At 71.7% G+C, this 42,054-nt stretch carries 29 protein-coding genes and 2 pseudogenes; 20 read left to right on the forward strand and 11 right to left on the reverse strand.

The features are described from left to right. A partial coding sequence (locus tag ACTG9Q_RS31935) for an RICIN domain-containing protein (RefSeq protein WP_455576680.1) occupies positions 1-356 on the reverse strand: 356 nt, incomplete at its 3' end. A gap of 602 nt (positions 357-958) precedes the next feature. Between ACTG9Q_RS31935 and ACTG9Q_RS31940 the strand changes: the two genes are divergently transcribed. Then, entirely contained in the window at positions 959-3,790 is a 2,832-nt protein-coding gene (locus tag ACTG9Q_RS31940) for a glycosyl hydrolase family 95 catalytic domain-containing protein (RefSeq protein WP_455576681.1), read from the forward strand. Between the two features lie 195 nt (positions 3,791-3,985). On the opposite strand, the gene ACTG9Q_RS31945 is transcribed toward ACTG9Q_RS31940, so the two are convergent. The 3 genes from ACTG9Q_RS31945 to ACTG9Q_RS31955 all read right to left on the reverse strand — a co-directional run bounded on the left by ACTG9Q_RS31945 (position 3,986) and on the right by ACTG9Q_RS31955 (position 10,905). Next, positions 3,986-7,804 carry a ThuA domain-containing protein gene (locus tag ACTG9Q_RS31945; protein ID WP_455576682.1) on the reverse strand — a complete coding sequence of 1,273 codons (3,819 nt, stop codon included), beginning with the start codon at positions 7,802-7,804 and terminating at the stop codon, positions 3,986-3,988. A 156-nt stretch (positions 7,805-7,960) separates the two neighbouring features. Beyond that, positions 7,961-9,028, reverse strand: coding sequence for a LacI family DNA-binding transcriptional regulator (locus tag ACTG9Q_RS31950; RefSeq protein ID WP_455576683.1), 1,068 nt, complete (start codon positions 9,026-9,028; stop codon positions 7,961-7,963). A gap of 230 nt (positions 9,029-9,258) precedes the next feature. Further along, complete coding sequence (locus ACTG9Q_RS31955; protein ID WP_455576684.1) at positions 9,259-10,905, reverse strand: glycoside hydrolase family 27 protein; 1,647 nt, start codon at positions 10,903-10,905, stop codon at positions 9,259-9,261. 611 nt (positions 10,906-11,516) lie between these two features. Here ACTG9Q_RS31955 and ACTG9Q_RS31960 point away from each other — a divergent pair. Continuing rightward, a complete protein-coding gene (locus ACTG9Q_RS31960; protein WP_455576685.1) occupies positions 11,517-14,867 on the forward strand; it encodes a type I polyketide synthase in 3,351 nt (1,116 codons plus the stop codon). A 655-nt stretch (positions 14,868-15,522) separates the two neighbouring features. Continuing rightward, a pseudogene (locus ACTG9Q_RS31965) lies at positions 15,523-15,987 on the forward strand (class I SAM-dependent methyltransferase); the annotation flags it as partial. 83 nt (positions 15,988-16,070) lie between these two features. Here ACTG9Q_RS31965 and ACTG9Q_RS31970 read toward each other — a convergent pair. Continuing rightward, positions 16,071-16,340, reverse strand: coding sequence for a hypothetical protein (locus tag ACTG9Q_RS31970; protein WP_455576686.1), 270 nt, complete (start codon positions 16,338-16,340; stop codon positions 16,071-16,073). 490 nt (positions 16,341-16,830) lie between these two features. Between ACTG9Q_RS31970 and ACTG9Q_RS31975 the strand changes: the two are divergent. The 9 genes and pseudogenes from ACTG9Q_RS31975 to ACTG9Q_RS32015 form a co-directional block, all read left to right on the forward strand. After that, a pseudogene (locus ACTG9Q_RS31975) lies at positions 16,831-17,250 on the forward strand (alcohol dehydrogenase catalytic domain-containing protein); the annotation flags it as partial. 94 nt (positions 17,251-17,344) lie between these two features. Further along, positions 17,345-18,814, forward strand: coding sequence for an SDR family NAD(P)-dependent oxidoreductase (locus ACTG9Q_RS31980; protein ID WP_455576687.1), 1,470 nt, complete (start codon positions 17,345-17,347; stop codon positions 18,812-18,814). Next, positions 18,811-19,938, forward strand: coding sequence for a thioester reductase domain-containing protein (locus ACTG9Q_RS31985; RefSeq protein ID WP_455576708.1), 1,128 nt, complete (start codon positions 18,811-18,813; stop codon positions 19,936-19,938). Before ACTG9Q_RS31980 ends, ACTG9Q_RS31985 begins: the two co-directional genes overlap by 4 nt. Beyond that, positions 19,935-20,495 carry an EF-hand domain-containing protein gene (locus ACTG9Q_RS31990; RefSeq protein WP_455576688.1) on the forward strand — a complete coding sequence of 187 codons (561 nt, stop codon included), beginning with the start codon at positions 19,935-19,937 and terminating at the stop codon, positions 20,493-20,495. Before ACTG9Q_RS31985 ends, ACTG9Q_RS31990 begins: the two co-directional genes overlap by 4 nt. Positions 20,496-20,684: 189 nt before the next feature. Further along, positions 20,685-21,359 carry an arsenate reductase/protein-tyrosine-phosphatase family protein gene (locus ACTG9Q_RS31995; RefSeq protein ID WP_455576689.1) on the forward strand — a complete coding sequence of 225 codons (675 nt, stop codon included), beginning with the start codon at positions 20,685-20,687 and terminating at the stop codon, positions 21,357-21,359. 40 nt (positions 21,360-21,399) lie between these two features. Further along, a complete protein-coding gene (locus tag ACTG9Q_RS32000; protein ID WP_455576690.1) occupies positions 21,400-22,128 on the forward strand; it encodes an aquaporin in 729 nt (242 codons plus the stop codon). Between the two features lie 94 nt (positions 22,129-22,222). Further along, entirely contained in the window at positions 22,223-22,720 is a 498-nt protein-coding gene (locus ACTG9Q_RS32005; protein WP_455576709.1) for an arsenate reductase ArsC, read from the forward strand. A 5-nt stretch (positions 22,721-22,725) separates the two neighbouring features. Next, on the forward strand, positions 22,726-23,712 hold the full coding sequence (gene trxB / locus ACTG9Q_RS32010) for a thioredoxin-disulfide reductase (RefSeq protein ID WP_455576691.1): 987 nt from the start codon (positions 22,726-22,728) through the stop codon (positions 23,710-23,712). A 13-nt stretch (positions 23,713-23,725) separates the two neighbouring features. Next, positions 23,726-24,682, forward strand: coding sequence for an FAD-dependent oxidoreductase (locus ACTG9Q_RS32015; RefSeq protein ID WP_455576692.1), 957 nt, complete (start codon positions 23,726-23,728; stop codon positions 24,680-24,682). Between the two features lie 141 nt (positions 24,683-24,823). On the opposite strand, the gene ACTG9Q_RS32020 is transcribed toward ACTG9Q_RS32015, so the two are convergent. Beyond that, positions 24,824-26,419, reverse strand: coding sequence for a poly(ethylene terephthalate) hydrolase family protein (locus tag ACTG9Q_RS32020; RefSeq protein WP_455576693.1), 1,596 nt, complete (start codon positions 26,417-26,419; stop codon positions 24,824-24,826). A gap of 198 nt (positions 26,420-26,617) precedes the next feature. Beyond that, on the reverse strand, positions 26,618-27,544 hold the full coding sequence (locus ACTG9Q_RS32025) for a 3-hydroxyacyl-CoA dehydrogenase family protein (RefSeq protein ID WP_455576694.1): 927 nt from the start codon (positions 27,542-27,544) through the stop codon (positions 26,618-26,620). Between the two features lie 295 nt (positions 27,545-27,839). Between ACTG9Q_RS32025 and ACTG9Q_RS32030 the strand changes: the two genes are divergently transcribed. The 3 genes from ACTG9Q_RS32030 to ACTG9Q_RS32040 all read left to right on the forward strand — a co-directional run bounded on the left by ACTG9Q_RS32030 (position 27,840) and on the right by ACTG9Q_RS32040 (position 31,203). Then, complete coding sequence (locus tag ACTG9Q_RS32030; RefSeq protein ID WP_455576695.1) at positions 27,840-29,156, forward strand: MFS transporter; 1,317 nt, start codon at positions 27,840-27,842, stop codon at positions 29,154-29,156. 68 nt (positions 29,157-29,224) lie between these two features. After that, positions 29,225-29,563, forward strand: a complete 339-nt coding sequence (locus ACTG9Q_RS32035; RefSeq protein ID WP_455576696.1) for a hypothetical protein — start codon at positions 29,225-29,227, stop codon at positions 29,561-29,563. Continuing rightward, positions 29,560-31,203, forward strand: coding sequence for a tannase/feruloyl esterase family alpha/beta hydrolase (locus ACTG9Q_RS32040; protein ID WP_455576698.1), 1,644 nt, complete (start codon positions 29,560-29,562; stop codon positions 31,201-31,203). Before ACTG9Q_RS32035 ends, ACTG9Q_RS32040 begins: the two co-directional genes overlap by 4 nt. A gap of 76 nt (positions 31,204-31,279) precedes the next feature. Here the strand turns inward: ACTG9Q_RS32040 and ACTG9Q_RS32045 are convergent, their stop codons facing one another. Both ACTG9Q_RS32045 and ACTG9Q_RS32050 read right to left on the reverse strand, forming a co-directional pair. Then, positions 31,280-33,163 carry a helix-turn-helix domain-containing protein gene (locus ACTG9Q_RS32045; protein WP_455576699.1) on the reverse strand — a complete coding sequence of 628 codons (1,884 nt, stop codon included), beginning with the start codon at positions 33,161-33,163 and terminating at the stop codon, positions 31,280-31,282. 365 nt (positions 33,164-33,528) lie between these two features. Beyond that, a complete protein-coding gene (locus ACTG9Q_RS32050; RefSeq protein ID WP_455576700.1) occupies positions 33,529-34,845 on the reverse strand; it encodes an APC family permease in 1,317 nt (438 codons plus the stop codon). A 466-nt stretch (positions 34,846-35,311) separates the two neighbouring features. On the opposite strand from ACTG9Q_RS32050, the gene ACTG9Q_RS32055 reads away from it, so the two are divergent. Both ACTG9Q_RS32055 and ACTG9Q_RS32060 read left to right on the forward strand, forming a co-directional pair. Then, positions 35,312-35,776: an alpha/beta fold hydrolase gene (locus ACTG9Q_RS32055; RefSeq protein WP_455576701.1), complete on the forward strand. Its 465-nt coding sequence runs from the start codon at positions 35,312-35,314 to the stop codon at positions 35,774-35,776. A 445-nt stretch (positions 35,777-36,221) separates the two neighbouring features. Then, positions 36,222-37,205, forward strand: coding sequence for a magnesium and cobalt transport protein CorA (locus tag ACTG9Q_RS32060; RefSeq protein WP_455576702.1), 984 nt, complete (start codon positions 36,222-36,224; stop codon positions 37,203-37,205). Positions 37,206-37,364: 159 nt separating this feature from the next. Here ACTG9Q_RS32060 and ACTG9Q_RS32065 read toward each other — a convergent pair whose 3' ends face one another. After that, positions 37,365-39,347, reverse strand: coding sequence for an APC family permease (locus ACTG9Q_RS32065; protein ID WP_455576703.1), 1,983 nt, complete (start codon positions 39,345-39,347; stop codon positions 37,365-37,367). Between the two features lie 3 nt (positions 39,348-39,350). Further along, a complete protein-coding gene (locus ACTG9Q_RS32070; protein ID WP_455576704.1) occupies positions 39,351-39,983 on the reverse strand; it encodes an NAD-binding protein in 633 nt (210 codons plus the stop codon). Positions 39,984-40,302: 319 nt separating this feature from the next. Here ACTG9Q_RS32070 and ACTG9Q_RS32075 point away from each other — a divergent pair, with 319 nt between their 5' ends. The 3 genes from ACTG9Q_RS32075 to ACTG9Q_RS32085 all read left to right on the forward strand — a co-directional run bounded on the left by ACTG9Q_RS32075 (position 40,303) and on the right by ACTG9Q_RS32085 (position 41,937). Further along, on the forward strand, positions 40,303-40,785 hold the full coding sequence (locus ACTG9Q_RS32075) for a hypothetical protein (protein ID WP_455576705.1): 483 nt from the start codon (positions 40,303-40,305) through the stop codon (positions 40,783-40,785). A 271-nt stretch (positions 40,786-41,056) separates the two neighbouring features. After that, the gene (locus ACTG9Q_RS32080) at positions 41,057-41,548 is read left to right on the forward strand and encodes a cysteine dioxygenase (protein WP_455576706.1); all 492 of its coding nucleotides are present in this window, start codon (positions 41,057-41,059) and stop codon (positions 41,546-41,548) included. Continuing rightward, positions 41,545-41,937 carry a rhodanese-like domain-containing protein gene (locus ACTG9Q_RS32085; protein ID WP_455576707.1) on the forward strand — a complete coding sequence of 131 codons (393 nt, stop codon included), beginning with the start codon at positions 41,545-41,547 and terminating at the stop codon, positions 41,935-41,937. The genes ACTG9Q_RS32080 and ACTG9Q_RS32085 overlap by 4 nt, the downstream gene beginning before the upstream one ends. The last annotated feature ends 117 nt before the right edge of the window (positions 41,938-42,054 follow it).

The raw sequence follows: 42,054 nt of genomic DNA on the forward strand, positions 1-42,054 counted from the left end.
CGGAATTGTTGGTTGGTGCCGTTGTGGTCGGTCCACTGCTGGATGGCGGTGCCGTCGGTGGTCGAGGAGTTGGGGATGTCGAGGACTTTGCCGGAGTGGCGGGATTTGAGGCGGTAGTGGCCGCCGCCGGAGTCCAGGAACTGCCACTGCTGGTTGGCGCCGTCGTTGCGGGTCCACTGGGTGATGCGGCCGCCGTCGTTGGTGGCCGAGCCGTACACGTCCAGGGCTTTGCCGCTGTTGCGGTTGACCAGCACGTACCACGCACTCGGATCGACCGTGGCCGCCGACGCGGGCAACGCGTTCACCGCGGTCATCGCGCCCGCCGCGAGGAGCACCACCGCCACGGCTGCCGTCATCGGTCGTCGACGTCGTATCTGTGGGGAGGCGGGTGCCTCCGCGCTGTTTTTCATCGAACACTCCTCCAGTTCAAGGCAGAGTCCACTGTTGGTTGGCGCCATCCGCGGAACCACCGCCGTTGGAATTCAGGCACTTGCCCGACCGCGGGTTCACCAATGAGGAATTCAGACGACTTTCCGCGGTCAACTCGTCGATCGGCTGGCGCAGGCGCCGGATGCCGCGACGGACCGGCTCGAACCCAGGGGGAGGCTAAGTGCTAACAGTCGGCTAAAGCAAGACTTCGTCGCTCGCTCGCACCAACACGCGGAACCGAACGGCGCAGGGCGCGCTTTCCCATTGTCCGGCGTCATCGGCCGAATGCGGATTCGCTTGACCAGCTGGCGAAACAGGCCGTGTTATCGCTAACATCGAATCGTGCGCCCGACACTGACGGCGACGTTCGCCGGTGGCTGCGTTGCCCGAGGGCTTTCGGTCGAGCGGTGGGCGTTGCGATTCGATTCGGCGGTCCATCAGCCATTGAGGACAGTCACGTCCCCCGACCCCGGCCCACCACGGTCCGTTTGGAGAATTCAGTATGTCGGATTTGCCACGTAGGCGACTGATGAAGCTCGGTGCGGCGAGCGCCGGGACGCTGCTGATGCCGGGCGGGTGGACGGCGGTGGCCCGGGCCGGGTCGACCGCGCCGCCGGAAGTGCGGGCGATCAACGACTTGGCGCTGTGGTACGACGAGCAGGCGGGCTCGGAATGGCTGCGCGCGCTGCCCGTCGGCAACGGCCGCCTCGGGGCGATGGTCTTCGGCAACGTCGACACGGAGCGGCTGCAACTCAACGAGGACACGGTCTGGGCGGGTGGACCGCACGACTACACCAACCCGCAGGGGGCGGGCGCCCTGGCGGAGATCAGGCGGCTGGTGTTCGAGAACCGGTGGGCGGAGGCGCAGACGCTCATCGACCGGGCGATGCTCGGAAGCCCGGCCGCCCAGCTCGCCTACCAGACCGTGGGCGACCTCAGGCTCACGTTCCCCACCGCGAACGGGATGTCCGGCTACCAGCGGTGGCTCGACCTGACCACCGCCACGACGGTCGTGACCTACGTGGCGAACACCGTGCGGTACCGGCGGGAGGTGATCGCCAGCGCGCCCGACCAGGTGATCGCCGTGCGCCTGACGGCCGAGACTCCCGGTTCGATCTCGTTCACCGCGTCGTTCAACACGCCGCAGCGGGCGACGGCGACGAGCCCGGACGGCACGACGATCGGGCTGGACGGCCGCTCCGGCGATCACCGGGGCATCGCGGGCGCCGTCCGGTTCCTCGCGCTGGCCAAGGCGATCGCCGAGGGCGGGAGCACCAGCAGCTCCGGGGGCGTGCTGCGGGTGTCCAACGCCACCAGCGTGACGCTGCTGATCTCGATCGGCACCAGCTACGTCGACTACCGGAACGTGAGCGGCGACTACCAGAGCATCGCCCGCGGGCGCCTGAACGGCGCGCAGGGCACGGCGTACGACGTGCTGCGCGGCAGGCACGTCGCCGACTACCAGGCGCTGTTCGGGCGGGTCACGATCGACCTGGGCCGCACCGCGGCGGCGGACCAGCCGACGGACGTCCGGATCGCACAGCACGGCACCGCCGCCGACCCGCAGTTCGCCGCCCTGCTCTTCCAGTACGGCCGGTACCTGCTGATCTCGTCGTCGCGGCCGGGCACCCAACCCGCCAACCTCCAGGGCATCTGGAACGACCAGTTGGCGCCGTCGTGGGACTCGAAGTACACCCTCAACGCCAACCTGCCGATGAACTACTGGCCCGCGGGCCCGACCAACCTCCCGGAGTGCCACGAGCCGGTGTTCCGCATGATCAGCGACCTCACCGCCACCGGCGCCCGCACCGCGAGGGCCCAGTACGGCGCGGGCGGCTGGGTCACCCACCACAACACCGACGGGTGGCGGGGCTCCTCGGTCGTCGACGGCGCGTTCTGGGGCATGTGGCAGACCGGCGGCGCCTGGCTCGCCACCATGGTCTGGGACCACTACCTGTTCACCGGCGACGTGGAGTTCCTCCGGTCCCACTACCCCGCGATGAAGGGCGCGGCCCAGTTCTTCCTCGACACCCTGGTGCCGGAGCCGAACCTGGGGTGGCTGGTGACCAACCCGTCGAACTCCCCCGAGCTGGCCCACCACGCGAACGCCAGCGTGTGCGCGGGCCCCACGATGGACACGCAGATCCTGCGCGACCTGTTCGACGGCTGCGCCCGCGCCTCGGAGGTGCTCGGCGTGGACGACGACTTCCGCGCACGGGTCCGCGCGACGAGCCAGCGGCTCGCACCGACGCGGGTCGGCTCCCGGGGGAACGTCATGGAGTGGCTGTACGACTGGGTCGAGACCGAGCCGAACCACCGGCACGTCTCCCACCTGTACGGCCTGCACCCGAGCAACCAGATCACCAAGCGCGGCACGCCCCAGCTGTTCGAGGCCGCCCGCCGGACCCTGCAGCTGCGCGGCGACGCGGGCACCGGGTGGTCGCTGGCCTGGAAGATCAACTACTGGGCGCGGATGGAGGAGGGCGGCCGGGCGCACGAGCTGCTCCGCTCCCTGGTGACGCCGGAGCGGCTCGCGCCGAACATGTTCGACCTGCACCCGCCGTTCCAGATCGACGGCAACTTCGGCGCGACGTCCGGCATCGCCGAGATGCTGCTGCACAGCCACAACGGCGAGCTGCACCTGCTGCCCGCGCTACCGCCCGCCTGGCCCGCGGGCAAGGTCGGCGGCCTGCGCGGCCGAGGCGGTCACACGGTGGGGGCCGCGTGGAGCGGCGGTTCGGCCAGGGAGCTCACCATCACCCCCGACCGCGACGGCGCCGTCAAGGTCCGCGGCCGGGTGTTCACCGGCGCCTACGAACTGCGCGACCTGACCAGCGGCGCCGCGGTCCAGCCGGAGCGGCTGGAACCCGACCTGATCCGGTTCACCGGGCAGGCGCGCCACACCTACCGCGTGTCCGCCCAGGGGCAGCCCGCGCTGGTCCAGCCCGGGGTGAACTACCACCTCGTGGCGCAGCACAGCGGGAAGCGGGCCGACATCAACGGCGCCTCGACCGCCGTGGGCGCCACGCTGGTCCAGTGGCCTGCCACCAGCGGCCTCAACCAGCAGTTCGACTTCCTGCCCTCCGGCGACCACTACCGCGTCCGGACCCGGCACAGCGGGCTGGTGCTCCAGGTCGCAGGCACCGCCAGCGGCACCGACATCACCCAGCAGCGTGATGCGGGCACCCCGAACCAGCTGTGGCGGCTGGTCGACCACGGCGGCGGTGTGGTCAGCGTGGTCAACCAGCAGAGCGGCCTCGCGATGGACGTGTGGTCCGCCTCGACGGCCGATGGCGCCCGCGTTTCGCAGTGGGCCCTCACCGGCAACGCCAACCAGCGCTTCCAGCTCCAGCGCGCCTGAGCGTCGCTGTCCCCCGTGCCACGGCCGCCATCGTTCCCCGGTGGCGGCCGTGCCACATTCCCAGATCCGCGCAGTGGCAACGGCCCGCGTCGAACGGATTCGATCATCCGCGCGGCTGGTCCGCGTCACGCCTGCCTGCCGGATCGCGGGGCCGCGGGTGCGGCCGAGTGTCGACCGCACCCGCGGGAACAGCGGCTACCGGAAGGACCAGCGCTGGTTTCCGCCACCGTTGCAGGTCCACAGGACCACGTCGGTGCCGTTGGCGGTCCCGCCGCCGAACACGTCCAGGCACAGCCCGGACTGCGTGCTCGTGACGGTGCCGTTGGAGTTGACCTGCCACTTCTGGTTGGCTCCGCCGTGGCAGTTCCAGATGTGGACACCCGTGCCAGGGGCGGTCCCGCTGCCTACCGCGTCGAGGCACCGCTGGGAGCCACCGCTGTAGACGGTCAGCTCACCGGACGCCGTGTGCGTCCAGACCTGGTTGGCACCGCGGTAGCAGTCCCAGATGTGCACGCCCGCGCCGGGCTCGGTCGAGTTGCCCGCCACGTCCAGGCACCGCCCGGACGACCCCGAGACCAGTTCACCGGACCGGCCGCCGCTCGGCGCGGTCGCGGTGATCTCGAAGGTCTCGGTGGCGAACGCGCCGCGGGCGTCGGTCACCGTCACCCTGGCGGTGTAGGTGCCCGGCTGCGCGTAGGTGTGCGACGCGTTGGCCGTGGTCGCGGTCGCGCCGTTCCCGAAGTCCCACCGGTAGGAGAGCGGGGTGTCACCGTCCGGGTCGGACGCCGACGCGGTGAAGGCGACCGGCAGCGGGGCGCTGCCGGATCGCGGGCTCGCGCCCGCGGTGAGCACGGGGCTCGCGTTGTCCGAGATGCCCGTGCCGACGAACTCCACCCAGTTGACGTTCATCAGGTAGCTGGTGCTGGTGTTGCCGGACGGCCGCCGCACGACGAAGTACAGCGACGACCCGCCGCCCGCGGGCACTCCGCTGAGCTGGGCGGTGACGGTCGTCCAGTTCTGCCAGCCCCCGGTGGGCTGGACGGCGGCGCTGCCGAGCAGCGGACCCGACGGGCTGTTGGCGCGCACCTCGACCGTGCCGCCGACGGACTCCGACGATGCCCGGACCCGCACGGCTGTGATGCCGGTGAGGTTCATCGGCTGGTAGCCGAACCAGTCGCCGTCGGTGATCCAGCCGATGTTCTGGCCGCCACCCTGGTCGGTGGTGGCCTCGGACTGCACGCCCGCGGTGTCACTCCCGGCGCCGCCCGAGACCCGGCCGGTGTCGTGGAAGTACTCGGCCTCGGTGTGCCTGGTCTGCAGGATCGCGACTTTCTGGCTGGTCAGCGGCTTGGCGCCGCCGGGTCCGCCCTTGTCGGTGTAGGTCACGGTGACGACACCGAAGATGTGTTCACCGCTGTGCCCGGCGTCGCCGGGGATCGGGAAGCTGCCCGAGCAGCCGTGGTACTGCCCGTACGGGTGGGCGTGCTCGTCGTGGCCGATGGCGGGCTGGGTCACGACCCTGGCGCAGTCGACCGTCCCGTCCTCCGGGTCGGTGACGGTGACCTCGTACCGGATCGAGTCGCCCCAGTCGAAGACGCCGCCGTTGACCGGCGCGCGCACCGTGATCGTGGGCGCGGTGTTGCCCGCGACGATCTCGACGTCGGAGAGCGCCGAGCGGCCGTCCTGCGCGGTCACCGTCAGCGCGGCGGTGAAGGTGCCCGCCTGGGTGTAGGTGTGGTTCGCCGTCTGCCCGGTGGCGTCGGTCGTGCCGTTGCCGTCGAAGTCCCAGGCGTAGCTCAGCGGCTGCCCCTCCGGGTCGCTCGACCCCGCGCCGGAGAACCCCACGGTCAGTGGCAGCGGTCCGGATGTCTTGTCGGTGGACACGGTGGCGACCGGATCGCGGGGCAGGCTCCCCCGCAGGTAGTCGATGCGGTAAATGCCGGAGTCGGTGTTGTTCCCGCCGAACCCGCTGCCCCAGTCGATCACGTAGAGCGCGCCGTCCGGACCCCACTTCAGGTGGTGCACCCGGGTGAACCGCATGGCCGGGAAGATCCGGGAGACGTCGGAGACGCCGCTGACCGCCGCGTCCGGCTGGACCGCGAAGAGCCTGCCGTCGTTCCAGTCGCCCATGACCGCCTTGCCCGCCCAGTATTCGGGCCAGGCGCGGTCCGACGCCGTGCGGTGGCGGTAGACCCCGCTCGTCGTCAGCGCGCCGCTCCCGCCGACCTCGGCCGTGCCCGTGGACGACTTGCCCATCCACAGCTCGGCCGCGATGGCGCGCGGGAGCTGGGTGATCCCGGTGTTGTTGGGCGAGTTGTTCACCGGGCCGCCCGCGCAGTTGAAGGCACTCCCGGACTGCGCGGTGGCGAAGTTGTAGTCGATGTACGGGGTGTTGCCACCGACGCAGTACGGCCAGCCGTAGAACCCCGGCTCGTTGACCGTGTTCCACTCCACGCGGCCGTCCGGTCCGCGGCCGGGGTTGCTCGAGCTCGCGTCGGGGCCGTAGTCGGCCACGACCAGGGTGCCGGTCTCCGGGTCCACACCCATGGTGAACGGGTTGCGGAAGCCCATCGCGTAGATCTCCGGCCGCGTCCTCGACGTGCCGGGCGCGAACATGTTGCCCTGCGGGATCGTGTAGGTGCCGTTGCTCTCGGGGTGGATGCGCAGGACCTTCCCGCTGAGGGAGTTGGAGTTGGCCGCGGTGCCCTGCGAGTCCCAGTGTGCCCGCCCCTGGCGCTCGTCGATCGGGGTGTATCCGTCGGAGGCGAACGGGTTGGTGTTGTCCCCGGTGGCCACGTAGAGGTTGCGCTGGCCGTCGAAGGCGAGCGCACCGCCCGCGTGGCAGCACTCACTGCGCTGCACGCCGATTTCCAGAACGACGACCTCGCTGCCCAGGTTGAGCGTGTCACCGCTCATGGTGAACCGGGAGACGCGGTCCACCGGTCTCGTCCCGGCGGGCGAGTAGTACAGGTAAACCCAGCTGTTGGCCGCGAAGTCCGGGTCGAGGGCGATGCCCAGCAGCCCGAATTCCTGTCCGGTGTGGACGCTGAGCGTCCCGGCCGTCGCCTTCGAGCCGTTCGGCCGGATGACGCGCACGGCGCCGTTCCGGTCGATGTAGAACACCCGGCCGTCGGCGGCGATGTCCAGCTTCATCGGGTTGGACGTCGTGTCGTCCAGCGTCACCTTCGCGAAGCTGCCGGGCTGCGACGCCCCGCAGTCCGCGGCGACGGCACCGGCCGCCGTCTGGAGGCCGCCGAGCAGGTGCCTGCGGAAGCCCTGGTCGTTGAACGCCTCCGCGGTGTGCCCCATCCCGGTGTACCACGACCGGCCGCCGTCGTACTCGTGGCACCACGCGACCGGGTGCTCGGCGCCCATGGCCCCGGCACCGGGGCTGTACGACGACTCGTCGAGGGAGGCGAGCACGTGCACACTGCCGCGGGGGTTGGTCCGGTAGTTGTACCACTCGTCATACCGCTGCCATCGCGGTCCCAGGTGGGCGGTCGACGGGTGCGCCGGGTCCTCGACCTTGACGCTCGCGTTCTGGTTGGCCGGGTGGCTGGCGAAGTACGCGCCGACCAGGCCGCCGTACCACGACCACCCGTACTCCGTGTCCGAGGCCGAGTGGACGCCCGCATAGCCGCCGCCTGCGCGGATGTAGCGCTCGAAAGCGGCCTGCTGCTGGTCGTTGAGCACGTCACCGGTCGTGGACAGCCAGACGACCACGTCATACCGGGCGAGGTTCGTGTCGGTGAACGCGTTCGCGTCCTCGGTCGCGGTCACCTGGAAGCCGTGCTGGCTGCCCAGCGCCTGGATCGCGGTGATCCCGGCGGGGATCGAATCGTGCCGGAACCCCGTCGTCTTGCTGAACACCAGCGCCGTGAACGGGTCAGCCCGCAGTTCGGCGCCCGTCGCGGCGGGCGCCGCGGCCACGGCCAGGGACGCCGTCAGCACACCGGCGACCACCCCCGCGGCGGCGCGTTTCCACCGCGCACGCGTCCACATCGATAAACTCACCACAGCCTCCTTTGGCTGACGCGGGCAGCACGCGGATTCGCACAGCCCAGCGAAAAGATCGAACCCACTGCCTGCCCACTCCTGGTTCGGCGTGGCAGCTCCGGATGGCGAGTTGGCGGAACTCCCCCGTCGGCATCCAGGCACCTCCCTGACCGGTCAGGGCCCTGGCTGTCCAGCGGGCGGCGCGACGGACTCGCGGAGGCGGACGGGCATGCGCACCCGGTGGATGCCGCCTGCCTGGTTCCTGTCCTTGCGGCGCTCCGCTTCGGCGTACAGGACGTCGACCGCTTTCGCGCCGAGCTCGTAGTGCGGCAGGGCGATGGTGGTCAGCCGCGGCCGAACCCACGAGGCGAAGGGCTCGTCGTCGAAGGAGACGACCGAGACGTCGGCGGGCACCGACAGGCCCGCGTCCCGCAGCGCGTGGTAGGCGCCGAGAGCGAGCCGGTCGCTGAAGCACACCAAGGCTTTGGGACGGTGGGTGCGCAGCAGGTCGCGCGTCGCGGCGAACCCGGAATCGGGCAGCCTCGGCGAGCAGCGGTGTGCGCCCTCCACCGCGACGCCCGCCGCGGCGAAGACCTCGTGGATGCCTGTGAGGCGCTCGGCCACCGCGACTCCGCCGTCCGGCGCGTCGCCCGGACCCGGACCGGCGCCGATGAGGTGGATGCCGTCGCGGTGCCCCGCGTCGAGCAGGACCCGGGCGGCGGCGCGGCCCGCGCCCACCTCGTCGGGCAGGACGGCAGGCAGGGACGTGCGCCGTTCCGGGAGCGCGTTGAGCAGCACCGCGGGCGTGGCGCCGAGTCCGTGCGGCACCTTCACGACCCTGGTGCACGCCGAGGCCAGGATGACCCCGTCGACCTGGCGGTCGCGCATCGACTGGACCAGGGCGCTCTCCAGCTCGACGTCGCCGTCGGTCTCACCGAGGAACAGCATGAAGCCCCGCTCGCGCGCCGCGTCCAGCACTCCTTTGAGCACGTCGCCTGCCAGCCGCGATGCCCCGACCGCGTCCGTCACGAGCCCGATGGTCCGGGTCTTGCCGGGCCGCGGTCCGAGGGAGGCGGCGGCGCGGCGGTACCCCATCCGCTCGGCGGTGGCGCGGACGCGTTGCTCGGCGGCGCCGGAGATCCGCAGCTCACGACCTCGCCCGGACAGGACGAGCGAGACGGTCGTGGTCGAGACACCGGCCACCTTGGCCACATCGGCCAGCGTGACGCGTCTTGCCTTCACCCTGGTGAGCCTCCCATGGTTGGCGTGCCCGCGGTCCTCGCGGAGCCGTGGCACAGCACAGGTTGGAGCAGATCATCTGACGCCAACACGATCCACGATCGGTGCGAGCCTTCGGCGACAGAGTTCCGCGACGCGGAAGCGGTGATGGTCGGCGCCCTGCGAGCAGGGTCGTTGTTGGCGCGTAGGCGGATTCGCCGACCATCTCTTGTGGAGCCCCGCCTCACGTGCGACTACGCGCGTGCCCACCGCTGGTTGGCCTGGCCGTTGCACGTCCACAGGATCAGCGGCGATCCGTTCGCCGTGGCGGCCCGGTCGACGTCCAGGCACAGTCCGGAGTGGACGCTGCGGATCGACCCGTCGGAGACCAGGGTCCACTTCTGGTTGTTCTGGCCGTTGCACGACCACGTGATCACCCGCGTGCCGTTGACGGTGCCCTGGTTGTCGCCATCAAGGCACTTGTCGCCGAAGACGCGGATCTCACCGCCCGCCCACGACGTCCACAGCTGGCTCGCGGCGGTGTGGCAGTCCCAGATCACCGCGGCCGCGCCTGCCGCCGTGGACGCGTTGGCCACGTCGAGGCAGCGGCCCGATCCGGCTCCGCGCAGCCGGCCGGTGGTGGCGGCCTGTGATGTGCCGCCCGACACGCGGAAGACGGCCGCCCCGTGCGCCGGGACGCTCGCCGCCACCTGGCCGGAACTGCTCGACGTGGCGCCGGTCCACAGGTCGGTGAGGGTGAACTGGCTGCCGGACAGGCCGACCTGGGCCGCGGTGGTGGAGATCGTCGCCGTGGCGCCGCCGCGGTTGAGGAGGCCGACCGCCACCGAGCCGTCGGACAGGGGCTTGGCGAACACCTCGGCATCGCCGTTGTCCTGAACCCGGCGACCGCCCGCGCCCAGCGGGTCCTGGTTGACCGCGATCAGGCGCGGGTTGCGGAGCACGGCGCTGATGTCGGCCGACATGGTGCGGATGTCGTTGCCCGCCATCAGTGGCGCGGCCATGAGCGACCACAGGGCGAAGTGGGCGCGCGACTCGGTGAGGCTGAGGCCGGGCCGCCCGACGACGAGCATGTCGGGGTCGTTCCAGTGGCCCGGTCCGGATTGCGCGGCGAGGGGGGCGTTGATGTCGATGACGTTGCCGACGCCCATGGGGTAGCTGTTGGTGTTGGCGTTCTGCCAGATGTCGAGCAGGTCTTCTGTGGTGCGCCAGAGGTCGGCGACCTGGCCCCAGTTGTACTTGTCGCCGGTGATGGCGTGGAAGCTGTTGGGGTTGATGCTGTAGACGATCGGGCGGCCGGTGGCGCGCAGCGCGTCACGCATGATCGAGAAGCGGGCGACCTGCTCGTCGCGGGTGCCCGCCGAGGAGCACCAGTCGTACTTGAGGTAATCCACGCCCCACGACGCGAAGGTGCGCGCGTCCTGGGCTTCCCGGCCCTTGCTGCCGGTGGCGCCGGGGAAGGCGCCGGCGGTTTGGGCGCAGGTCCGTTCGTTGGGGACCTGGTAGATGCCGAACTTCAGCCCGCGGGCGTGGATGTGGTCGCCGAGGGCCTTCATCCCGCTGGGGAACTTCGTCGGGTGCGCCCGCAGGTTGCCCTGGGGGTCCCGGTTCGGGTCGAACCAGCAGTCGTCCACGACCACGTACTGATAGCCCGCGTCGCGCATCCCCGAGGACGCCATCGTGTCGGCGGCCTGGCGGACCTGGCTCTCGGTGACACCACAGCCGAAACTGTTCCAACTGTTCCAGCCCATCGGCGGGGTGAGCGCCGCGCTGCCGGGTGCGGCCTGGGCCACGGGGTGGTCGGGGACAGCGGCGAACACGGTCAGCGCGGCGGCCGCCGCCGCGACCAGGTGGAGCAGCCGTTTGCGTAGCCGAACAGGCATCGTCGCCTCTTTCGCTTCCGGGTCGCGGGTCGTGTTCCTGCCGATCGCTCGTGGACCATCCGGTCAGTGACAGCCACGGGCACGCGCCGCCCCGGCCCTGGCGGGCGCTCCGGACCGTGATGGCCGCAAACACGCGTCGGTTCGGGATGACACATTCGGGCACGTGACATGACCTTCACGTCAATGTAGCCAGCGCCTGTCGAGGCGGTCAACGCTCAACGGTGCTAAAGATGTTAGCGTTAACTAAGTACTTCAGCCGTATAAGACAGGCAAACTCCGCCCTGACGTTGTGAGCGTGCACATCACAACCATCGGATGAGCCATAGCGAAGATGTCCCCAAGCCGACGTCACAGAGACGAAGCCCACCGAAAATCTCGGATGAGCCGACAAATTTTTCGGAAGGCGACGCCCCGCTGGAACCGGCCATCGACACCTCGCCCGAGATGACACCCTGCGTCACCGTTCCCTAACAGAGTGAACCGACTTGCACCCGCATGGCTTATCGACAGTTACGCCGTTCGGCCTGAAGTATCGGGGCGCGCCCGGTGATCACCGCGGTGCTCACCGGATTCGCCACGGGGCCGGGACCGGCCATCAGCTGGGGAGAGCTATGCCGCGCAGCGATCAGGTCGCCATCGTCGGAGCGGCGTGTCGGCTGCCTGGTGGAATCGACAGCGTCGGGGAGCTGTGGTCGGCGCTGGCCGCCGGGTGCGACCTGGTGTCCGAGGCGCCCGTGGACCGGTTCGACGGTGCGCGGCTGGTGGACCCGGTGCGGGACAGGAAGGGGAAGATCGCCAGCAGTGCGGGCGGTTACCTGGACGACGTCACGGGGTTCGACGCGGAGTTCTTCGGGCTCTCCCCCACCGAGGCCAGCCGGATCGACCCCCAGCAGCGGATCGCGATGGAACTGGCGATCGAGGCGCTGGACGACGCGGGCATCGATCCCGCTTCGCTGAGCGGGTCGCGGACCGCGGTGGTGATGGGCGCGTCGTCCTTCGACTACCTGGCACTCCAGCACAACGACTTGGCGAGCATCAACGCCTACACGAACGTGGGCGGCTCGCTGTGCAACGTCTCGGGTCGGGTGTCGCACGTGCTGGACCTGCGCGGTCCGTGCTTCACCGTGGACACGGCGTGCTCGTCGTCGCTGACGGCGCTGCACCAGGCGTGCGCGGCCCTGCTCGCGGGCGACGCGCGACTGGCGCTGGCCGGTGGGGTGAACGCGATCCTCAACCCCGGCTGGTCGGTGGGTTTCGCGCAGGCCAGGATGACCTCGCCGACCGGGCGGTGCCACGCGTTCTCCGAGGAGGCCGACGGCTACGTCCGCGCCGAGGGCGGCGGTGTCGTCGTGCTCAAGCTGCTGGCCGACGCGCTGGCCGACGGTGACCGCGTCCACGCCGTGGTCGCGGGCACGGCGGTCAACTTCGACGGCCGCACGCCGGGCATGTCGCAGCCCAGGGCGGACACGCAGGAGGCGTTGCTGCGAGGGATCTACCCCTCCTGTGGGGTCGACGCCGGTGACGTCGCGTACGTGGAGGCGCACGGGACGGGCACGTTGGTCGGCGACGCGGTCGAGTGCGCGGCCCTCGGTGCGGTGCTCGGGCGCGACCGACCGGCCGACGCTCCGCTGCCCATCGGCTCGGTGAAGACCAACGTCGGCCACCTGGAGGCCGCGGCCGGGATGGCGGGCCTGCTGAAGGCGCTGCTGGTGCTGCGACACCGGAAGATCCCGCCGTCCCTGCACGCCGAGCCGCTGAGCACGAGGATCGACTTCGCCGGGCTCGGGCTCGCCCCGGTGACGGCCACGCGCGCGCTGCCGGAGGGCCGGCGGGCCGCGGTCGGGGTCAACGCCTTCGGGTTCGGCGGCGCCAACGCGCACGCGGTGCTGGTCGACGCGCCCCCGGCAGCCGCGCGCACGACGCCCGCGCGATCAGCGCCCGCGAGGTCGACGCCGCCGGTCGTGGTCAGCGCGCGGACACCGGAGGCGGCGGCCCAAGCGGCTCGGGCGATGTCGGCGCGGTTGGCCGGGGCCACCGACGACGAGGTCCACGACATCGCCTACACCGCGTGCCGACGCCGTCCGGCGCACCGCTACCGGGTCGCGGCGGCGGCCGCGGACCGGGAGACGCTGGCGCGACGGCTCTCGGAGGTCGCGGACGGACCGGTGGCGGGCGCGGCGGCCGACAGCGCACGCGCACGGCCCGGCGTCGTCTTCGTCTTCAGCGGCAACGGTTCCCAGTGGACCGGCATGGGCGCGGACCTGATGCGGCAGGACCCGGTGTTCTCCGCCGCCGTGCGCGAGCTGGACGACGCCCTCTCGCCGCACCTCGGCTGGTCGGTCGCCGACGCCCTGTCCGACGGCACCGCCGATCCCGCGCGCAGCACCGTGGCGGTGCCTGCGCTGTTCGCGGTCCAGGTCGGCCTGGTCGCGGCGCTCGGCGCGCGTGGTGTCACGCCGTCGGCGGTCATCGGCCACAGTGTCGGCGAGCTGGCCGCGGCGCACGTGTCCGGCGCCCTGGACCTGGACACCGCGTGCCTGCTGGTCGCGTCGCGGGCCCGGTGCGTGGAACCGGCGGCCGGGACCGGCGCCATGGCGGCGGTCGGGGTCGGGCCGCGACGCGCACGGGAACTCCTCGCCGAGTACGGCGGCGCGGTGGACCTGGCGGCGGTGAACAGCCCCACCGATGTGACCTTGTCCGGGGACCGGGAAGCGCTGGCCGAGCTGGGGGCGCGGCTGTCCGCCAGTGGCACGTTCTTCCGGTTGCTGGACGTCGACTACCCCTATCACCACCACGCGCTGGAACCGTGCGGCGCACGGTTGCGCGAGGAGCTGGCGGAGATGGCGACGGCGCCGGGAACGGTGCCGATGGTCTCGACGGTCACCGGTGAGCCGGTACGCGGCGACGAGCTGGGGCCGGAGTACTGGTACCGCAACCTCATGCGCCCGGTGCTGTTCGCCCGGGCACTCGCGGCCGCGGGGCACGACATCTTCCTCGAAGTCGGCCCCCACCCGGTGCTGCGCCCTTACCTGCGCCTGCCGGGCACGACGTCGCTGGAGACGGTGGCGCGCGGGAAGTGCGGGGTCACCGCGCTGGACGGCGCCGTGGCCGGGATCGTCGCCGCGGGCGGCGAACTGGAGTGGGGCAAGCCCTTCCCCGAGGCGGGACGGGTGGTGGACCTGCCGCCGTACCCGTGGCGGCGCGAACGCCAGTGGAACGGCGACCTGACGACCTGGACACCGCCGGAAGTGCACCCGCTGCTCGGAGCGCGGCAGTCCGCGGTGGAGCCGAGCTGGGTCGGGTCGCTGGACCCGACCCGGGTGCCGTGGCTCGGCGAGCACGTCATCTGCGGCGCGACCGTCCTGCCCGGGAGCGCAATCGTGGACATGGCACTCGCCGCGGGGCGCGACGCGTTCGACCAGCCGGTGCAGGTGGACGACCTCGACCTGCTGCGGTTCATCGGGATCGGCGCACCGGAGGACATCGCGCTGCGGGTGCAGGTGTCGCTGGACCGCGACGACGGCCGGGTGCGCGTGGCCAGCCGCGGTGACGACGGGCAGCCGTGGCACCTCAACGCCCGCTGCCGAGTGCGGCGACTGCACGCCGAACCGCCGCCGGACGTGGCCCTCACGCGGTGGTGGAGCGAAACCGCGACGGGCATCGACGGCGCCGCGCACTACGAACAGGGAGCCGCCGCGGGGTACGGCTGGGGCCCGACCTTCCAGGTGCTTCAGGGAATCCAGGTCGACGGGGACCGGTTGTGCGCCCGCTACCGGTTCACCGGCCCGCAGGAGGGGTACGAGGTGCACCCGGCGCTGCTGGACGGTGTCCTGCAGAGCGCCGTGCCGTTGCGGCAGGGGTTCGCCGACCGCACCGCCCTGCCGTCGTTCATCGCACGGACCCGGCTGTGGGAGCAGCCCGCCGAGGAGGGGTTCGCCCTCGTCCACTGCCGCCCTGCGTGACGACCGGGAGATCGTCGTGGACGTGACCGTGACCGACCTCGACGGCCGTGTCTCGATGGAGCTGGCAGGCGTGCGGCTGCGCTACCTCGACGGCGACAACCAGGAGACACCGGACGTCATCATCACCACCCTGCGGCCGACCGCCCACCAGCCGCGTGGCATCGCGGCGCTGCCTCCGCCCACCGCCTCCCCGCCGGTCGAGCACGGCGAGTCGGTCCACCGGGAGTTCGTCGAGGCCGCGACCGCGGTGCACGCGCACTTCACCCTCCAGGCGCTGACCCTGCTCGTGCCCGACACCGACACGTGGACCGTGCCGCGCCTGCTCGACGCGGGACTGCTGGAGAAGTACCTGCCGCTGGTGCGCGTGCTGACCGCCAACGCGGTGGCGGCTGGAGCGCTCACCCCCGTGCCGGGCGCGACCGACGCGTGGCGGCGGGCGGTCTCCCCCGCCCCGCGACAGGAGTTCTCCCGGGCACTCGACGAGTTCGGCGGGTGGGCCGAGTACTGGGTGCTCGCGGGCCGCTGCGGACAGCGGCTGGCCGACGTCCTGCGCGGCGACCGCGACCCCACCGAGTTGCTCGACGGAGGCCAACCGGCCACAGGCGCCGAAGCCATGCACGACAGCGAGCTGCTGCTGGGCCAGCACTACCGGTGGATGCGCCAGGCGTTGACCGACGTCGTCGACGCCGTCCCCGCCGACCGGCCGCTGCGCGTCCTGGAGATCGGCGCGAGCGGCGCCGTCGCAGGCCGCCTGCTGCCGGTGCTGGAGCGCGAACGCACCCGCTACACGTTCACGACCGCCTCGGACACGGCGCTGCGCCGCTTCCAGGCCCGCTTCGGCGCCGACGACCGGGTCGACTGCCGACTGCTGGACCTCGACGGCGACCCGGCCGAGCAGGGCTTCACCGCGGGCGGTTTCGACGTGGTGATCGCGAGCAACACGCTGCACTCGGCCACCGACCTGCGGCGGGCCCTGCGGCACGTGGCCTGGTTGCTGGACGACCGCGGGCGGCTGATCATGGTCGAGCCCCACGACGCCGCGCTGTTCGCCCCGCTGTTCGGTTTACGCGAGGGGTGGTGGGGTTTCACCGACGCCGACCTGCGACCCGAGTCGCCTTACCTGCCGCCGGAGAAATGGCTGGAGCTGTTGCGGCACAACGGCTTCACCGACACCCACCAGGTCGGTTCCGACAGCGCCTCGGTTCACTCCGTGTTCGTGGCCTGCCGATCCCCTCGCCCGGAACCGCGCGCCGAGCACCTGCCCGCGGCGTCCGACCGGTGCTGGGTCGTCGTCGCGCCGTCGGACGCGCCGCGGGCGGCCGAGATCGTTTCCGCGTTGACCGACACCGGCACCGACGCGCGGCTCGTGCCCGCGGGGGCGTCAGCCGACAAGATCACCCGAGCGGCACGGGCGGGAGCCTCGGCGGTCACGCTGGTGCTGCTGCCCCAGGCGTGGTCCACCAGCACCGGCACCGCCGCCGACCAGGTCGTCGCCGACCTGACCGCGTTGCGGACCGTGGTAAGTGCCGCCGGGCGGCTGCCGGGTTGCGAGGTGGTCGTGCTCTGCCCGTCGACCGGGCTGTTCGACCGGGTCGGCGGTGCGGAGGGGCCCGTGGCCGCGGGCCTGTGGGGCGCCGCCCGGTGCCTGTCCAACGAGCACCCCACGGTGAACGTCCGCCGACTCGCCGTCGACCGCGCGCAAGCGCGCCAGGTGGTTGCCGAACTTCTCTCGTCGCACGACGAGGACGAGGTGGTGCTGACCCGCGACGGCCGTTTCGTGCCGAGGGTGGCCACGGTGGACGAGGCCCCGCGGTCGACCGCCTCGGCGGAGGTCCCCGTGCGCCTGCACGTCACCACGCGTGCGGGTGCGCCGCGCTTGGGCTGGCGGCCTGCGGCACCACTCGTGCCGGGCCCCGGCGAGGTGGTGGTGCGGGTGCGCGCGGCGGCCTGGAACTACCGCGACGTGCTACACGTCCGGGGCGGCCTGCGGGTGGACGCGCCCGCCGACCCGGCCACGGGTGGCATGGTCGGCTCGGACTGCGCCGGTGTCGTGGCGGCGGTGGGCGAGGGTGTGACGCGGTGGAGCCCGGGTGAGCGCGTCTTCGCCTTCGCGCTGTCGGCGTTCGCCTCCCACGCGCTGGCCCGCCAGGAGTTCCTCGGCCGCGTCCCCGACGGGATGGGCTTCGCCGAGGCCGCGACCCTCCCCACGGTCTGGCGCACCGTGCACCACGCCCTGGCGCGGCGGGCCGACCTCGGCGCGGGCCAGACCCTGCTGGTGCACGGCGGCGCGGGCGGGGTGGGGCTGGCCGCGATCCGCTACGCCCAGCACGTCGGGGCCAAGGTCATCGCGACGGCGGGCACCGAGGAGAAGCGCGAGCTGCTGCGGCTGCTGGGCGTGCGGCACGTGCTCGACTCGCGGAGCATGTCGTTCGCGGACGAAGTCCTCGCCCCGCACCGGTCACCGCGGCGTCGACGTCGTGCTCAACTCCCTGGCCGCCGAGGGCATGGACCGCGGCCTGCGGCTCGTGCGGCCCGGCGGGCACTTCGTCGAGCTGGGCAAGCAGGACCTGCAGACCGACCGGCACCTGCCGATGGGGTCCTTCGCCCACCACGTGAGCTTCCACCTGGTCGACCTGGACACGCTCACCCAGCGGACACCCGAGCGCGCGTACTCGGAGTTCGCCGACGTGGTCGCGGCGGTGCACAGCGGCGTCTACCGGCCACTGCCCTACCGGGGCCACCCCCCCGACCGCGTCGGCGAGTCCTACGAACTCATGGCGCACTCCCGCCACGTCGGCAAGGTGGTGATCAGCCTCGACGACGAGGCCCGGGTGCCGCTCACCGAGCCGGTGGCGCCGATGCGGCTCGACCCCGCCGCCACCTACCTCGTCACCGGCGGCACGAGCGGTTTCGGCGCCGCCACCGTCCAGTGGCTCGCCGAACGCGGCGCGCGGCACCTCGTGGCCATCAGCAGGAGCGGCGACACCGCCCCCGAAGCCGCGGCCACCACCGCGGCCGTGCACGCCCACGGCGCCGACCTGCGCGTGGAGGCCGTGGACGTCACCGACCAGGCCGCCGTGGCGGACCTGATCCGGGACATCGACGCCACCGGCCGCCCCCTGCGCGGGGTCGTGCACGCCGCGATGGTGCTGCGCGACGCGCCGCTGCTCGACCAGGACGCGAGGGCGCTGGCCGAGGTGGTCGAGCCGAAGGTGACCGGCGCCGAGGTGCTCGACCGGCTCACCCGCGACCGGCAGCTGGACTTCTTCTGGCTCTACTCCTCGCTGAGCGGCGTCGTCGGCACGATCAACCAGGCCGGCTACGCGGCGGCGAACCTGCACCTGGAAGCCCTCGCGCGGGCCCGCAGAGCAGCGGGCCTGCCCGCGCTGGCGGTGGCCTGGGGCAGCATCGGGGACACCGGCTACCTCGCCCGCAGCCCTGCGGAGTACACCACCGGGCTGCTGCGGCCGGTCACCGCCCGGTCGTCGCTGCAGGCCCTGGACAAGGCCCGGGACACCGCGCACGCCGCGATCGGGCTCGGCAGGCCGGACTGGTCGGCCGCCGCGGGGCTGCTGCCGGGGGTCGCCGCGGCGCGGTTCGGCCTGGTCGTGACCGGGGCGGGCACGGACGCCGAATCCGCCGGGCGGGCCGCCAGGGACGCCATCCGCCGGGCCGGCGCCGAGCACGCCGTGGCACTGACCTCCGACGCCGTCGCCAGGGTCGTCGCCCACGTCATGCAGATCGCGCCGGAACGGCTCGACCGCAAACGGCCCGTGCACCAGCTCGGCCTGGACTCGCTGCTGGCGGTGCACGTCCAGGCGGAGCTGTGGCGCGTCCTGCGGTGCGAGCTGACCAGCGTCCGGATCATGCCCAGCAACGGGATCGACGAGCTGGCCGCGGCCATCTACCCGCAGCTGGCCGCCGAGTCCGCGGGGAGCGCCGGGTGAGCCCGCCCGCGGTCCTGCTCACCGGCGCGACGGGCTTCCTCGGGGGCGCGATCTGCGCGGAGCTGTTGCGCGACGGCGACACCACGGTCCACTGCCTGGTCAGGGGCGCCAGCGATACGGGGGCGCTGGCCCGGCTGCGCCGACACGTCTCGGCCTACCTGCTCGGCGAGCCGGTGGACGAGCGGCGGCTGGTCGTGGTCCGGGGGGACGTCACCGCGGCCCGGCTGGGACTGCCCGCACCCGTCTACCAGGAGCTCGCGACCACCGTGGGCGCGGTCTACCACTGCGCGGGCTCGGTCAACCTGGCCGCGGAGTACGACTCCCTCGCCCCCACGAACGTCGGCGGCACGCGGAACGTCCTGGCGTTCGCGCGGCACCGCGGGGACAAGGCCGTGCACCACGTCTCGTCCGCCGCGGTGTTCCTGCGCGCCGCGCGACAGCGACGCCGGGTCGTCCGCGAGGACACCCTCCCCACCCGGCAGAGCAGCGACGTCGTCGGCTACACCCGGACCAAGTGGGTGGCCGAGGCCGAGGTGCGGCGCGCGGGCCTCGACGGGCTCCCCGTCGCGATCTACCGCCCCGGCCTGGTGCTCGGGCACAGCACCACCGGCGCGTTCTCCGACACCGAGCTGTCCGTGCGGCTCATCCGCGGCGCCATCGCCGTCGGTCGCGCCCCCACGACGGACTGCGAGGTCCCCGCCGCTCCGGTGGACCACATCGCCCGAGCCGTAATCGCGCTGTCGCGGCGGCCGGAGGCCATCGGCCACGCCTGGCACCCCAATGTCCCGCTGCCGATCGCGAGCGTCTTCGCCCACGCCGGGTCGCTCGGCTACCCGCTGCCCGCGTGCACCGTCGAGCAGTGGCGGCAAGCGCTGCTGGGGAGGGCCGACCAGCTCTCGGCCTACCTGGTGCTCGCGGTGTGGGAACTCATGCGGTACCTGCTCGTGCCGACCGAGCAGTACCGCCCACCGGCCGTGGACTGCACGGCCACCAACGACCTGCTGGCCCGGTGCTCGGTGACGCCACCGGAGCTGGGCGAGCGGTTGTTCGGCACGATCATCCGCAGGATCGCCGCCGACGGCCTCGTGCCGTCGCCGCCCCACGAGAGGGTCCCATCCCCATGACCGACATGATCGCCTCCCCCAGCCTCGACGATCGGCTGCACAAGTCATTCGGGTTCTTCGACGCCGACGGCAGCGGGTACGTCGACTACGACGACACCGTCGCCATGGCCGCCCGGGTCACCAGCGCGTTCGACGTGGCGCCGGACTCGGCCAAGGGCAGGGCCCTGGCCAGCGGTTTCGAGGTGTTCTGGCACTCCCTGCTGACCGGGCTCGACCTCGACGGCGACCGCCGCATCAGCCCCGACGAGTACCGCGCGGGCATGATGAGCGCGTTCGGCGCGGCCGAGGGCGACTTCGAACGCGGCCTGCGCCCTGTGGTCGTCGCGATCATCGACGTGGCGGACACCGATGACAGCGGCGTCCTCGAACGCGCGGAGTTCCAACGCCTCCAGCAGGCCATCGGCAACCCGCAGGCCCACGCCGCCGAGGCGTTCACCAAGCTCGACCGCGACGGCAGCGGAACGCTCAGCCGGGACGAACTCGTCCAGGCGGCCCGCGACTTCCACACCGGAACCGACCCCGACGCGGCGGGCAACTGGCTGTTCGGCCCCGCCTGACGCCGGACCCGACCACGATCAAGCCCACGGTGCTGTTCTTGTGCGTGCACAAGAACAGCACCGTGGTGACCGTGAGTGCCGGGTCCTGACCTCGCTGGACGGACCCGGCGTGCCCGCGGTGTGTGATCTGACTCGCGCTCGCGCCTTCCGCACTTGACCGAAGGCAAAGACTCAATCAATATTGAGTCAATGAATACTGACTGGTCCTCCGAGCTGGTGGCGCGGGCGCGCGTCCACGCCGCGCTGGGCGAGCCCGCGCGGTTGGCGATCGTGGACCGGCTGCTGCTGGGGGACGCCTCGCCGAGTGAAGTGGGCGCGGAGTTGGGGTTGCCCAGCAACCTGCTGGCGCACCACGTCAAGTTGTTGGGGCAGGCTGGACTGGTGGAGCGGTCGCGGTCAGAGGGCGATGGCCGCCGCACCTACCTGCGGCTGCGTACGGCGGCGCTGGCCGGGCTGGTGCCCGCCGGGGTGCGGCAGGCGCGGCGGGTGGTGTTCGTGTGCAGCCGCAACTCTGCCCGCTCGCAGCTGGCGGCGGCGTTGTGGGCCAAGCGCAGCGCGGTGCCCACCGCCTCGGCAGGCACCGCTCCCGCCGAGGCGGTGCACCCGCTGGCGGTGGCCACCGCCCAGGCCCACGGCCTGTCACTGGCCCGTGCCCGTCCTCATCACGTCGAGCAGGTCGTGCGCCCGGACGACCTGGTGGTGGCCGTGTGCGACAACGCCCACGAGGAACTCGACCCAGCGGACCGGCTGCACTGGTCGGTGCCCGACCCGGCCGCGGTGGGCACCGAGGAAGCCTTCGACTCCGCTTTCCGGGACCTGGCCGACCGGGTCGAGCGCCTGGCCCCTGCCGTCCACACTCCCTGACCTCCCCGCACCCCACAGCACAGCCCGAGAAGGAGTCGCGATGACGCGGCCGTTGTTCCGCACGCTGCTGGCCGAGTTCCTCGGCAGCCTGCTGCTCGCCGCGCTGGTGATCGGCTCCGGTATCGCCGCCCAACGCCTGTCCCCCAACGACGTGGGCCTGCAACTGCTGGAGAACGCCGCCGCGACCGCCGTCGGGCTCTACGCGATCATCCTGATCTTCGGGCCGGTCAGCGGCGGGCACTTCAACCCGGTGGTGTCCTTCGTGGACGCCGCGTTCGGTGGCCTGTCCTGGCGCCGCTTCCTGGCCTATGTCCCCACTCAGGTGCTCGGGTGCGTATCCGGGGCGGTCGTGGCGAACGTGCTGTTCGACGCCGCGCCGGTCAGCATCTCCACCACCGCGCGCGCGAGCTGGCCGCACGGCATCTCCGAGGTCGTGGCCACCCTCGGGCTGCTGCTGGTGATCTTCTCCCTGACCCGCTCCGGCCGGGCGGAACGCGCACCCGCCGCGGTCGGCGCCTACATCGGCGCGGCGTACTTCTTCACCAGTTCCACCAGCTTCGCCAACCCCGCCATCACGGTCGGGCGTGTGTTCAGCGACAGCTTCGCCGGGATCGCCCCCGCCTCGGTGCTTCCGTTCGTCCTCGCGCAGATCGTCGCGGCCGTGATCGCGCTGCCGCTGCTGCGCGGCCTGTACCCGGATGCCTCGGCGCGCGCCGAGGACGTTGTCCTGCCCCACCTGAGCGAGCCCACCGTCAAGGGACGGCTATGACCGCACCGTCACAGGTCCCGCCCGCACCGACGACTTGCCACCTCACCACCGGCGCCCCCGCGGCGACTGACAGCGAAGGAACGGTGTGATCGACATGTCCCAGACCGAGATCCCCGAGACCGGCACTGCCGAGACCAGCACTGCCGAGGCCGGTGTGTCCCCCTCGGGCAAGCCGTCGGTGCTGTTCGTGTGCGTCCACAACGCGGGCCGCTCGCAGATGGCCGCCGCGTGGCTGTCGCACCTGGCCGGGGACCGGGTGGAGGTCCGCTCCGCCGGGTCCGCCCCGGCCGATCGGGTCAACCCCGCCGTGGTCGAGGCCATGCGCGAGGTGGGCATCGACATCTCCGCCCAGACCCCGAAGATCCTCACCTACGACGCGGTCCGCGAGTCGGACGTGTGCGTCACGATGGGCTGCGGCGACGCCTGCCCGGTCTTCCCCGGCAAGCGCTACCTGGACTGGAAACTCACCGACCCGGCGGGCCAGGGCGTGGCGTCGGTCCGCCCCATCCGTGACGAGATCAAGGCCCTGATCGAGGGCCTGATCGCCGAGATCGCCCCCGCGCCTGCCGCCGCCGAGGGAACCACAGCGTGAGCGCCGTGAGCGCATCGGTCCGTGAGGTCGTGGTCGTCGGCTCCGGCCCCGCCGGGTACACCGCCGCCCTCTACACCGCCCGCGCCCAGCTCGCGCCGCTGGTGTTCGCCGGGTCCGTCTCCGCGGGTGGGGCGCTGATGACCACCACCGAGGTGGAGAACTTCCCCGGCTTCCCGACCGGCATCGACGGCCCGGACCTGATGGCCGGGATGCGCACCCAGGCCGAGCGGTTCGGCGCGGACATCGTCGACGACGACATCGTCGCCGTCGACCTCACCGGCCAGGTCAAACTGCTCACCGACACCACCGGCGCCGTCCACCGCGCCAAGGCGGTGATCGTGGCCACCGGCTCCGGGTACCGCAAGCTCGGCCTGCCCCACGAGACCGAGCTGTCCGGCCGCGGGGTCTCCTGGTGCGCGACCTGCGACGGGTTCTTCTTCCGCGACCGCGACATCGCCGTGGTCGGCGGCGGGGACACCGCGATGGAGGAGGCCACCTTCCTCACCCGCTTCGCCCGCTCGGTCACCGTCGTGCACCGCCGCGGCGCGCTGCGCGCCTCCAAGGTGATGCAGGACCGGGCCGCCGCCGACCCGAAAATCACCTTCGCCTTCGACAGCGAGGTCGCCGAACTGAAGGAGGCGGGCGGGGTGCTGGCCGGGGTCGTGCTGCGCGACGTGATCACCGGCGCCACCCGCGACCTGGACGTGACCGGGTTGTTCATCGCCATCGGCCACGACCCGCGCACCGAGTTGTTCACCGGCCAACTCGACCTCGATAAGGCCGGCTACCTCAAGGTCGACTCCCCGTCGACGCACACCGACATCCCCGGCGTGTTCGGCGCGGGAGACGTCGTCGACCACACCTACCGACAGGCCATCACCGCCGCGGGCAGCGGGTGCGCGGCCGCGCTGGACGCCGAGCGCTACCTGGCCGCCCTCGCCGACACCGCGGCGGACACCGCCGCGGGGGAACCGGTCGGGGCGCACTCCTGACCTTGGGACAGCAGTGACCGTCATCGTCATCGGCGGCGGCCAGGCAGGGCTGGCCGCCGGCTACCACCTCCGCCGGACCGGGGTGGACTTCACCATCCTCGACGCCCAGCCCGAGCCCGGCGGGGCGTGGCGGCACGGCTGGGACTCCCTGCGCCTGTTCTCCCCGGCCCGGCACAGCTCGCTGCCGGGCTGGCCGATGCCGCGCTTCCCACACGAGGGCTACCCGACCGCCGGTCACGTCGTGGACTACCTGACCGCCTACGAGAAACGCTACGACCTGGCCGTTGAGCGCCCGGTCCGCGTGCGGTCGGTTGTCCGGGTCGACGGCGGCCACGACGTCGACGGCCGCTTCGCCGAGGCGGTCATCAGCACCACCGGCACCTGGTCGCGGCCCTTCATCCCCGCCGCCGCCCGCGGCCTTCCCGGGCGACAGCTGCACACCGTGGACTACCGCAACCCGCGGCAGTTCGACGGGCAGCGCGTCGTTGTGGTCGGTGGCGGCAACTCCGGCGCCCAGATCGCCGCCGACCTCGCGGGCCACGTCGAGCTGACCTGGCTCACCCAGCGCCCACCCCGCTACCTGCCCGACGAGATCGACGGCAAGGCCCTGTTCGACATCGCCACCCACACCCCCGGCGGCGTGGGCGCCCTGGGCGACATCGTCGCCGTCCCACCCGTGCGCGAGGCCCGCGACCGCGCCCTGCTCACCGCCCACCCCCTCGACCGCGACGTCCTGGCCGCCGCCGACGCGGTCATCTGGTGCACCGGCTTCCGGCCCGCGCTGGCCCACCTCGCACCGCTGGGCCTGCGTGACCGCGACGGGCACGCGCACGGCGAAGCGCGCCTGCGCCTGCTCGGCTACGGCGACTGGACCGGCCCCGCCTCGGCCACCCTCATCGGCGTCGGCCCGACCGCGAAGACCGCCGCGCACGCCATCGCCCACCAGTTGGGCGTGACCGGCCGGAGGTGACCACGCCCCACGCGCACTCCGGGCATCGGGACAGGCGCGGCGTGGAGCGAGGGCCGTGGGTGTCGACGCCGATGTGTTCCCCCCTGGGGAACGAGCGGGGAGCCCGACCGGTGTCGGGCTCCCCGCTGTCGTCGGCGGGTGTCAGGGCCCCGCGACGGCCTGGGCCTTGGGGTTGCGTTCGAAGATGGACCAGAACGAGGACGAGCAGTAGGCGCAGCCGGGGCCGAAGTACAGGCCGCGGGCCTGTTCGTCGCCCATGAGGTGGAGGCGGAACCACGCGGTGACGGTGCCGTGCAGGGCGGGGATGCCGTAGTGGTCGGCGCCGCGCTGCTCGGCGTAGATGGCGGGGACCTGGGTGGCCTGGCGGTAGGTGTTGCGGACGGTGGTGGGCGTGACGACGGTGTCGTTCTGGCCCGCGATGAACAACGCGGGGCCGCGCAGCCTGCTTGCGCTGCTGAACGCGAGGGGGTAGATCGGGGCGATGGTGTCGACTCGCGGGTCGGCCCCGGCGTCGACCGCGGCGCCGCCGCCGAAGGAGTGGCCGGTGGCGCCCACGGTGGACAGGTTGACCTTGCCCTGGAAGACGCTGCCCGCGCGGCTGTTCTCGGTCGTCAGGTAGTCCAGGCCCTGCAGCATGGGGCCGCCGGTGCCCGCGTTGCCTTCCGCCGCGGCGACGACGAAGCCGTGCGAGGCGAGGTGGTTGAGCAGCGGGACGTAGCGGTCGAGCCCGGAGCGGGCGCCGTTGTTCCACAGCACGACCGGGTGGGTGGCGCAGCCCAGGGTGCCCAGGGCCACCGGTCGGAAGACGGTGGTGCCGCGCCCGTTGGACGCGGAGGTCACCGCGAACGGGCCCGCGGCGGCCCACTGGCCGTTGACCGACGAGCACGGCGAGGTGGGCGGGGTGGTGGTGGGCTGCGTCGTGGTCGGCGTGGTGCTGGTGGCGGTCGGCGTGGTGGTCGTGGTGGGCGTCTGGTTCTCGTGGTCGACGATGACGTTCCTGATCTGGTTGAACACGCCGGTGTCGCTGGGGAAGCCGGCATGGCCGATGCACGTCGGCGTCTGCAGGTTGGCCGCCCCGGACAGCTCCGCCGAGGTGCTGGGATTGACGTTCCAGTCGCAGGTGGAGCGCTGAGTCGTGTACCGGACGGTGGGAGAGCCGGGGACCTCGGTGCCCGCGTTGAGCGCGGCCAGCCAGGGCGAGCCGATGGCGAACTGCCTGCACGAGACGTAGGTGTTCTGGCACATGGACGCGGTGGTGGTGCCGTGGTGGGGGCCCGCCATCGAGAAGTACAGCGAGACCTTGTCCTGGGCGCCGGGGGTGTTCTTGAGGTAGGAGCGGGCCGCCAGGGTGGAGGCCGACCAAGTCACCAGCACGACCTTGCGGGCGCCGGTCCGGGACAGCACGCTGTCGACCTTCTGGCCGATCTCCTGCCCGGCCCGGGTGAGGTCACCGGTCATGCTCGTGCTGTCGGTCCAGGTGTCGACCCGGTCCGCGCGCCACCCCGCGTTGACGAACTTGGTCCTCATCGGCTCCATGTACTGCGTCGTGCCGGTCATGCCCGGAATGATGACCACCGGGTCGTGCTCGACGGCCGCCGAGGCCGTGCCCGCGGCGAGGTCGGCGCGGGCCTGCGACGAGATCCCGACCAGTGACAGCGTGGCCGCCACCGCGGCCAGCACCGCGAGCAGCGCCGCCCCGCGGCCGCGGTCAACGGCACGTGTGTGACTTGTGGACATTGGGAGCCTCCAGAAAGGGAGTGGTGCAGGGAATTCACAGGTGATCCGGGTCACGCTGTTTCACCGATGTTACGAACGCGAAAACGACACCACCATGGACTCGCACACACTCTTGGGACGCCCGCGCATGTCGCGGACCACACACCCGTGGGAACGGGCGTACGAGCCGCCCCCTTGGCAGGCTCGTACGCCCGTGGCTCAGCGCGCTGCGGAGCGGGTGGCGGCGAGGTTGCGGCGGATGCCGGAGACCAGGCGACCGGCCACCTCGGCGGCGCGGTGCCCGGTCCAGGTCAACATGCCCTGGCGGGTGGCCCGCCCGCGGTGCCCGTCGGCGAGGAGCCTGTCCAGCACGGGGAACGATTCGGTGGCCGTGGACAGGTGCGGCGCCAGGCTGGCCAGGATGGAGCGGGTCAGGTCGAGTCCGATGTAGTCGGCGTTCTCCATCGGGCCGACGGCCGCGAGGCGCAGGCCGAAACTCATGCGTACCACCATGTCGATCGTCTCGGCGTCGCAGACACCCTCGTCGAGCAGGTGGAGGGCTTCGCGCACCAGGGCGAACTGCAGCCGGTTGCCGATGAAGCCGGGGACGTCGCGGTGCAGGCGGACCGCCGTCTTGCCCAGCGCGGTGATCAGTTCCTCGGCGCCCTGGACCAGTCGCGGGTCGGTGGCGGCGCCGGGGGCGATCTCGACCAGGGGGATGAGGTGGGCCGGGTTCCACCAGTGGACGCCCACGAGGCGCTCGGGGTGCCGCATGCCCGCGCCGATCCCGGTGATCGAGAGCACCGAGGTGTTCGACCAGATCGGGGTGCGCGCGGGGACGGCCGCTTCCACGGACGCCATCACCTCGTGCTTGACGGCCATCCGCTCCGGCACCGCCTCCACGACGACGTCGGCCTGGTGCAGGACCGCGTCGAGGTCGGGGGCGGCGTTGACGAGGTCCGCCACGGCCGTCCTCGCCGACTCGGGTGTCCCACTCAGCTCCAGCGCCTTGTCGACGCGGTCGCGCAGGTCCTCCAGCGTCGCGGGGTCCGGGTCGTAGAGCCGGGCGTGGTGGCCGCCCTGTGCCAGTGCGACGGCGATCCCGTGCCCCATGAGCCCCGCACCGACTATGCCGAATAGCGCCATGGATCTCCTTCGCTCGAAGGTCAACCGGTGTGGGAGCCGCAGGCGCGCGCGGGCGCGACGCGGGCTGGATCTCCAGTTGTGTCATCGAGGTCAACGCTGGGCGAACACCCGTCGGCCGACAATGTGGCCGCACACATAGGCGGTGCGTGTTTTGCGTGCCCGGCCACATTGGTCGGCGATGACGCCCGGCTTAGCGTTTGCGGCCGTGCGCTGCCGGTCATGGAGACCACGACTCCACCATCTCCGAACACCGGCGCCGATCAGCCCGCCCGCGGGTACGACGAAGGAGTCCCTGATGAGCACAGCCGCCGCGCCGCCGACCCGGATGGGCCGGGTGGTGGCCGCGAGCCTGGTCGGCACCGCCGTGGAGTGGTACGACTTCTTCCTCTACGGCTCGGCCGCCGCCCTGGTGTTCAACAAGCTGTTCTTCCCGCAGAGCGACCCGCTGGTGGGCACCATGCTCGCCTTCCTCACCTACGCGCTCGGGTTCGTCGCCCGCCCCTTGGGCGGCTTGGTGTTCGGGCACTTCGGCGACCGCCTCGGCCGCAAGAAGCTGCTCATGGTCAGCCTGGTGATGATGGGCGTGGCCACCGCCGCGATCGGTCTGCTGCCCACCTACGCCGACATCGGCGTGTGGGCCGCGGTGCTGCTGACCGTGCTGCGGCTGGTGCAGGGCTTCGCCATCGGCGGCGAGTGGAGCGGCGCCGTGCTGCTGGTCAGCGAGCACGGATCGCCGCGGCGGCGCGGCTTCTGGGCGAGCTGGCCCCAGGCCGGTGTCCCGATCGGCAACCTGCTGGCCACCGCGGTGCTCGCGCTGCTGGCCGCGACCATGGACGACGAGACCTTCCTGGCCTGGGGCTGGCGCGTGCCGTTCCTGCTGTCGGCCGTGCTGATCGGGCTGGGCTACTGGATCCGCTCGTCCATCGAGGACGCCCCGGTGTTCACCGAGGCCCGCGCCAAGGCCGAGGCGGCCGGGGGCGAGGACCGGCGGATGCCCGCGCTGGAGGCACTTCGCCGCCACCCCAAGCAGATCGCCGTGTGCATCTCGGCGCGGATGGTGGAGAACATCTCCTACTACATCATCACCGCGTTCGTCCTCACCTACGTCACCACCCACCTCAGGCTGGACAAGTCGGTGGCGCTCAACGCGCTGCTCCTGGCCAACGTCGTCCACCTGATCGCGATTCCCGCTTTCGGCGCGTTGTCCGACCGCGTCGGGCGCCGCCCGGTCTACCTGGCGGGAACCATCGGCATGGGCGTGTGGGCGACGGTGTTCTTCCCGCTGCTGGACACCCGGGACGGGTGGCTGCTCACCCTCGCCGTGGTCGGCGGGCTGCTCGTGCACGCGGCGATGTACGGGCCCCAGGCCGCCTTCTTCGCCGAGCAGTTCGACACCGCGGTCCGCTACTCCGGCACGTCCATCGGGTACCAGGTCAGCTCGATCATCGCGGGCTCCCTGGCGCCGCTGGTCGCCACCGCCCTGCTGTCCCACTACGGCAGTGCCACACCGATCACCCTCTACGTCATCGTCGCCGCTGTCATCTCCACGGCGGGCGTGCTCGCCGCCGCCGAGACCCGGCACCGCGATCTCGCCGAGGTGTCCGCCCGATGAGCCCGACCCGAGCCCCCGACACGCGCGCCTGACTTGACCGCGGCACACGACACCGGAAAGGACCGACAGTGACGGACGAGAGCTTCTCGTGGGGACGGGAACACCGGATCGCCACCGACTACGCGGCGCGCCGCCTGGGACACCGACCCGAACCGGTCGCCCCCGGCGATTTCGGCGTGGTCTGGGCGAACATGTCCCGTGGTCTCCACCTCGGCGAGCTGCGCGAGCTGCCCGCGCTCGACAACGCCTTCGACGACTGGCTGCGTGAACACACCGCCGCGCCGTCGCGGCCGTGTCGTGTGCGCCCGGCATGGCAAGGCCCGCGCAGGCATGTGTCCGCGCACGTGAACGGTCACCGGCCATACCTGGCCTGTGGTCCCCGCAACGAGGCCAGGGAGGCAACGTGAGAAGGCACTGGGTCGCAGTCCCGGTCGCGGCGCTGGTGTGCGGCTCCTCGCTCATCCCGCCCGCGCAGGCGCAATCGGCGACAGCGGGATGTGGGCACCTCGACGGGGTCGTCGTCCCCGCCCGGGCCATCGGCCTGCCCACCACCGGCGGCGAGGTCACCGGCGTCCGGGTGGTCGCCGCCTCGGGCCGGGGTCCCGCGGCCGTGGGCGCGCACTGCCGGGTCGACGCCGTCGTCCACCCGGTCGACCCGGCCGCTCCCGACATCGAGTTCCAGGTCGCCCTGCCCACCCGCTGGAACCACAAGGTGGTGATGTTCGGCGGCGGGGGGTACGACGGCACCATCCCCGACATCGCGGGCACCGTGCCGTTCGGGCCCGCCGACCAGCCCACCCCGCTGGGCCGCGGGTACGCGACGTTCGCCAGTGACTCCGGGCACCAGGCCGCGCCGGGCTTCACCCCCGCCCGGTCGCTGGACGGGTCGTTCGCCGTCAACGACGAAGCGCTGCGCAACTTCGCCGGGGACGCGGTGAAGAAGACCCGTGACGCCGCGCTGTTCCTGGTGGGCGAGCGGTACGGGACCCGTCCGGCGCACAGCTACTTCGCGGGCGGCTCCAGCGGCGGTCGGGAGGCGTTGGCGGCCGCGCAGCGGTGGCCCACCGATTTCGACGGGGTGATCTCGGCGTACCCGGCGTGGAACGCGGCGAGCTTGGACCTGTTCTTCGGTTACCAGGCGCAGGTGCTCTCCCGGCCGGGGGCGTTCCCGGGCCCTGCCAAGCAGGCCCTGTTGTACCGCGCGGTGGTCGAGGCGTGCGACGGTCGCGACGGTGTCCGCGACGGGGTGGTCTCCGACGAGGCGGGCTGCCGGTTCGACCCGCGGTCGCTGCGCTGCGCGGACGGCGCGGACCTGGGCGACTCGTGCCTGTCCGACGCGCAGATCCGGGCGGTGCGGGCGTTGTCGGGGCCCGTGCGGTGGAGCTACCCGCTGGGCAGCGGCGAACGCGGGTACCCGGGATTGCCGTTCCTGTCCGGCGCGGACATGACGACACCGCTGCTGGGCATGGGTACCCACGCCCCCGCCAACCCGATGCCCAAGTCCGCCGGGTACGGCGTGCAGTTCTGGGATCAGTGGGTGAAGCACTTCGTCACCCGCGACCCGGGTCACGACTCGCTGTCACTCGACCCGCTGCGTCCCGGCGCGTGGCAGCGGCGTATCAGCGAGCTGTCGCGGCTGCAGGACGTCAACGACCCCGATCTGCGGCGGTTCGCCCACGGTGGCGGCAAGCTGCTGCTGGTGCACGGCACCGCCGACGAACTGGTCAGCCACCGGTCCACCGTGGACTACTTCCAGCGGGTCGAGAAGACCGTGGGCAGGGGTGCGACACAACGGTTCGCCCGGCTCTACCTGGTGCCCGGCGCCAACCACGCCAACGTCGACGCGGCCTTCGCCGCGGGCTGGGACTCGCTGACCGCGCTGGAGGACTGGGTGGAGCTCCACCGGCCGCCCGCCCGGCAGGTCGTGACCGACAAGAACCCCGCCGCGGCCGGGCGCACCCGACCGCTGTGCCAGTACCCGACGTGGCCGCGCCACACCGGAGCGGGCGATCCCGACTCCGCGCGCAGCTACGTCTGCACCAGGTAGGCGTGCCTGCCCGCCAGATGTGTCGACACGGCGTGCGCTCCCGCGTTTCGGCGGTGGGGGCGCACGCCGTTCGCGCTCACCGCAGCAGCTCCGGCCTGCTGATCCGCAGCAGCCGCAACGCGATCTGGACCTCCAGCAGCCGGTCGGGCTCGCGCCACGCCTCGCCCATCAGGTGCCCGATCCGGGCCAGCCGCTGGGCGACGGTGTTGGCGTGCAGGTGCAGTTTCTGCGCGGTGCTGGAGACGCTCTGGCCGGTCGCGCAGAAGGCGCCGAGCGTGCGCACCAGGTCCGAGCCGCGCTCCCGGTCGTAGTCGAGCAGGCAGCCGAGCACGGCGTCGACGAACGAGCCGAGGTCGCGCCTGCTGCCGAACAGCACGCCCACCGCGCCCAGCTCGGCGGCGTCGGCGCCGTCGCCCGCGCGGCCCAGCGCGACCATGGCCCGCGCGCAGTCAGCCGCCTCCCGGTACGCCTCGGCGACGCTATCGAAGCCCTCCGCCGACGCCGCCCCCGCGGTCATCGGCCGTGCCGCGGTGGACAGGTCGCGGACCACCGCCCGCGCCTGCTGCCCGGCATCGGTGCCCGGCAGCAAGAGCACGACCTCGTCCTTGCGGCAGCTCGCCAGGCCGCCGCAACGGCGGGCCATCGCCGCCGCGGCGGCGTGGTGGTGGTCGCGTCCCCGGCTGTCGGCCCGAGCCACCACGACCACGTGCCGGGCATCGAGGTCGACGCCCAGCAGCGAGGCGCGGTGGCGCAGCAGGTCGTCCCGGGGCGGTGACGGGGAGAGCAGGTCCTCGAGCAGCTCGCCGCGCACCTGGGCCTCGGTCTCGGCCATGCGCTGCCGCGTCACCAGCACCAGGGAGGCCACCAGCGCCGTCGCTTCCAGGGTGCGCCGGTCGATGTCGCCGATCGCGGTGGCGCCGGTGAGGGTCATGGTGCCCAGGTAGTCCGATTCGGTGATCATCGGCACCGCGCACGTGGTGTCGCCCACGACCGTGTGCCCGGCCTCGCGCGCGGCACGGGCGACCGCGACCAGGTCACAGGACTCCACGGCGGCGCGGTCACCCGCGCTCGTCACCGCGGCGCCGTCCCGGTTCACCAGCGCCACTCCGCCGCCGCCGATGGACTGCGCGGCGGCCTCGACCACGTCCTCGACGCCCTTGCCGTCCAGCATCAGGCGGGTGAGGCGCTCGTGCACCGCCGCGCTGCGTTCCAGGTCGTCGGCGTGCGAGCGGATGGTCGCGTTGGCCACGCGCAGGTCGTCGGCCGCCGCGCGCGCCTCACCCAGCAGCCTGCTGTTGTCGATGGCCACCGCCGCGTGCGCGGCCAGCATCGACAGGGCGTTGACGTCCCGGCCGCTGAACGTGCGCTGTTCGCGGTGCGCGGCCAGGAGCACGCCGATCACGTGCCTGCCGAGCACGACCGGCACCCCCAGCAGCGAGCACATCTTCTCCGCGGCCACGGTCCGGTCGATCTCCGGGGTGCGGATGATCGACTTGTCCTCGTGGTAGGACAGCACCCCGTAGGGCGCGCGGGTGCGGGCCACCATGCCGCCGACCCCCGTGCCGCTGGGCAGCCGCAGCTCCCGCAGCAGCCCGGAGATGTTCCCCGACGCGGCCTTGATGTAGCTGTCACCGCGGTCCCGGTCGCTCAGGCTGATGTAGGCCAGGTCGCAGTCCAGCAGGCGGCGGGCCCGATCCGAGATGGCCTGCAGGATCGGGTCCAGGTCGTGCAGCGCCGCCAGGTCGTTGGCGGTGTCGTTCAGCAACTGCAGCTCAGCTTGGTGGCTGCGGTGTCCAATAAGGATCTCGCGAATCCGCAAAGCCAGCGCGCGTTCCCGCTCCAACTCCGCCAACCGCTCCGGCGGCGCACCCTCCACACGGGCCCGGACCAGTGGCTCATCGAAGTCGCCAACCCCGGTCTCCGACGCCAACAGCAGTTCCAGGTACGGAGCGATCCCCACCGTCACGGTCTTCCTCCCACATCGACGCCGTCGTCGAGCCGCACCCAGCCGGCACGCTGCCCAGCCGAGTCGCGGCGGCTCACATTACGCACCTCCCACCGCGCCGTTCATGTGCGCGGACCCGCAGCTTCCCGACTCCGCATGTGCCCTGCGGACATATTGCACGCCCACCCTCACCTCTATGGCAACCCCCAGCGCCCTTCACGACCAACCACTGTGGGGTCGGGACACAGTCCACCACCCATTACTGTGAGTAAGGTACATATCGGTCGAGTGAAATCCTGTCCACAGCAGACCCATAATCGGTGTCGAAGCCTGCCGAACGTTGCGGGTGTTTGATCCAGTGGCTGCTTGTCACCACCCGATCAGCCGGCAGGCGCTGCCGGGTGGGTGGAGCCTGCCCGCTTCTGGCGGCGGTAGTTGACGACGGCCAGCAGCACCGCCAAGGCGAGGAGGATCAGTCCGCGCAGCCACACGGTCGCGCTGATCTGGGTCAGCAGCAGTGCGCATGACCCGATTCCCAGCCACGGGAACGCCGTGGGGACGCGGAAGTGGTCGGTGTCCGCCGAGTCCCGGCGCAGGACGAGGACGGCCACGTTGACGACCGTGAACACGATGACCAGCAGCAGCACCAGGGTCTCGGCCAGCGCAGCGACCTGTCCGGTCAGGGCCAGCAGCAGGGACAGCGCCGAGGTGGCCAGGACCGCGACCCACGGCGTGCGGCGGTTGGGCAGCACGCGGGTCAAGCCGGACGGGAGCAGGCCGTCCCGGGCCATGCCGTAGGCGAGTCGGGAGGACATGATGCCGGTGAGCAGGGCGCCGTTGGCGACCGCGATCAGCGCCACCAGGCCGAACAGCCAGGTCGGCACCCCGCCCGCGGCGCGCACGACCTCCAGCAGCGGGCCGCTGGACTCGGCCAACCGCTCGGTGGGGACCGACGCACTGGTGACGAGCCCGATGAGCAGGTAGACCGCGCCCGCGGTGGCCAGTGCGCCGAAGAGCGCCCGGGGGAACGAGCGGCGGGGGTCCTTGGTCTCCTCGGCGAGGTTGACCGAGGTCTCGAAACCGACGAACGAGTAGTAGGCCAGCACGGCCCCGGCCAGCACGGCGCCGAACGGGTTCTCGCCGGGGGAACCGACCTCGGCGAGCCGACCGGTGTCGCCGTCGCCGCGCACGATGATCCACGCCCCGAGGCCGACGACGAGCAGCAGGCCGCCCACCTCGATGACGGTCGCGACGACGTTGGCCCGCAGCGACTCCTTGATCCCGTGGATGTTGAGCATCGCCAAGCCCGCCAGGAACACCGTGACCACCAGCGCGACCGGCAGCGAGACGAACTCCGCCAGGTAGTCGCCGCCGAACGCCCGAGCCAGCGCCGCGACGGACACGACCCCCGCGGCGAGCATGCAGAACCCGGTGAACGACGCCGCCGCCGGGCCGAACGCCAGGTTCGCGTAGTGCGAGGCTCCCCCGGCCCGCGGGTACTTGGTCGCCAACTCGGCGTAGGAACCGGCGGTCAGCGCGGCCAACCCGAGTGCCAGCAGCAACGGCAGCCACACGGCGCCACCGGACGCGCCGGTGACCTCTCCGATCAGGACGTAGACGCCCGCTCCCAGGATGTCGCCGAGGATGAACGTGAACAGCAGGGGCGTGGACACCGCGCGCCGCAGAGGGACCGACATGTCCCAAGTCTCATGCGCACACGCCCGCCCCGCACGACATGGCGCGCGGGGCCAGGTTTCGCGGATCGCGGCAGAAGCCTTGTTGGGACCAGTCCTCGTCGGTGAGCGGTCTGGTGAGCTGGTCGCGGAAGGTCGTGACCGACCTGACCGTGACCGACGTTCCGCAAACCGCACGGCGTCCCCACCAACGCTGGTCAGGTCCGTCCGTGGTTACGAGGCGAGCCACACAATGGACGCCGTTTCGTCCGTTCCCGCGCCGATTGACACTTATTACCCGGCAGCCCGAAATCGTGCGGTCCGGCAAGTAGGCAACACCGCCAGTGTGTCTACTGTGGTCATTCGGTATTCCGCTGGTTCCGAGTCCACACGATCCAACCGGTCGCGGCTCGGTGCTGGTGTCGAGGCGGCGGACGACGTTTCGCGGGTAGCGTGTGCCGCGGTCACGCAGCTGTCCTGGAGGTCGACGATGCGCTCGTTCCGCACGCCCGACGGCGTCACGCTCGGGGTCGAGCACTTCGGCGACGCGGCGGCGCCCCTCGTGCTGCTCGCGGGCGGAGTGACCATGCTCTCCTGGCCCGACGCGCTCTGCGCGGCACTCGCGCGCGGCGGACGTCACGTCGTGCGCTACGACCTGCGCGACTCCGGCACGTCGACAACCGTCGACCCCGAAGCGCCCGCGTACACGCTGCGCGACCTCGCCGCCGACGCCGCCGCGCTCGACTGCACACCACGCTGGCGTGAGCGCCTGCCCGAACTCGCGTTGCCGACGCTCGTGGTCCACGGTCGCCACGACCCGTTCTTCCCCGTCGGCAACGGCAAGGCGCTCGCGCGCGAGATCCCCGGCGCCCGGCTACTGGTGCTCGACCACGCCGCGACCGCGATCCCCGACACCGCCGCCGACGAGGTCGCCACGGCGATGCTCGCGCTGTAGCGGGCCGTGGACCACACACGCGGCGGCGCCGGTGGTCGGGTCGGTCGCCACAGCCTTGTCCGACCTGCTTGTCCGGCTGGGTCGGCGTCGAACACGACAACCCCGCCGCCAACGGCGCCACCGTCTGCCCACACCGCGTCAACGGCGAGACCTCCAGCGACAAACGTGGCAGGCACCGGCCGAGCGCGAGCACCAAGACCACGGCGAGCACCCGCCGCAGCGGCCCACAACCGGTCGCCCGTGGACAGCCTTGGGCGTGCCGCTCGGCCACCGGGTCACTAGTTGATCGGGTAGCGGTTGCCCTGGATCTGCCGGGGATTAGCCTTCACCCGTGATCGAACCTGGAGGAGCAATGAGCCACACCCCGCCGACCCGTCCGGGGGCGCGGCGTGGCACCTCCGAAGAGACAACGCTCCCACCCGGTGCCAAGTTACGGCAGGGTCTCGTGGACTGCGCCGTCTACCGGGACGGGCACCGCGTGCCGGGGACCTGGACGCCCCGGGAGGCCCGGGAGCACACCGCCACCGGCGACGGTTTCGTCTGGATCGGGCTCTACGAGCCCTCCGCCGACCAGCTGGCGGAGATCGCCTCGGTGTTCCAGCTGCACGAGCTGGCCGTGGAGGACGCCGTGCTCGCCTACCAGCGACCCAAGCTGGAGCGCTACGCCGACACCCTGTTCCTGGTGGTCAAGACCGTCACCCACGTCGCCCACGACAGTCCGGCCAGGGCCAACGAGATCGTCGAGACCGGCGAGATCATGGCGTTCCTCGGCGGTGGTTTCATCATCACCGTCCGCCACCGCGACCACTCCCACCTCGGCCTGCTGCGCGCCGAACTCGAAGCCGCCCCCGAACGCCTCGCCCTGGGCCCCGCCGCGGTCCTGCACGCCATCACCGACCACGTCGTCGACGACTACCTCGCCGCCACCGAAGCCTTCGAACACGACATCGACGACGTCGAGGCCCAGGTCTTCGCCCCCCGCAGCCCGATCGGCCCCGAGCAGATGCACCTGATGAAACGCGAGGTCGTCGAGCTGCGCCGCAGCGTGCTGCCCCTCGCCGCGCCCCTGCGCGTCCTCTCGGGCGGCGGCCACCACCTGATCTCCCCCGCCGTGCAGTCCTACTTCCGCGATGTCGCCGACCACCTCGACCTCGTCGCCGAGCGCATCACCGGCTTCGACGAGATCCTCACCACCCTGCTCAACGCCACCCTCGCCAAGGTCACCATCCAGCAGAACAGCGACATGCGCCGGATCACCGCCTGGGCGGCGGTCATCGCCGTCCCGACCATGGTCTTCGGCATCTACGGCATGAACTTCGACCACATGCCCGAACTGCACTGGCGCTACGGCTATCCGCTCATCGTCGCCCTCACACTGGTGGCCTGCCTTATCCTCTACCGCATGTTCAAACGCAACCGATGGCTCTGACCCCACCTCGACCACGAAAGCAGGCCCGATGAGAAGGCTCAGCCGCCCCCTGTTCTGGGTGGTGCTCTTCCTCATCGGCTGGCTCACCCTGATCACGGTCCAGATCTCACTGGGCATGGGCACCGCGCCACCGGCTCCCTGACCCAGGGGCCCGCTCGCTCACAGACCGCGGCGGGTCGCTCCCGGCGCCTGTCCGGGTTGGTCGCGGACCTTGGTCGAGGAGGCGAGCTGCCAGGGCACGCTGGTGACCATGACCCCTGGCTGGAACAGCAGCCTGCCCTTGAGGCGCAGCGCGCTCTGGTTGTGCAGCAGTTGCTCCCACCAGCGCCCGACGACGTACTCGGGGATGAACACGGTGACCACGTCGCGGGGGTTGTCGGTGCGGATGCGCCTGACGTAGTCGAGGACGGGTTTGGTGATCTCGCGGTAGGGCGACTCGATGACCTTGAGGGGGATGGAGAAGGTGGTCTGCCTGTTCCAGGCGTCGACGAGTTCCCGGGTGTCGCGCTCGTCGACGTTGACGGTGACGGCTTCGAGGACGTCGGGGCGGACGGCCTTGGCGTAGGCGAGTGCCCGCCGGGTGGGCCGGTGCAGCCTGGACACCAGCACGATGGCGTGGTTGCGCGAGGGCAGCACCGCGGGTGACTCGTCGTCGGTGCGGAGTTCGTCGCCGACCTGGTCGTAATGCCTGCGGATACCGCTCATGACGACGTAGATGACGGCCATGGCGGCCAGGGATATCCACGCGCCCTGGGTGAACTTGGTGATCAGGATGACGGCCAAGACCAGGGCGGTCATGGTGAAGCCGAAGGCGTTGATCGCCTGGGATCGGCGCATCCGCCCGCGCGCGGCGGGGTCGGTCTCGGTTCCCAGCAGGCGGTTCCAGTGGCGGATCATGCCGCTCTGGCTGATCACGAAGGACATGAACACGCCGACGATGTAAAGCTGGATCAGGCGGGTGACCTCGGCGTCGAAGGCCACGACGAGGACGACGGCGAACCCGGCGAGGAAGACGACGCCGTTGGAGAACACCAGCCGGTCGCCGCGGGTGTGCAGCTGGCGGGGCAGGTAGCGGTCCTGGGCGAGGATCGAGCCGAGGACCGGGAACCCGTTGAAGGCGGTGTTGGCGGCCAGGACCAGGATCAGCCCGGTGAAGAAGATGACGTACCAGGTCGCGGGCGGGAACCCGGCGAAGACGGCGTTGGCGAGCTGGGCGATCAGGGTCTTCTGCTCGTAGTCCGCGGGCGCGCCGATCAGCTGGTGCTCCGGGTCCTCGGCGACCTGGGCCCCGGTGAGCCGGGCGAGCATGATCAGACCGAGGAACATGGTGACCGCGAGCAGGCCCATCATCAGCAGCGTGGTGGCCGCCTTGCGCCCCTTGGGTTTGCGGAAGGCGGGCACACCGTTGGCGATCGCCTCGACCCCGGTCAGCGCGGCGCTGCCGGAGGAGAAGGCGCGCAGGATCAGGAAGGCGAAGCCGAGTCCGGCCAGGGCGCCGTGCTCGTCGACCAGCTGGAAGTCGGCGCTCTCGGCGCGGACGTCCCCGCCCAGCGCGTACACCCGCACGAGCGCCCACAGGATCATCCCGAGGACGCCGATGACGAAGGCGTAGGTGGGGATGGCGAAGGCCGTGCCCGACTCCCGCACGCCGCGCAGGTTCATCGCGGTCAGCACGAGGATGGCGGCGACGGCGAACTCCACCTTGTGGGTGGCCACGAACGGCACGGCCGAGCCGATGTTGGCCGCGGCGGAGGCGATCGACACCGCCACGGTCAGCACGTAGTCCACGAGCAGGGCGCTGCCCACCACCAGTCCCCACCGCGGCCCGTGGTTGACGGTGGCGACCTCGTAGTCACCGCCACCGGAAGTGTAGACCCGCACGTTCTGCCGGTAGGAGGCCACCACGGCCACCATGACCACGGCCACCAGCAGGCCGATCCACGGGCTGAACACGTACGCCGAGGCCCCCGCCACCGAGAGGACCAACAGGATCTCCTCGGGGGCGTACGCCACGCTCGACATCGGGTCGGAGGCGAACACCGGCAGAGCGATCCGCTTGGGCAGCAACGTGTGCGCCAGTCGATCGCTGCGGAACGGCCTGCCCACCAAGAGTCGCTTGGCGGCAACGGTGATCTTGGCCATGGCCTAGGCTTCCGTCCGACCCGTGGCGGACCGCGCGGTCAAGAACACGATGCGGTCACCCTCGGCGACCCGCTGCCCCGCGGCCTCGGACTCCCAGCCGCGCCCAGGCCCCCGTAGCAGCCCGATGGCACTGGGCGCGCAGTCACGCAGCAGACACCCGACCTCGAACGGCCGCACCGGGCGTTCGGCGATCGACCAGCGGGCCGCACCACCAGGACCCGCCATGGACACATCGGACACCGCGTGACCCAGTGCCGCCCCGGTCGCCTCGGAAGTGACGATCGCGCGGTCAGCACCATGACTCCGCACGAGCGGAATGTGCACACGATGCCGCACAGCGGTCACGATCGTCGCGCTCGGACACCGCTCGCGGACCACTATTGTGCTCAGCAGAGCGGTCTCATCCGGCCCCACGGCGACCACCACGTGGTCAACGTGCCCGACGACCGCCCGGTCGATCACATGACAGTCGGCGGCGTCCCCGAGAACCGTTCGGGCTCCCAGGCGCCCGGCCCGCTCAACCGCGCCCGCGTCCCAATCGACGACCACGAGACCGCCCGCCGCGACGCCGATGTCCAGCAGGTGCCGAGCGGCATTCGCGCCAACCACACCGAACCCGATGACCAGTCCCCGCACACGCACCCCCCGACCTCGACGGAAACGTAGCGGGGCATCAGCACCCCGCCCCAACCTTGGCGTCGGTCTTGACGAGACCTTGACGAAGCCGGCGACGCCGCTGACGCCAAACACACGCCAATACTCGCCGCGTTCAAGCACCTCATCCCGCTCGACCACAGGAAAACCAAGCACACCAAGGCGTCAAGAAAGCATCAAGACCCGACGCCAGCGGCGCCGAATCAATCCGCGTACCGCCCTCGCCGAGACCAGGACCGGTCGTTGACTCGCGGTGGGGGGCGTCGCCTCTGCGGCGGCCGCGCTCTTGGTGTTCGCACCGTTGCCCGTGCACGCGGCGCCGGGCGATCTCACCTGCACGGAGAACGAGACGGTGCCCTACTCCACCGGCCTGCTGACCACGCGCCGACCGGTGGACGTGAGCGTGCACAACGTCCTCTCCCGCACATCCCTCACCGACCCCGCCATAACGCAAGGGCACGTGCGGGCGACCATCCACGGCCTCAACCGCTCCTGCACCGACCTGGCCGCGTCCGGCAGCGGCTCGTACACCATCACCTGGAACACCGGTGAGACAAGCACGATCAGCTACAACCGCTCCGCCAACTACGTCCTGGGAGCGCTGGTCATCGTGGAGAACGGGACGGTGACGGCAGGCAAGTTCACCGGCGACTCCACCACCCACAGCCGATCCGCCGCTTGCGTCCCGTCGACCCCGCGCTGGCGCCGACGCGCGTTCGGGCTCGTCAACCCACTCGGGCAATTCAGTCACCGGGTAGCACGGGTTCATCGTCAGTGGCGGTGACGCGCTCCTGGTTTCCGGTAGCTGCACAACGCGCCACCGCAAGGGTAGGTCATTCCACAATATGGAAGACGTTGCCGCGGTTGGTCGCGCTGTGACTGGATGAGGCACCGGCCCAGCGGCTGGATCGGAGGTTGCGCGTGGCCTTGACAGTCGCGCTCGTCGGGCGCCGCGTGGTCGGCATGTGGCGGCTGTGCGACAAATCGAAAACCGGGAGGCTGAAGTCGTGACATCGTCGCTTGCTGTCTTGCCTGAAGTTCACCCTGACGTGGACATGCCGGAGCTGCGGGACCTGTTGTGCCCGGAGCGGGAGCTCTGGAGCGCGGGTCAGCTGCGGTTGCTCACCCGGCGGGTGTCCACCGAGTTGACGACCGCGCTGCTGGTAACCGCCCGTTACCGCTCTGACCAGCGGTGGTGGGTGCGGTTGGCGCTGACCGGCGGGGTGGAGCTGTGGCTGTTGTCGTGGCTGCCGGGGCAGGCCACGCGGCCGCATGACCACGGTGGCGCGTCCGGGTCGTTCACCGTCGTGCGCGGTGCGCTGTCGGAGACCTTCCGCTACCCGCGAGGCGCGGTGCAGCGCGGGGTGCGGCGGCTGGGTGAGACGGTGGCGTTCGGCGGGGGACGGGCCCACGTCATGGCGAACGCGGGCGCCGAGGCGGCGTTGAGCGTGCACGCCTACTCACCGCCGCTGATGCCGACGCGGGAGTATGAGTCCCTGGCCGAGATCCCGGCGGTTCGCAACGCCGTGTCCCTGGAGGTGTCATGACTGTCGAGGCCCTGCTGACGCAGGCCCGCGCCGAGATCGAGCGGGTCGACGCGCTCAAGGCGCACCAGCTGCAGCGGGAGGGCGCGCTGCTGGTGGACATCCGCCCGCACCACAACCGGCTGGCCGAGGGGGAGGTCCTCGGCGCCCTCCCGATCGAGCGGATCGTGCTGGAGTGGCGGCTCGACCCGCGGGGCACGCACCGCATCCCGGAGATCTCCCCGGGGCGCACGGTGATCGTGTTCTGCAACGAGGGCTACGCGTCCAGCCTGGCCGCCCGCGACCTGCGGCTCGTCGGGCTACCGCACGCGACGGACCTGATCGGCGGGTTCAGGGCGTGGGCGGAGGCGGGCCTGCCCGTCACCGACGGTGGTTCGCCTGCCATCACCTAGGCCGTGTCTCGAAGTCGTGTGTGCTGGTCCGGCGTGTTGTTGATCAGATAGGTGAGGTCTCCGGTAGACGGGTTAGCGACCAAGCAAACCAGTGACTACCGGAGACCTCGTGGCCAG

The organism is Actinokineospora lacus, from assembly GCF_053813445.1.

Excerpts from the sequence above, each read along its gene's own strand:
- ACTG9Q_RS31955 (WP_455576684.1), bottom strand. The coding sequence starts at position 10,905 with ATGCCTGTTCGGCTACGCAAACGGCTGCTCCACCTGGTCGCGGCGGCG.
- ACTG9Q_RS31960 (WP_455576685.1), top strand. The coding sequence starts at position 11,517 with ATGCCGCGCAGCGATCAGGTCGCCATCGTCGGAGCGGCGTGTCGGCTG.
- ACTG9Q_RS32050 (WP_455576700.1), bottom strand. The coding sequence starts at position 34,845 with ATGTCGGTCCCTCTGCGGCGCGCGGTGTCCACGCCCCTGCTGTTCACG.
- ACTG9Q_RS32020 (WP_455576693.1), bottom strand. The coding sequence starts at position 26,419 with ATGTCCACAAGTCACACACGTGCCGTTGACCGCGGCCGCGGGGCGGCG.
- ACTG9Q_RS32000 (WP_455576690.1), top strand. The coding sequence starts at position 21,400 with ATGACGCGGCCGTTGTTCCGCACGCTGCTGGCCGAGTTCCTCGGCAGC.
- ACTG9Q_RS32080 (WP_455576706.1), top strand. The coding sequence starts at position 41,057 with ATGCCGGAGCTGCGGGACCTGTTGTGCCCGGAGCGGGAGCTCTGGAGC.
- ACTG9Q_RS32030 (WP_455576695.1), top strand. The coding sequence starts at position 27,840 with ATGAGCACAGCCGCCGCGCCGCCGACCCGGATGGGCCGGGTGGTGGCC.
- ACTG9Q_RS32025 (WP_455576694.1), bottom strand. The coding sequence starts at position 27,544 with ATGGCGCTATTCGGCATAGTCGGTGCGGGGCTCATGGGGCACGGGATC.
- ACTG9Q_RS31940 (WP_455576681.1), top strand. The coding sequence starts at position 959 with ATGAAGCTCGGTGCGGCGAGCGCCGGGACGCTGCTGATGCCGGGCGGG.
- ACTG9Q_RS32085 (WP_455576707.1), top strand. The coding sequence starts at position 41,545 with ATGACTGTCGAGGCCCTGCTGACGCAGGCCCGCGCCGAGATCGAGCGG.
- ACTG9Q_RS31995 (WP_455576689.1), top strand. The coding sequence starts at position 20,685 with ATGAATACTGACTGGTCCTCCGAGCTGGTGGCGCGGGCGCGCGTCCAC.
- ACTG9Q_RS31990 (WP_455576688.1), top strand. The coding sequence starts at position 19,935 with ATGACCGACATGATCGCCTCCCCCAGCCTCGACGATCGGCTGCACAAG.
- ACTG9Q_RS32065 (WP_455576703.1), bottom strand. The coding sequence starts at position 39,347 with ATGGCCAAGATCACCGTTGCCGCCAAGCGACTCTTGGTGGGCAGGCCG.
- ACTG9Q_RS32055 (WP_455576701.1), top strand. The coding sequence starts at position 35,312 with ATGCGCTCGTTCCGCACGCCCGACGGCGTCACGCTCGGGGTCGAGCAC.
- ACTG9Q_RS32005 (WP_455576709.1), top strand. The coding sequence starts at position 22,223 with ATGTCCCAGACCGAGATCCCCGAGACCGGCACTGCCGAGACCAGCACT.